Annotated in this window: 48 protein-coding genes and 1 pseudogene (1 of these 49 running past the window's edge); 32 read left to right on the top strand and 17 right to left on the bottom strand. The window is 60.7% G+C overall.

All coding sequences use genetic code 11. The annotated features are described in order from the left end of the window. On the top strand, nt 1-473 hold the 3' portion of the coding sequence (locus DBR44_RS18750) for a LysR family transcriptional regulator (RefSeq protein WP_124645510.1). 433 nt of this gene lie to the left of the window's left edge; the window shows 473 of its 906 coding nt (coding positions 434-906); its start codon lies off the left edge, out of view; its stop codon occupies nt 471-473. Nucleotides 474-508: 35 nt separating this feature from the next. Here the strand turns inward: DBR44_RS18750 and DBR44_RS20140 are convergent, their stop codons facing one another. After that, nucleotides 509-859 (bottom strand): CZB domain-containing protein, encoded by a 351-nt coding sequence (locus DBR44_RS20140; RefSeq protein WP_233578677.1) that lies wholly within the window; start codon nt 857-859, stop codon nt 509-511. 78 nt (nt 860-937) lie between these two features. Continuing rightward, nucleotides 938-1201 (bottom strand): annotated as a pseudogene (locus DBR44_RS20135) (methyl-accepting chemotaxis protein); the annotation flags it as partial. 794 nt (nt 1202-1995) lie between these two features. Here DBR44_RS20135 and tauA point away from each other — a divergent pair. The 4 genes from tauA to tauD are packed head-to-tail and all read left to right on the top strand — an operon-like array spanning nt 1996 to nt 5546. Beyond that, nucleotides 1996-2985 (top strand): taurine ABC transporter substrate-binding protein, encoded by a 990-nt coding sequence (gene tauA, locus DBR44_RS18740; protein WP_124645508.1) that lies wholly within the window; start codon nt 1996-1998, stop codon nt 2983-2985. 3 nt (nt 2986-2988) lie between these two features. Then, the gene (gene tauB / locus DBR44_RS18735) at nt 2989-3780 is read left to right on the top strand and encodes a taurine ABC transporter ATP-binding subunit (RefSeq protein WP_124645507.1); all 792 of its coding nucleotides are present in this window, start codon (nt 2989-2991) and stop codon (nt 3778-3780) included. Further along, a complete protein-coding gene (gene tauC, locus DBR44_RS18730) occupies nt 3777-4655 on the top strand; it encodes a taurine ABC transporter permease TauC (RefSeq protein WP_124645506.1) in 879 nt (292 codons plus the stop codon). The genes tauB and tauC overlap by 4 nt, the downstream gene beginning before the upstream one ends. 57 nt (nt 4656-4712) lie before the next feature. Continuing rightward, nucleotides 4713-5546 (top strand): taurine dioxygenase, encoded by an 834-nt coding sequence (tauD, locus tag DBR44_RS18725; protein WP_199731111.1) that lies wholly within the window; start codon nt 4713-4715, stop codon nt 5544-5546. Between the two features lie 230 nt (nt 5547-5776). Here the strand turns inward: tauD and dbpA are convergent, their stop codons facing one another. Beyond that, nucleotides 5777-7162, bottom strand: coding sequence for an ATP-dependent RNA helicase DbpA (gene dbpA / locus DBR44_RS18720; RefSeq protein ID WP_124645504.1), 1386 nt, complete (start codon nt 7160-7162; stop codon nt 5777-5779). A 208-nt stretch (nt 7163-7370) separates the two neighbouring features. Then, nucleotides 7371-8999 carry a methyl-accepting chemotaxis protein gene (locus DBR44_RS18715; protein ID WP_124645503.1) on the bottom strand — a complete coding sequence of 543 codons (1629 nt, stop codon included), beginning with the start codon at nt 8997-8999 and terminating at the stop codon, nt 7371-7373. 270 nt (nt 9000-9269) lie between these two features. Here DBR44_RS18715 and DBR44_RS18710 point away from each other — a divergent pair, with 270 nt between their 5' ends. From DBR44_RS18710 to DBR44_RS18700, 3 genes are all read left to right on the top strand, one after another. Continuing rightward, nucleotides 9270-10520 (top strand): TIGR03862 family flavoprotein, encoded by a 1251-nt coding sequence (locus tag DBR44_RS18710; RefSeq protein WP_124645502.1) that lies wholly within the window; start codon nt 9270-9272, stop codon nt 10518-10520. Between the two features lie 379 nt (nt 10521-10899). Beyond that, nucleotides 10900-14313, top strand: a complete 3414-nt coding sequence (locus DBR44_RS18705; protein WP_158613670.1) for an ATP-binding protein — start codon at nt 10900-10902, stop codon at nt 14311-14313. 203 nt (nt 14314-14516) lie between these two features. Next, nucleotides 14517-14729 carry a sigma factor-like helix-turn-helix DNA-binding protein gene (locus DBR44_RS18700; RefSeq protein WP_059286182.1) on the top strand — a complete coding sequence of 71 codons (213 nt, stop codon included), beginning with the start codon at nt 14517-14519 and terminating at the stop codon, nt 14727-14729. 49 nt (nt 14730-14778) lie between these two features. Here DBR44_RS18700 and DBR44_RS18695 read toward each other — a convergent pair whose 3' ends face one another. Beyond that, on the bottom strand, nt 14779-15693 hold the full coding sequence (locus DBR44_RS18695; RefSeq protein WP_124645500.1) for a LysR substrate-binding domain-containing protein: 915 nt from the start codon (nt 15691-15693) through the stop codon (nt 14779-14781). A gap of 75 nt (nt 15694-15768) precedes the next feature. Between DBR44_RS18695 and lysA the strand changes: the two genes are divergently transcribed. Then, on the top strand, nt 15769-17154 hold the full coding sequence (gene lysA / locus DBR44_RS18690; RefSeq protein WP_124645499.1) for a diaminopimelate decarboxylase: 1386 nt from the start codon (nt 15769-15771) through the stop codon (nt 17152-17154). Nucleotides 17155-17258: 104 nt separating this feature from the next. Continuing rightward, nucleotides 17259-18044, top strand: coding sequence for an ABC transporter substrate-binding protein (locus tag DBR44_RS18685; RefSeq protein WP_124645498.1), 786 nt, complete (start codon nt 17259-17261; stop codon nt 18042-18044). A gap of 56 nt (nt 18045-18100) precedes the next feature. On the opposite strand, the gene DBR44_RS18680 is transcribed toward DBR44_RS18685, so the two are convergent. Next, nucleotides 18101-18787 carry a hypothetical protein gene (locus DBR44_RS18680; protein ID WP_124645497.1) on the bottom strand — a complete coding sequence of 229 codons (687 nt, stop codon included), beginning with the start codon at nt 18785-18787 and terminating at the stop codon, nt 18101-18103. 155 nt (nt 18788-18942) lie between these two features. Then, nucleotides 18943-19491 (bottom strand): NADPH-dependent FMN reductase, encoded by a 549-nt coding sequence (locus DBR44_RS18675; protein WP_124645496.1) that lies wholly within the window; start codon nt 19489-19491, stop codon nt 18943-18945. A gap of 188 nt (nt 19492-19679) precedes the next feature. Between DBR44_RS18675 and asd the strand changes: the two genes are divergently transcribed. Beyond that, nucleotides 19680-20525, top strand: coding sequence for an archaetidylserine decarboxylase (gene asd, locus DBR44_RS18670; RefSeq protein WP_124645495.1), 846 nt, complete (start codon nt 19680-19682; stop codon nt 20523-20525). 72 nt (nt 20526-20597) lie between these two features. Here the strand turns inward: asd and prpF are convergent, their stop codons facing one another. The 4 genes from prpF to prpB all read right to left on the bottom strand — a co-directional run bounded on the left by prpF (nt 20598) and on the right by prpB (nt 26791). Next, nucleotides 20598-21791: a 2-methylaconitate cis-trans isomerase PrpF gene (prpF, locus tag DBR44_RS18665; protein WP_124645494.1), complete on the bottom strand. Its 1194-nt coding sequence runs from the start codon at nt 21789-21791 to the stop codon at nt 20598-20600. 159 nt (nt 21792-21950) lie between these two features. Then, the gene (gene acnD, locus DBR44_RS18660) at nt 21951-24554 is read right to left on the bottom strand and encodes a Fe/S-dependent 2-methylisocitrate dehydratase AcnD (protein ID WP_124645493.1); all 2604 of its coding nucleotides are present in this window, start codon (nt 24552-24554) and stop codon (nt 21951-21953) included. A gap of 69 nt (nt 24555-24623) precedes the next feature. Continuing rightward, on the bottom strand, nt 24624-25772 hold the full coding sequence (gene prpC / locus DBR44_RS18655; protein ID WP_124645492.1) for a 2-methylcitrate synthase: 1149 nt from the start codon (nt 25770-25772) through the stop codon (nt 24624-24626). 137 nt (nt 25773-25909) lie between these two features. After that, entirely contained in the window at nt 25910-26791 is an 882-nt protein-coding gene (gene prpB / locus DBR44_RS18650; RefSeq protein WP_103525233.1) for a methylisocitrate lyase, read from the bottom strand. A 242-nt stretch (nt 26792-27033) separates the two neighbouring features. Between prpB and rpoE the strand changes: the two genes are divergently transcribed. The 16 genes from rpoE to nagZ all read left to right on the top strand — a co-directional run bounded on the left by rpoE (nt 27034) and on the right by nagZ (nt 39535). Next, nucleotides 27034-27633 (top strand): RNA polymerase sigma factor RpoE, encoded by a 600-nt coding sequence (gene rpoE / locus DBR44_RS18645; RefSeq protein WP_059287003.1) that lies wholly within the window; start codon nt 27034-27036, stop codon nt 27631-27633. Nucleotides 27634-27636: 3 nt separating this feature from the next. Beyond that, nucleotides 27637-28110: a sigma-E factor negative regulatory protein gene (locus tag DBR44_RS18640; protein ID WP_124645491.1), complete on the top strand. Its 474-nt coding sequence runs from the start codon at nt 27637-27639 to the stop codon at nt 28108-28110. Then, entirely contained in the window at nt 28110-29066 is a 957-nt protein-coding gene (locus DBR44_RS18635; RefSeq protein ID WP_124645490.1) for a MucB/RseB C-terminal domain-containing protein, read from the top strand. The genes DBR44_RS18640 and DBR44_RS18635 overlap by 1 nt, the downstream gene beginning before the upstream one ends. Before the next feature lie 96 nt (nt 29067-29162). Beyond that, a complete protein-coding gene (locus DBR44_RS18630; protein ID WP_124645489.1) occupies nt 29163-30578 on the top strand; it encodes a DegQ family serine endoprotease in 1416 nt (471 codons plus the stop codon). Then, the gene (locus DBR44_RS18625) at nt 30575-30814 is read left to right on the top strand and encodes a glutaredoxin family protein (RefSeq protein WP_124645488.1); all 240 of its coding nucleotides are present in this window, start codon (nt 30575-30577) and stop codon (nt 30812-30814) included. Before DBR44_RS18630 ends, DBR44_RS18625 begins: the two co-directional genes overlap by 4 nt. Nucleotides 30815-30879: 65 nt before the next feature. Further along, nucleotides 30880-32673 carry a translation elongation factor 4 gene (gene lepA / locus DBR44_RS18620; protein WP_124645487.1) on the top strand — a complete coding sequence of 598 codons (1794 nt, stop codon included), beginning with the start codon at nt 30880-30882 and terminating at the stop codon, nt 32671-32673. Then, nucleotides 32674-33636 carry a signal peptidase I gene (lepB, locus tag DBR44_RS18615; RefSeq protein WP_199731110.1) on the top strand — a complete coding sequence of 321 codons (963 nt, stop codon included), beginning with the start codon at nt 32674-32676 and terminating at the stop codon, nt 33634-33636. 26 nt (nt 33637-33662) lie between these two features. Continuing rightward, nucleotides 33663-34019 (top strand): DUF4845 domain-containing protein, encoded by a 357-nt coding sequence (locus DBR44_RS18610; RefSeq protein WP_124645486.1) that lies wholly within the window; start codon nt 33663-33665, stop codon nt 34017-34019. A gap of 5 nt (nt 34020-34024) precedes the next feature. Then, nucleotides 34025-34735 (top strand): ribonuclease III, encoded by a 711-nt coding sequence (rnc, locus tag DBR44_RS18605; RefSeq protein WP_124645485.1) that lies wholly within the window; start codon nt 34025-34027, stop codon nt 34733-34735. After that, entirely contained in the window at nt 34732-35622 is an 891-nt protein-coding gene (gene era / locus DBR44_RS18600; protein WP_124645484.1) for a GTPase Era, read from the top strand. Before rnc ends, era begins: the two co-directional genes overlap by 4 nt. After that, a complete protein-coding gene (locus DBR44_RS18595) occupies nt 35622-35957 on the top strand; it encodes an antibiotic biosynthesis monooxygenase (RefSeq protein WP_124645483.1) in 336 nt (111 codons plus the stop codon). The genes era and DBR44_RS18595 overlap by 1 nt, the downstream gene beginning before the upstream one ends. Beyond that, nucleotides 35954-36682: a DNA repair protein RecO gene (gene recO, locus DBR44_RS18590; protein WP_124645482.1), complete on the top strand. Its 729-nt coding sequence runs from the start codon at nt 35954-35956 to the stop codon at nt 36680-36682. The genes DBR44_RS18595 and recO overlap by 4 nt, the downstream gene beginning before the upstream one ends. A 23-nt stretch (nt 36683-36705) precedes the next feature. Next, nucleotides 36706-37434: a pyridoxine 5'-phosphate synthase gene (gene pdxJ / locus DBR44_RS18585; protein ID WP_124645481.1), complete on the top strand. Its 729-nt coding sequence runs from the start codon at nt 36706-36708 to the stop codon at nt 37432-37434. A gap of 5 nt (nt 37435-37439) precedes the next feature. Next, on the top strand, nt 37440-38003 hold the full coding sequence (locus tag DBR44_RS18580) for a metal-dependent hydrolase (protein WP_124645480.1): 564 nt from the start codon (nt 37440-37442) through the stop codon (nt 38001-38003). Further along, on the top strand, nt 38000-38380 hold the full coding sequence (acpS, locus tag DBR44_RS18575; protein WP_124645479.1) for a holo-ACP synthase: 381 nt from the start codon (nt 38000-38002) through the stop codon (nt 38378-38380). Before DBR44_RS18580 ends, acpS begins: the two co-directional genes overlap by 4 nt. Before the next feature lie 72 nt (nt 38381-38452). Further along, entirely contained in the window at nt 38453-39535 is a 1083-nt protein-coding gene (gene nagZ / locus DBR44_RS18570; RefSeq protein ID WP_199731109.1) for a beta-N-acetylhexosaminidase, read from the top strand. 78 nt (nt 39536-39613) lie between these two features. On the opposite strand, the gene DBR44_RS18565 is transcribed toward nagZ, so the two are convergent. The 6 genes from DBR44_RS18565 to DBR44_RS18540 all read right to left on the bottom strand — a co-directional run bounded on the left by DBR44_RS18565 (nt 39614) and on the right by DBR44_RS18540 (nt 51247). Continuing rightward, nucleotides 39614-40771, bottom strand: a complete 1158-nt coding sequence (locus DBR44_RS18565) for an HD-GYP domain-containing protein (RefSeq protein ID WP_158613666.1) — start codon at nt 40769-40771, stop codon at nt 39614-39616. 115 nt (nt 40772-40886) lie between these two features. Beyond that, the gene (locus DBR44_RS18560) at nt 40887-42020 is read right to left on the bottom strand and encodes an HD-GYP domain-containing protein (RefSeq protein ID WP_124645477.1); all 1134 of its coding nucleotides are present in this window, start codon (nt 42018-42020) and stop codon (nt 40887-40889) included. A gap of 85 nt (nt 42021-42105) precedes the next feature. Then, on the bottom strand, nt 42106-46047 hold the full coding sequence (gene hrpA, locus DBR44_RS18555) for an ATP-dependent RNA helicase HrpA (protein ID WP_124645476.1): 3942 nt from the start codon (nt 46045-46047) through the stop codon (nt 42106-42108). Nucleotides 46048-46161: 114 nt separating this feature from the next. Further along, on the bottom strand, nt 46162-47637 hold the full coding sequence (locus DBR44_RS20050; protein WP_124645475.1) for a methyl-accepting chemotaxis protein: 1476 nt from the start codon (nt 47635-47637) through the stop codon (nt 46162-46164). A gap of 308 nt (nt 47638-47945) precedes the next feature. Continuing rightward, complete coding sequence (gene pta / locus DBR44_RS18545; RefSeq protein ID WP_124645474.1) at nt 47946-50027, bottom strand: phosphate acetyltransferase; 2082 nt, start codon at nt 50025-50027, stop codon at nt 47946-47948. A 26-nt stretch (nt 50028-50053) separates the two neighbouring features. Next, nucleotides 50054-51247 (bottom strand): acetate/propionate family kinase, encoded by a 1194-nt coding sequence (locus DBR44_RS18540; RefSeq protein ID WP_124645473.1) that lies wholly within the window; start codon nt 51245-51247, stop codon nt 50054-50056. 689 nt (nt 51248-51936) lie between these two features. On the opposite strand from DBR44_RS18540, the gene DBR44_RS18535 reads away from it, so the two are divergent. The 5 genes from DBR44_RS18535 to DBR44_RS18515 all read left to right on the top strand — a co-directional run bounded on the left by DBR44_RS18535 (nt 51937) and on the right by DBR44_RS18515 (nt 57426). Beyond that, entirely contained in the window at nt 51937-53046 is a 1110-nt protein-coding gene (locus DBR44_RS18535; RefSeq protein WP_124645472.1) for an aromatic ring-hydroxylating dioxygenase subunit alpha, read from the top strand. 67 nt (nt 53047-53113) lie between these two features. Next, the gene (locus tag DBR44_RS18530) at nt 53114-53641 is read left to right on the top strand and encodes a hypothetical protein (RefSeq protein ID WP_124645471.1); all 528 of its coding nucleotides are present in this window, start codon (nt 53114-53116) and stop codon (nt 53639-53641) included. Nucleotides 53642-53680: 39 nt separating this feature from the next. After that, nucleotides 53681-54550: a DMT family transporter gene (locus DBR44_RS18525; RefSeq protein ID WP_233578675.1), complete on the top strand. Its 870-nt coding sequence runs from the start codon at nt 53681-53683 to the stop codon at nt 54548-54550. A gap of 141 nt (nt 54551-54691) precedes the next feature. Further along, nucleotides 54692-55048: an STAS/SEC14 domain-containing protein gene (locus DBR44_RS18520; protein WP_124645470.1), complete on the top strand. Its 357-nt coding sequence runs from the start codon at nt 54692-54694 to the stop codon at nt 55046-55048. Between the two features lie 59 nt (nt 55049-55107). Further along, nucleotides 55108-57426 carry a Tex family protein gene (locus DBR44_RS18515; RefSeq protein ID WP_124645469.1) on the top strand — a complete coding sequence of 773 codons (2319 nt, stop codon included), beginning with the start codon at nt 55108-55110 and terminating at the stop codon, nt 57424-57426. The last annotated feature ends 245 nt before the right edge of the window (nt 57427-57671 follow it).

The raw sequence follows: 57671 nt of genomic DNA, 5'->3' as shown, positions 1-57671 counted from the left end.
CGGGCGACTTGAAAGACTCCAGTCTGGTGGCGCGTCATCTGGCCGACTGGGATAGCGTGCTGTGTGCTGCACCAGCCTATCTGGCCCGCCATGCGCCGATTACCCAGCCGCAGCAGCTGACGGAACACCAATGGGTGATGCTGGATCACGAACGCAGCCAGAGCTGGCTGAGCATGGAAAATGCAGAAGGGGTGGTAGTACGGCCCGAGGTGGGTGTGCGGGTCAGCAGCAATAATATCCTGGCGGCGCGCCAGTTCGTGCTGGCCGGCATGGGCTTGTCTATCCAGCCGGAGCCGGAAATCAGGCAGGAGCTGGCCGATGGCCGCTTGCTACGCATCCTGCCCGAGTGGCGCTTGCCGGCGCTGGGCATTTACGTGGTAACGCCCAGGCGCGATGCGCAGCCAGCCAAGGTGCGCTATGCCATCGACGCACTGCGCCAGCGCATGCAACACCGCCCCGCCGTGGCGGCGTAAGCGGCTTGCGTGACAGCCACGGCTGTTGCGCTGATTTAGATCTTGTTGTTACAAGGCTGCTGTTCCAGCTGGGTCAGCAAATCCATCACCTGATCGGATGCTTCTTCCATGCGTTGCAGTGCCTGTCTGGCCTTGGCGAAATCCTTGGCGTGGAAGGCGTTCAGTGCCTCCTTGCCGGCGTTGTGCACATTGGCATGCGGGGTTTCCAGCTGCATGAACTGGCTGTTGCCCTTGCATTCCTGCGCGCCACGACCTTCGTAATACCACTTGCCCAGACGGCAATGCTGGTGCGAGGACACCTTGTCTGCCGCCAGGTCGTGGTAGCCGATGAAGGCTTTGTAGATGTCCAGCTTGAACACCACATGGTCGAGCTTGACCACCTCCATGAAGCTGGTATTGGTGCCCTGGGCGATGACCCGCGCCATCTGCTCGCTGACATCCACCATGCTGCGGATGGCGGCGGCGGTTTCCAGCCCGGTATTGCGGTAGCCGGCCACTTGCCCGGCCGCTTCGGTGACTTGCAGCTTGGTGCTGAGCGAGGCGCTTTCCACATCGCTGACCAGGGTGGAAATCTCATTGGTGGCATTGGCCGTGCGCTCGGCCAGCTTGCGCACCTCGTCGGCCACCACGGCAAAGCCGCGGCCCTGTTCGCCGGCACGGGCGGCCTCGATGGCCGCATTCAGCGCCAGCAGATTGGTCTGCTCGGCGACATCCTTGATCAACTGCACAAACTGGCGGATCTGGCTGGTCTTGCTATTGAGCGAATCCATGGATTCGGCGGTTTTCTGCTGGGCCTGGGCGATTTCGTCGAAGCTGTGTGCCAGCGTATCCACCGCGCCACGGGTGTGGTGCAGGGTGGTGACCGCATCGGCGGCTGCGCCGAAATTGCTTTCCATCAGTGCCGCCAGTTCGGCAAAGGAACCACGAATGCTGGCCAGGCTGATGCAGAAATCGCCAAAGGGCTCGACATAGCTTTGATTGCGCTGGGTCTGGTTCTGTTGAGTGCTGATCTGCTGTTCGGCCTGCTGGCGTGCCTGTTCGCTGTCCTGTAACTGGCGCTGGCTGTGTTGCAGCGCGTTTTCCAGTTCTGTTACCCGATCCTGCAGTTGCTGTATGCGCTTTTTGTTGCCTGATCCAAACATTCTTTGATATCTCCCGGATGCCCAGCTTGTTTTATTTGAAGACTGATTGATTCATTTTAAACACTCTACCGTGTTTTTTCCGTGTCTGGCAAAGACAAGGCCACTCGCCGCAAGCCGGCGCGGCTAATCGAAACGCAATTTTCTTGTGATTGACCGCTATTTTTTTAAATTCAATGCTTTAAATGATAAAGACGGCAGGCTGAGTGGTCTTTGCGTCATGTCATATGATTTTCATAAACCCGCGGTGGTGTTTTCCCTGGCGCTGGTTGGTCAATTGCTAGTTTTTGATAAGTAATGCGTTTTTTCTTGCTTAGTTTTGCGGGGACGGCTTGCTAGATTGGTGTGCATCAACAAAACCCACACCATTACTGGAATCTGCGATGAACTACGCCAAACTGCCCCGTCTTACCCTGATTGCTGCCTCGCTCACCCTGCTCAGCGGTCTTGCACTGGCTGCCGATGCCGTGACCATTGCCTACCAGACCGGCATTGATCCCACCAAGATCCCGCAGGCCGATGGTGCTTATGAAAAGGCCACCGGCAGCCAGATCAACTGGCGCAAGTTTGAAAGTGGTTCGGAAGTGATTGCCGCCGTGGCTTCCGGCGATGTGGTGATTGGCAATCTGGGTTCCAGCCCGCTGGCCGCAGCGGCCAGTCGCGGTCTGCCGATTGTGACCTTCCTGGTGGCCGACGAAATTGGTGATGCCGAGGCGCTGGTGGTGCGCAATGGCAGCAAGATCAACACGCCGCAAGACCTGATCGGCAAAAAGGTGGCGGTGCCTTATGTGTCCACCACCCATTACAGCCTGCTGGCCTCGCTGAAGCACTGGAAGGTCGATCCGACCAAGGTCAATGTGCTGAACCTGCGCCCCAGTGAAATCACCGCTGCCTGGCAGCGTGGCGACATCGATGCCGCCTATGTGTGGGACCCGGCACTGGGCAAGATCAAGGCTAATGGCAAGGTGCTGACCAGTTCGGCCCAGGTATCGAAGTGGGGTGCGCCCACTTACGATATCTGGATCGTGCGCAAGGACTTTGCCGCGGCCCACCCGGAATTCGTCAACAAGTTTGCCAAGGTATCGCTGGATGCCATCGCCGGCTATGTGGCCAATCCCAAGGCCTTTATCGCGAACAAGGACAATATCGACAAGATCAGCCGCCTGACCGGCGCGGCCCCGGCCGATGTGGTGCTGGGCTTGCAGGGTAACCGCTTCCTCACCCAGAAAGACCAGGTCGCCCTGTTGCAGAAGCCTTTCGTGCAGGCGGTGGCCAATACCGCGGCCTTCCTCAAGTCGCAGGGCAAGGTGGAATCGCTGCAGCCTGATTACAGCCCCTATGTGAGCAACCAGTACGTCAAGGCGGCGAAGTAAACCATGTCCAGCCTGTCTGCCAACAAGGTCACGGTGCGCTATCCCGGCCAGACCCGCCCGGCCCTGGCCGGGGTGTCGCTGGATATCGGCCCGGACGACCTCACCGTCGCGCTGGGTCCGTCCGGCTGCGGCAAGACCACCTTGCTCAACCTGTTCGCCGGTTTTGTTAAGCCCGATAGCGGTACGGTCAGCTTTGCCGGCCAGCCGGTGACGGGGCCGGGGGCCGAGCGGGCGGTGGTGTTTCAGCACGATGCCTTGCTGCCCTGGCTGAACGTGCGTGACAACGTGGCTTTTGGCCTGCGTCTGCAAGGGGTGGCCAAGGCCGAGCGGCTGGCCCGTGCCGACGAAGTGCTGGCACTGGTCGACCTGCCGGAGGCTGGCAGCCGTTACAGCTGGCAGCTGTCCGGCGGGCAACGCCAGCGGGTGGGCATTGCCCGTGCGCTGGCCAGTCATTCGCAAGTGCTGCTGATGGACGAACCGTTTGGCGCGCTGGATGCCTTTACCCGCGAGCAGATGCAGGAGCTGCTGCTGAAAGTGTGGCAGCAGGCGCACCGCCGTATTTTTCTGATTACCCACGATATCGAAGAGGCGCTGTTTCTGGCCACCGAACTGGTACTGATGTCGCCAGGGCCGGGGCGCATCGTCGAGACGCTGCGTCCTGGTTTCAGTCAGCGTTACCGCGCCGGCGAGTCGGCGCGTGCCATCAAGTCGGACCCGGCCTTTATCGCCCTGCGCGAACAGCTGCTGGCCACGCTGTTTGATCACCGGCGCAAGCCGGAGGAGGAGCTTGCATGAATACGCTGGAAACTTCACTGGAACAACGGCTGGTGGCGGTTGCCCCGACGGTGGTGCCGGACGAGATTGCACCAGAGGCCGCAGCGTTAAGTCGTGGGGTATGGACACAATATCGCCGTGGCTGGCTCAGCGGCATCAGCCTGCTGAGCCTGCTGGCGCTGTGGTGGGGGCTGTCGCATAGCGGGCTGGTACCGGCATTGTTTCTGCCCGCGCCGGAGGCGGTGCTGGCCAAACTGGTGACGGTCAGCACGCAGGGTTTCATGGATGCCACGCTGTGGCAGCACCTGGCAGCCAGCCTGCAGCGCATTGTGCTGGCCCTGGTGGCCGCGGTGCTGCTGGGTATCCCGCTGGGGGTGCTGATGGGCGTCAGTCCGGTGGCGCGCGGTCTGCTCGATCCGCTGATCGAAGCCTATCGCCCGGTGCCGCCGCTGGCCTATCTGCCGCTGATCGTGATCTGGTTCGGCATTGGCGAATTGTCCAAGGTGCTGCTGATTTTCCTGGCGGTACTGGCCCCGGTCATCATCGCCACCAGCCATGGGGTGGCGCAGGTCAGCCGCAACCGTTTGCGTGCGGCGCAGACGCTGGGCGCCAGCCGTCGCCAGTTGCTGTGGTTTGTCATCCTGCCGGAAGCGCTGCCGGAAATTCTCACCGGCATCCGCATCGGCCTGGGTACCGGCTGGTCCACCTTGGTGGCCGCTGAGCTGGTAGCCGCCACCCGTGGGCTGGGTTTCATGGTGCAGTCTGCCGCCCAGTTTCTGGTGACCGACGTGGTGATTCTGGGCATCGTGGTGATCGCCGTCATCGCCTTTGCGCTGGAGCTGGGGCTGCGGCTGCTGCAACGCCGTCTGGCTCCCTGGCATGGCCAGCAGGATTAACTTTAGCGCCACTGCCGTGTGGTGGTGGCCACGACTGAATGATGCAAGGAATACATGATGAGTTTGACGCTTACCCGTTTGTCCCCGGCGCTGGGAGCGATTGTCGAGGGCGTGGATCTGGCGCAGCCGCTGACCGACAGCCTGCAGCAGGAATTACGCCAGGCCCTGCTGCAGCATCAGGTGCTGTTCTTCCGTAACCAGGACATCAGCCCGCGCCAGCAGCGCGACTTTGCCGCCCGCTTCGGCGATCTGCACACCCACCCCATCTACCCGCAGCACCCGGATGCGCCGCAGGTGATGATTCTGGATACCGACGCGTTCGACCTGAAAGACAATGCGATCTGGCACACCGATGTCACCTTCATCGAAACCCCGCCGGCCGCCGCCGTATTGGCCGCCCGCCAGTTGCCAGAGTTTGGTGGCGATACGCTGTGGGCCAGCAGCTTTGCTGCCTGGGATGCGCTGTCTGACCGCCTGAAAGTCTTGCTGGAAGGGCTGACCGCCACCCATGACTTTACCAAGACCTTCCCGCTCAAACGCTTTGGCCTGACGCCGGCCGACCGGGAAAAGTGGGAGCAGACCCGGCGTGACAATCCGCCGCTGAGCCACCCGGTGGTGCGTACCCATCCGGAAAGCGGACGCAAGGGTTTGTTCGTCAATGGCGGCTTCACCACCGAAATCAACGAGCTGCCGGAAGAAGAAAGTGCTGCCTTGCTGGCTTTCCTGCTGGCCCATCAGGCGCGGCCGGAATTCACCATCCGCTGGCGCTGGCAGGCCGGCGATGTGGCCTTCTGGGACAATCGCTCCACCAGCCATTACGCGGTGGACGACTATCGTCCGACGCGCCGCATCATGCACCGGGCCACGATTCTGGGTGACAAGCCCTTTTAAGAGCCAGTCCATAGCCTGCTGGATTTAGTCGAAATGGGGTGATACTGCGTTAAAAACGCCTGCGGAATACTCATTTACGCCATGTAAACTCCGCTTCCCCACTTCTTTCCGGTCGTTTTCGCCTTGTCTCACTCTCGCTCGCGAGACTCTGAACAGGCTCTAGTGTTCTCGGTCGGAAAATAAAAAAGCCACCCTGCGGGGTGGCTTGTGCATGGCTGGCAGCTGGGCGCTTATTCGACAAAGCGCATCTTGAACAGACGGCCCTTGATCTTGCTCACCGCCAGCTGCTCGAAAGCCTGCTGGGCAATATCGCGTTGCAGGGCAACAAAGCTGGCACCCTCCAGCACATTGATCTTGCCGACATGGCTGCCGGCAATGCCGCCTTCGCCGGTCAGTGCGCCCAGAATGTCGCCGGGGCGCAGCTTGTCACGTTTGCCACCGGCAATTTCCAGCGTCACCATGGCCGGAATCAGCTGGCCGCCCGGAGCCGGGGTCAGTTCGGTGACTTCAGCCCAGGTGAGCGGGGCTTTCTGATAGTCCTCGATCTGCACCAGACGGCGCGCATCGTTTTCGCAGGTCAGGGTCATGGCCAGGCCGTGCAGCTCGCCGCGACCGGTACGGCCGATACGGTGGATGTGGATTTCCGGGTCGTGGCTCACGTCCACATTGATCACCAGATCCAGCTCCTTGATATCCAGACCACGGGCGGCCACGTCGGTAGCCACCAGCACGGTGGTGCTCTTGTTGGCAAAGCGCAGCAGGATCTGGTCGCGGTCGCGCTGTTCCAGATCGCCATACAGTGCCAGTGCCGAGAAGCCGCGGTTTTGCAGGTCTTTCACCAGCTCCTTGCAGCGTTCCTTGGTGTTGCAGAAGGCCAGCGCCGAAGCCGGGCGCACATGCTGCAGGATGCGGGTGACGGTTTCCAGGCGGGTTTCCGGCTTGACCTTGTAAAACCATTGCTCGATATGGTCGCCGCTGTGCAGGGCCTGTACCTTCACTTCCACCGGCTGGCGCAGGAACTGCGCGCTGGCCTTGCGGATGGTGTCCGGGTAGGTGGCGGAGAACAGCAGGGTCTGGCGGGTACGCGGGCAGGCGCGCACGATGCCGACGATTTCTTCGATGAAGCCCATGTCAATCATGCGGTCGGCCTCGTCCAGCACCAGCATTTTCACATTGGACAGGTCCAGCGACTGGCGGAACAGGTGGTCCTGCAACCGGCCGGGGGTGCCCACCACGATGTGCGCGCCGTGTTCCAGCGAGCCGCGCTGCGGACCCATCGGTGAGCCGCCAGTGAGGGTGACTACCTTGATATTGTCGATGCTGCGCGCCAGACGGCGGATTTCCTGTGCCACCTGGTCGGCCAGTTCGCGGGTGGGACAGAGCACCAGCCCCTGCACGGCGAACCAGCGCGGATTGATGCCGGCCAGCATGCCAAGGCCGAAGGCCGCTGTTTTGCCGCTGCCGGTCTTGGCCTGGGCGATCAAATCGCGGCCTTCCAGAATCACCGGCAGGCTTTCGGCCTGGATGGGGGTCATGCTGTGATAACCCAGGCTGTCCAGATTGGAAAGCAGGGCGGCAGGCAGCGCGGTGAGGCTGGAAAAGGCGATTTTTTTCACGGACTTGGCGATGTAACGACAGAAAGGGTGGGCAGTGTAACAGTTGCGGCGGCATTGTCCAAACAAGCCTTGATGCCGGTGGGGTAAAGCGACCGGCTTGTGGCATTTTTTACTGTGTGGTGAATGACTTGGCGCTGGCGGCGGTTGGCCGGCACAAGAAAAAACGCCAGTGAGGGGCTCACTGGCGTTGTCGATGGTGCTGTCTGGCTTATACCTTGAAGCGGGCTACTGAATCGTTCAGACCTGCGGCCAGGCTTTCCAGCTCTTCTGCCGAGCGCACGGTGTGCTGGATGGCGCTGTCGTTGGTGCTGGCCAGTTCGGCGATGCTGTCGATATTGCGGGTGACGCGCTGGCTGGTTTCGCGCTGCTGCTCGGTTACCTGCACGATCTGGCGCAGGCCATTGCGTACGGCGGTGGCCGAGTCGCTGGCCGATTCCAGCACGCTGGCCACTTGCCCTGCCGACTGGTGGCTGGCTTCCAGCGAGGACAGGCTGGCGGCCACGGCCTGGCGTACCGCTTCGGTCTTGTGGTTGAGTGCGCCAGTCACGGTGTCGATTTCGCGGGCGGACAGAGCGGATTTTTCCGCCAGCTTGCGTACCTCATCGGCCACCACGGCAAAGCCGCGTCCGGCTTCACCGGCACGGGCGGCTTCAATGGCGGCATTCAGCGCCAGCAGATTGGTCTGTTCGGCGATGTCGCGTACCTGTTGCGTCATGCTGGTGATGGAGCTGGTGGACTTCACCAGTTCGGTTTCGGCCTCGGCCATCATTTCCACCGCCTGCTGCACCTGATTGACTTCCTGTTGCAGCTGGGTGAGGTCGCGGCGGCCCTGTTGCGAGCGCTGCAGGCTTTCGTCCGACTGTTCCAGCACCTGTTCGGCATGGCGGGCGATTTCGCCGATATGTTGCGCCAGTTGCTCTACCGCTTGCGCCGCATCCTGCGACTGGGCGTTCTGCGTGCGCGAGCTGTCCGCCAGCTTTTCTGCACCACCGCTGAGCTGGCCGGCAGAGGAGGCTACCGTGCGGGCGGCGCCGCCAACCTGTCTGACCAGGTCGGCAATCGAGCCCAGCATCTGGTTGAACAGGCCAGCGGTCTGGCCGATTTCGTCCTGGTGGCGCACTTCCAGCCGGCGGGTAAGATCGCCTTCGCCCTTGGCCAGTTCGGACAGGCCACCCGCCATGGCTTGCAGCGGGTGGGTGACGAAACTGCGGATGAAGAAGAAGACCACGGCCATCAGCGGCAGCGAGGCGACGATGGCAAACAGAATGCTCTGATTACGGAACTGGGTGACCGAGGCATAGGGTTTTTCCAGCGAAATGCGCATGCTGACGGCACCCAGCGGTGTGCCGGCACTGACCTGATGGCAGCCCATGCAGTTCTTGCCCAGATAGTTGCTGGCGGCGCGCGCCGGATACACCACATGCAGGTGTTCGCCCAGCTGCGGGGTAGATTCGATGGCGATATAAGGCTGGCCGCTGGCCAGTGCACCTTTTTCTGCCTCATCGGCGGCGTGGGCCTTGTCACCGGCATTGCCAGGGCCAAACTGCTTGCTGACTGCTTCGCCACGGATGACCCGCAGTTCGCGCACCGCAGACAGTTCCTTGATCTGATCCAGAAACACATCGCGCTGGCCTACCGTGCCGGTCATCATCATGCCGGTGAGGCCGGCCAGCGTCATTTCATTCATGCTGCTGGCCAGGTCCTTGGCCTGGGATACCGCGATGTCGCGGCTGACGGTGGTTTCCCAGGCAATCAGCCCGCTCCATGCCAGCACCAGGCAGCACCAGATGGCGCTGGTCAGTCTCAGCCAGATTGGCCATTCGGAAAATTTTTTCATTGCAAACGGGAGCCCCGCCTCCTTTTGTTGTTGCTTATGCTTTTATTGAGCCGTCATGCATGGCCTGTAACAGCGGCCAGCGTACCGTACGTCATATTAACTGTGCTTGGTTTAAATCAAATTTTTTCCCTCGATGGTGTCATGGGCACGATGTGGCTTGGGGGAACGCGTGATTTCTGCAACAATCCCGCCTCAATCAACAGGCAGAGCACTGAACTTGGCACTTTCGCGGTGCGGTCAGCGGCTGTCGGCCACCAGTCAGGAGTCCTCATGCAACAGCCCACGTCCTCATCCAGTGTCGCCATCATTGGCGGAGGTCCGTCCGGCCTGATGGCAGCCGAGGTGCTGGCGGCCGCCGGGGTGGCGGTCACGGTGTATGACGCCATGCCGTCAGTTGGGCGCAAGTTCCTGCTGGCCGGTGTGGGCGGCATGAATATTACCCACGCGGAAGCCAAGGCCGACTTCCTCACCCGCTATCGTGAGCGCGAGGCCGAACTGAGCGTATTGCTGCAGGATTTTGACGCCGACCGGCTGCGCGAGTGGGTGCATGGACTGGGGGTGGAAACCTTCGTCGGCAGTTCTGGCAAGGTGTTCCCGCGCGAAATGAAGGCGGCGCCCTTGCTGCGTGCCTGGCTGTCGCGTCTGCGTGAAGGCAGGGTGCAGTTCCGGGTGCGCCACCGCTGGCAGGGCTGGGATGCACAGGGCGCGCTGCGTTTCACTACGCCGGCTGGCGACTTGCTGGTGCAACACGATGCCGTGTTGCTGGCACTGGGTGGGGGTAGCTGGAAAAAGCTGGGTTCGGATGGCAGCTGGTTGCCGCTGCTTGGCGAGCAGGGCGTGGCCGTGCGGCCCTTGTTGCCGGCCAATTGCGGCTTTGACTGCAACTGGAGCGCGCACTTTGCCGACAAGTTTGCCGGCCAGCCGCTCAAGTCAGTCACGCTGGAGTTTACCGATCTGGCAGGCAATACCGTGCGCAAGACCGGCGAGTGTGTGGTGACCCGCTACGGCGTGGAAGGCAATCTGATCTATGCGTTTTCCGCCGCGCTGCGTGATACGCTGCTGGCGCAGGGTTCGGCCACCTGCTATCTGGATTTGTTGTCACAAAAAAGCGCCGAACAGGTGCTGGGCGAAGTCGCCCATCCGCGTGGTTCGCGCTCTCTGTCCAGCCATCTGCAAAGCCGGCTCAATCTCAAGGGCGTACGGACTGGGCTGCTGCGCGAGTGCCTGAGCAAGGAAGCCTTTACCGATATGACTGCGCTGGCCGCCGGCATCAAGCGCCTGCCGCTGACAGTCTATGCCACGCGGCCCATTGACGAAGCCATCAGCACCGCCGGTGGTGTGTGTTTCGAGGCCATGGATGAGCGGCTGATGCTCAAGGCCCGCCCCGGTGTGTTCTGCGCCGGGGAAATGCTGGACTGGGAAGCGCCAACCGGCGGCTATCTGCTGACCGCCTGCCTGGCCAGCGGCCGGGCTGCCGGTCTGGGCATGCTGGACTGGCTGCGTGGCACCAAGGCGGTTTGATTTTCTGTTGCGGCGATCCCGTGCTCACCATAGTTAAAAGTCGCGGCAGGCCTGGCCTGCCGCGCACTTCTCGCCACTTGGCGTAAGCCTGCCTTTCCCTCTCTCGCACAGTGCAGCCGCCATGTCCGTACTGCCTGCCCAATCCATATCCATTCCCGCCGGTGAGCCCCGCCGCAGCCTGTCACCCGCCGACGGTGATGACTGACAGGCGTAGTGAGCTGAATTTTTGATGTCAATGTCCTTGCCGGACGGCTATACCATAGCAATAGCCCGGTACGCCGGCAGCAAGGCTAGATGGCCTTGGCACAATTCAGGGTGGGATATGCGCCAAAAAATAAGCAGCAAGGTCCTGCAGACCTTGTCTATAAGCAGGGCGGTGTTGTTGATTGTCATTTTGTTGGGCGGAATTCAGCTGGCCTGGATTGCCGAACTGCTGCTTGCGTCCTGGGCCAATTATCAACAGGCCGAGCAGGTGATGCAGCTGAACAATATCAGCAGGCAGTTGTTCATGGCGGCTGACCTGTTGCGGCGCGAATCCATTCAGGCGCGCATTGTGCTGAACCGCAGCACCGCACCGGATGAGGCAGAGCGCGCCACCCTGTTGCGCTTGCAGCAAGGGGCTGATTTTCAGGCCGGGCAAATTTTGCAGTCATTCCGCCAGCTGCCGGACGACCGTCACTATGGCGAGCAGTTTGCCGGGCAATTGCAAAACTTCAAACGCTTGCGCAGTGAAGTGAACACCCGGCTGAACCAGTCATTCGCCCGCGACGAAACGCTCAGCTACGGGCTGGAGCTGGCCATGCGCAATCTCCAGAGCACACTGAGCGCCATGATGGTGGAAGCCGGCAACCGCATCGACCTCAGCGGTAGCGCCGACATCAATCTGCTGGATACGATCAAGCAGGATGGCTGGCTGGTGGCGCACAGCCTGCGGGCCGCTGCCATGGGGCTGGTGTTGCGCGCTGAACTCAATTCCATGCTGAGTGAAACCGAGGAGGATGATCTGCGCGCCCGGCTGGATTTGGCCGGCGTATTGCTGGAAAAATTGCGCGCCGATGCCCGCTATGCCAATGACCCGCGCCTGACGCAGCGCATGCGGCAATTTTCCGAGCTGGCGCTGCAACTGAACATCCAGACCAAGCAGCAAACCCAGCTACTGCGCGAACATGGCAACAACCCCCTGGCGATAGCCCAGCTGCAAAAGCAGCTGACGCAAACCCAGGATGCGGCGCGCGCTACCTTCATGGTCTTGTCCGACATGACCGGGGAGCTGATTCAGCAGAATCATCAACACTATCGCCGCCTGCTGCTGCGCGACAGCCTGTTGGGTCTCTTCTTGCTGGTGCTGGGCGTGGCCTTGCTGTATTTCATGGTGCGCAAGGTGCTGCAGCCGCTGAATCATCAGCAGCGCATGCTGGATGCCGCAGGCGATGCCATCATGACCATCAGCGACCAGGGCATTATCCAGAGCGCCGCCGCCGGTGCCGAGCGCATGTTTGCCTACCCGGAGGGAGGCTTGCTCGGCTTGCCCATCGACCAGTTGCTGCGCATGGGCGATGACCTTGACAAGGCCATGCTGCTTGCCGGTGATGAGGTGGGCATCAATTTGCAGGGCCTGGGCATGGAGTGCAGTGGTCGCTGTTTTTTTGCCGGCCTGACCCTGACGCGCTTTCAGGACCGCACAGCCCATACCGTTTATCTCCTGATCGTGCGCAACGAGCAGGAACGCCGGCTGGCCGAGCATTCGCTGGAACGCAATCTGGACATGCTGTCGGCCATCTCCCATGTGGAAAACCTGATGTTGTGTCGCTGGCCGCGGGAGCAGGTGCTGAACCGGCTGCTGGATGAGTTCAAACGCTTTGCCGCAGCGGCGGATGGTTTCCTGCTGGAGCTGTTCAATGTCAGCGATGGATCGCTGAATATCAATTTGCAGGCCGGGCAATGGCCAGCGCATTTCCCGGCCCTGATCAGCATCGGGCAGGAGCTGGACCCGGTCAGCTATCTGATGGCGGCCCTGGCCAACGAGCCGGCATGGGTCAGTTTGCCCGTGATACAGGACGAGCAGATTCACGCCATCATCTGCTTGCGCGGCGCAGACCCCTTGCTGGTGGAAAAGGATATCCGGCCACTGGTCAGCTCCTGCGCCAGCATTCTGGGCTTCTATGACGAGGAAGACCGTCGCCTGCATTCGGAAGCGCAGCTGCGGGCGGTATTGCAGGAAGAAGAGGCGATCTATTCCGCCTCGCCGGTCGGCTTGTTGCGGCTGAATGCCAATATGCAGATTGTCCGTGCCAACCGCATGGCCGAGGCGATGTTCCTCAGCGGCCGGGAGCAATTGCCGGGCCGGCATCTGATGGAACTGGTGCTGTCCGACGAGGGCTGGTTTGAGCTGACCAGCCAGCTGCAGGACATGGTGCAGAAGCAGACCAAGGTAGGCTGCGAGATCGAATGCAAGACCGGGCAGGGTAAGCCGATATGGGTTTTGTTCGAGGGTATGAATCTGTTTGCCGCGCAGCCGGAGCAGGGGTCGATTCTGGCGTGCATCGATATTTCCGAACGCAAGCAGGCCGAGCGCGAGTTGCTGGAAGCGCGCGATCAGGCCAACTCGGCCAACAAGGCCAAGAGCGCCTTTCTGGCCACCATGAGCCATGAAATCCGCACCCCCATGAACGGCGTGCTGGGCATGCTGGAACTGCTGGCCATGACCGCACTGGACGCGGAGCAGAAAGACTCGGTGGACACCATACAGGAGTCCGCCCGCACCTTGCTGCGGCTGATCGATGACATCCTGGATTTTTCCAAGATCGAGGCCGACAAGCTCGAGGTGGTGATGACGCCCACCGTACTGCGTCCCCTGCTGGAACAGGTGCATACCCTGTATTCGCAGGCCGTCGCGCGCAAAGGGCTGGAGTTTGTGCTGGAGATCGATCCGCGCGTGGCCGCCGCCGTGCTGGTCGACCCCTTGCGGGTACGGCAGATCCTGCAAAACTTTGTCAGCAATGCGGTGAAATTCACCGCGCATGGCCGGATTGTCTTGCGGGTGCTGTTGCTGGAAGAAGAGGGCCGCTCGCAGACCTTGCGGTTCGAAGTGCAAGACAGCGGGATCGGTATCAATGCCGAAGGGCTGGCCAAGCTGTTCCAGCCCTTTACCCAGGCCGAATCCGATACCTCACGCCGTTTTGGCGGCACCGGGCTGGGGCTGACCATCTGTCGCCGGCTGGCCAAGCTGATGGGTGGCGAGGTGAGTCTGGAGAGCGAGGTCGGGCAGGGCAGCTGCGCCTCGCTATTGCTGGTGGTGAGCGTGGCCGACGCGCACGCTCTGGAGGAGTCGCTGCAACAGCTGCCGGGCGGCCCCGCCGCATTTGTCAGCAATCAGGATCAGACCATTCTGCCCATTTTGTTTGCCGAGGATAATCCCACCAACCGCAAGCTGGCGACCAGGCAGCTGGAAAAACTGGGCTATCGGGTGGAGCTGGCCGAAGATGGCGCCGAGGCCTATGCCAAGTGGCAAGACGGCCATTTCAGCCTGCTTCTGACCGACTGCCAGATGCCGAATACCGATGGCTACCAGCTGGCGCGGCTGATCCGCAATTACGAGGCAGAACATCCGGCCAGGCCTGCCACCATCATCATCGCTTGCACCGCCAATGCCGGGGTGGAGGAGCAGGAAAAAACCAGCGCAGCCGGCATGGACGATTTCCTCACCAAGCCGCTGTCCATCGTGGCCTTGTCGGCCATGCTGGACAAGTATCTGGGGCCATCGCGCCAGGCGACTGAGCACCGCACGCCCTAGCGGCAGCACCGTGCAAAATCGCAATCGCTGACCGGCTGGCAGCACTACAGCAGCATTTGATGCAAATCAGACCATGCATTTTTTATGCAAGCATCTATGCTGAAAAAACAAGCCGCTGCGGTTTGCTGTCTTGCCGGTGTTACCCGCCCGGTTTCACACTGGCAGCGCCAAGTCCCCTCAGTTTGATGTCGGAGATCAGAGCCATGAAACTTGACGATTTCAACCAGGTTGCCGACCTGATCGGCCTGAAAAAACGCTCGCGCGAAGCCGTATGGCTGATGGAAGTGGAGGGCATGACCGGCTATTTTGCCGCGCAGCAAATGGATATCAGTGAATCCACCGTTTCCCGTGCGCATACCCGTTTTCGCCTCGCGCTGCGCAAGCTCAATGCCTTGTCCGGGCATCTGCCTTTGTAATTTCTCCTGTGTTGTTGACTTGCAGCCCGGCCGCAACGCCGGGCTTTTTCTATGTGGCCGCGTCGCCGGTGGCCTGTTGGCGCAGCCAGGTCAATAGCGCCTGCAGGCCGGGATGATCGGCATAGCTGTCGGGATAGGCCAGATAATAGCCGCAGCCGGTTTCCAGTACGGTATCGAAGGGGCGCACCAGCCGGCCCTGTTGCAGTTCGTCCTTCAGCAGTTCCATATCGCCGATGGCCACGCCCAGCCCGCTGGCCGCCGCCGTCCAGGCCAGGTGGTGCAGGTCCACCACCTGATGTTTGTATTGCGCCAGCGAGCTGATCTGCTGGGTGGCCAGCCAGGCCATCCACTCCTCGTAATCACGAGTGGTATGAAACAGCGTCTGCCCAGCCAGATCCTCCAGGCAGGACAGTTGCGCCAGCATGCCGGGCGCGCACACCGGGCTCAGCCTTTCCGCCAGCAGCAGCTCGGCCTGCATATTGGGCCAGTGGCCGCGACCGAACAGGATGTAGGCCTGGTCGATGCTTGGGTCCAGCTCCGATGGCTCGTACACCATGCTGTCCATGCGCAGCTGGGTCAGCGGATATTGCTGGTAGAAGCTGCCCAGCCGTGGCATCAGCCAGCGCACGGCAAAGGTGACATAGACCTGTAGCGACAGGATGTCGGTCTGGGTTTTCAGCCGTCTTTCCACTTCTTTCAGCCTTTCCACCACGTCCTGTGCAACCGGCAGCAGGGTGCGGCCCGAGGGTGTGGGCTGCACCTGCCGGCTGTGGCGCTGCAGCAAGGGTGTGCCGTAATGCTCCTCCAGCAGGCGGATCTGCTTGCTGATGGCCCCCTGGGTCAGGAATAGCCGGCGTGCCGCTTCGGTAAAGCTGCCGGTCTGCACCACGGCCACAAAGGCGCGCAGGGCAGAGAGCGAGGGAAGGTGGTGTGTATCGTTCATGACAAGATGGAATAGTTTCATGCCAATAATTCGTTCGTGCAAATTAGGTGATTTCCGTATGTTTGGCAACAAACAGCACCATCAAACGGAGACGCCATGCACCACGATTATGATTCCCAACGGCAATACACCCTGCAGCATGACCGCCGCCTGAGCGCCAGTCACGGCCATTTGCAATTCGAAGGGGTGGATTTGCCGGCGCTGGCCGCACAATTTGGCTCGCCCTTGTTTGTTTATTCCGCGCCGGAAATCCGCCGCAATATCGCGGAAATTCAGCAGGCCTTTGCCGGCCATGCCGCCACCCGCATCTGCTACGCCTCCAAAGCCTGCTCGCTGCTGGCCGTGTTGCAAGTGGTGCGCGAGGCAGGCATCAGCATTGAAGCCAATTCCGCTAACGAGATCCGCCGCTGTCTGGCGGCTGGCTTTGCTGGCTGCGAGATCGTCTACAACGGTGTGGTCAAGCGCGATGAAGAGCTGGAATTCGCCATCAGCCAGCAATTGCACGCCATCAATGTCGATAGCGAGCAGGAGCTGCTGGCCATCGACCGCATCAGCCGCCGCCTGCAGCAGCCGGTGCGCATCTGCCTGCGGGTGGAGCCGAATGTCAAAGCCGCCACGCACGAGGGGCTGATGACGGCTTTCCGTGCCAAGTCGGGTGTCGATCTGGCCGATGCCGAGCGTATCTGCCGCCAGGTCGCTGCCATGCCCTATGTCCGGCTGTGCGGCCTGCACATGCATGTGGGTGACCAGGTGCCGGATGCCGAACCGTTTGGCGCGGCGACCCGCGTGCTGGTGGAGACGGCGCGCCAACTGGAAGACACGCTGAATATCCGCTTTGACATGATCAATGTCGGTGGCGGCATCCCCACGCCCTACCGCTATGCCAGCGACCGTGGCCTGGGTGGCCCGGATAATATGCAGCCGGCCATCGGGGCGGATGAATTCGCTGCGGCAGTGATCCGCGAAGTGCATGCCTGGCGGCAGGACATCGAGATTTGCATCGAGCCGGGGCGCAAGGTGGTGGGCAGCGCGGCGGTATTGCTGACCAGCCTGGTCAGCGGCAAACGCAAGACCCTGCTCAATGAAGATGGCAGCGTGGAAGGCCAGGTGGACTGGCGCATGCTGGATGCCGGCTTCAACGCCATTCCGGATTACAAGGACTGGTATTTCTATGTCTACAACGCCAGCCGTATTGCTGACAGCCACAACCAGCCGGTCAAGCTGGGTGGGCCGCTGTGCGATGGTGGCGACTATTTCCGCCACGGCCCGCTGGGTGAGCAGTTCCTGTTGCCCGAAGCCAGTGCCGTGGGCGATGTGGTGGCCTTCCTGGATGTCGGTGCCTATCAGCTGGAAAACCAGACGGTGTACAACGCCCAGCCGCGTTCGGCAGCGGTGCTGATCGAAGACGCCGGCCATTACCGCCTGATCCGCCGTCAGGAGACCTTCAGTGACATGTTGTTGCTGGAAAGCGGTCTGGATTAATCCAGCAGGGTCACGGCCCTTGCCGGCCGTGACGCGATAACAGCAAGCAGTGCGTAGTCCCTTGCAAGAGCGTATGTCCACTTACGTCGTTTGGAGGAATAAAGATGAAGCTGAAACCCTGGTGTGCCGTGCTGTTGTCCGCTGTCGCCCTGCAGGCTGGCGCGACGGATTTGAATAATCTGCGTATCGGCATGGATGCTACTTATCCGCCGTTCGAATCGCTTAATCCGGCCGGGCAGATTGTCGGCTTCGAAGCCGATCTGGCGGTGGCGCTGTGCAAGGAAATGAAGGCGCGCTGCACGCTGATCAATCAGGATTGGGATGGCATCATCCCCGGTCTGATCGCCAAGAAGTACGATGTGATCATGTCGTCGATGACCATTACCGCTGACCGGGCCAAGGCCGTTACCTTCAGTGAACGTTATTTCCGCACGCCGCAACGCCTGATCGCCACCAAGGGCAGTACGCTCAAGTTCACGGCAGAGGGCATGAAGGGCAAGCGGGTAGGGGTGCAGCGCGGTACCACGGCGGACATGTATCTGAGCAAGTTCTGGGGGCCGCGTGGCATGGATGTGGTGCGCTACGAGGATCAGGACAAGGCCTATGCCGACCTGGTGAATGGCCGGCTGGATGCCAGCTTCCAGGATGAGCTGCAGGTGGAGGCCGGCTTCCTCAAGAGCGAGCCGGGCAAGGCGTTTGCCTTTGTCGGCCCGTCCATCAATGGCGACAACGCCGCCGAACGTGAGGTGTTGGGTTCCGGTGCCGGCATGGCAGTGCGCAAGGAAGACAAGGAGCTGGTGGCACGTTTGAACAAGGCGATTGCTGCCGTGCGTGCCAATGGCACCTTCAAGAAGCTCAGCACGCAGTATTTCGGCCGCGATATTTACTGAGCCACACCGGCCCTCATCCGTCTTGCCGTAATGGCTTGCCGGGTGAGGGCAGTTGTTCAGCCTGCGCTGCTACTGTTCTGACTGTTGTCCTGCTTGCTGTTGTGACCCTGGCTGCTGTCCGGCCTGATCAATGTGTAGTCGTTATTGCTGGGCAGGCCATTCTTTTGCCAGTCGTCCAGCGTGGCCATGATGGCGTCACGGGTCTGGTAGCTGATGTCGGGCAGGCTGCCGCCAAAAGCCTGTTTGGCCTGATCAAAGCCCTGCTGCACCGCATCGCGGATGCTGGCGATCTTGCTGGGATCGTTGCCTATGCCGAGCCGGGCGAAATCCAGAATGCGTCGTGCAGTGTTCTTGACGCCCAGTTCGCCATCTTCCGACACGGCCTGAGTGGCTTCTGCCTTGGTTTTCGGGTCTACCGTCAATTGCTGTTCGCCGCTGACTACCTTATTCCACTGCAGCCCCTGTTGCTGAACCAGATTGCCCAGCAGTTTGAGGAAGTCGGCCACTTGCTGGTTGGACTTGGCCAGCAGCGCAGGGACATCCACGTTTTGCGTCGCCGTGTTGCCGGGCTTGCCATAGGTTAGGGGCTGGCTGCTGCTGTCGTTCTGGCCCAGGCTGACCACTTCGTCCACCGTCAGCGTGCTGCTGCTGATGCTGTCACCGGTTTTGCTGTCGGTCAGGGTGGTGCTGCTGAGGCTGGCGTACAGCGACTGGCTGTTGCCCGGAATGCTGCTGATGGTCATGAGCGACTCCTGCAGAGAGGAAGATAAGGCTTGCCGGCAAAGCGACAAGCTGATGTCTCATTATCGGTCGCGGACGGGAAAATTTTAGTAAAAATCAATGCAATAAGGCCGGAGCGCCCCGTGGCGGCCCCGGCCTGGTGAGGCGAGTCGATGAATCAGGCCGACAGTTTGCCGGCCCAGGCTTGCAGCGCCTGCAGCTGTTGTACTACCAGCGCTTGCAGACGTTCGTCGGTCAGATTGCCTTCGGCATCAAAACCGCCGGCGAAGGCGTTGGCGAATACTTCCGGCTTGTTCAGCGGGTGCAGGTCGAGGTACACGCAGGTCTGGCGCAGATGGTATTGCGCCCGCGAAGTCCCCATGCCGCCGCCAGCGCCAACAATGGCCACCGGCTTGCCGGCCAGCAGTGCGTTGTCCGGCTCGCGCGAAGCCCAGTCCAGTACGTTTTTCAGCGCCGGAGCCATGGAATAGTTGTATTCCGGGCAGCCCAGCAGCAGGGCGTCTGCCGTTGCCAGTTGCGCCAGCAGCTGTTGAACCGCTGCGGGTTTTTCGCTGATGTCGCTATTGAAGAAGGGCAACTGGCCGATGTCGGCGATCTCGATGCTCACGCCAGCCGGGGCATGCGCTTGTGCATAGCGCAGCAGGCCCATATTGGTGGATGCGCGACGCAGGCTGCCGCAAATGGCCAGAACTTTCAGTGTGCTCATTAGTGATTCCTCGCTTGGGTTGTTCGTACCAGTACTGATGGTGCTTTATTCTAGTCAGGGCCTGTATTAATCGCCAGGGATAAAGGTAAACGGTACAGCCCCAGCGCCCAGGGCTGGAGCAAGCTTTTAGCATTCGTGGGCAGGAGCGCTTATAATGTGCGGCTGTCCGCATTCAGAGTATTGAAACAGTGTCCGAACGATTCGCCGTATGGCTGCAATACCTCCTGCCCAAGCAGGCTTTGACCATTCTGGCCGGCAAGCTGGCCAGCGCCGAAGCCGGTGGATTGACCACGGCGGTGATCCGCTGGTTTGTCGGTCGTTACCAAGTCAACATGGCCGAGGCGGCCAATTCCGATATCGCCAGCTATGCCAGCTTCAATCAATTTTTTACCCGTCCCTTGCGTGCCGGTGCGCGCCCGCTGGCGGCCAGCGCACTGATCTGCCCGGTGGATGGGGCGGTCAGTCAGTTCGGCCCCATCCGGCAGGATCAGATTTTCCAGGCCAAGGGGCATGACTATTCCACTACGGCGCTGGTGGGTGGCGATGCCGCCATGGCGGCGCATTATCAGGATGGCTTCTTTGCCACCATCTACCTGAGTCCGCGTGACTACCACCGCATTCACATGCCTTGTGATGGCCGCCTGTTGAGCATGACTTATGTGCCGGGAGCGCTGTTTTCGGTGAATCCGGCCACGGCGCGCGGCGTGCCGGGCCTGTTCGCTCGCAATGAGCGTGTGGTGTGCGAGTTCGAAGGCCCGCATGGCCGCTTTGTGCTGACGCTGGTGGGGGCCACCATTGTCGGCAGCATGGCGACGACCTGGCATGGCGTGGTGAATCCGCCGCGCCCCGGCCGCGTTCAGCGCTGGGATTATCAGGATCAGCAGATCGTCATTGGCAAGGGCGAGGAAATGGGCCGCTTCCAGCTGGGCTCCACTGTGGTGCTGTTGTTCCCGCAGAGCACGGGCTTGCAGTTCAATCAGCACTGGCAGCCTGCCAGCCCGGTGCGGCTGGGCGAGGTGATGGCCGATATCTGAGTCGGTGTCCTGTTGCTGTCAAAGAAAAACCGCCTGGTCAGGCGGTTTTTTCATGGCGCTAGTTGCCTTGTGTTACAGCACATCGCCGGGAATACGCACCCAGCCTTCCATCAAGACGCGGGCGCTGCGGCTCATGATGGCCTTACTGACCTGCCACTGGCCATCCACCAGCTTGGCTTCTGCACCCACGCGCAGGGTGCCGGAGGGGTGGCCAAAGCGCACGGCCTGGCGTTCGCCACCGCCGGCGGCCAGATTGACCAGCGTGCCGGGAATGGCGGCAGCGGTGCCGATGGCCACCGCGGCGGTGCCCATCATGGCATGGTGCAGCTTGCCCATGGACATGGCGCGTACGCACAGGTCGATGTCACCGGCCTGGATGGCCTTGCCACTGGAGGCGGTGTAATCAGTGGGGGGCGCAACAAAAGCCACTTTGGGCGTGTGCTGACGGGTGGCCGCTTCGGCAATGTCCTTGATCAGGCCCATGCGTACGGCACCGTGGGCGCGGATGGTTTCAAAGCGTGCCAGCGTGGCAGCATCGCCGTTGATGGCGTCCTGCAGTTCGCTGCCGCTGTAACCCAGCTCTGCGGCATTGAGGAAGATGGTGGGAATGCCGGCATTGATCAGTGTGACCTGGAAGCTGCCCACGCCCGGGACTTCCAGCGTGTCCACCACATTGCCGGTGGGGAACATGGCGCCGCCGCCCTCGCCATCGCCTTCGTCGGCCGGGTCGAGAAACTCCAGTTGTACTTCGGCTGCCGGGAAGGTGACGCCGTCCAGCTCGAAATCGCCGGTCTCTTGTACTTCACCGTTGGTGATGGGCACATGGGCGATGATGGTCTTGCCGATATTGGCCTGCCAGATGCGTACCGTGGCCATGCCATTGGCCGGGACGCGGCTGGCGTCTACCAGTCCGCTCATGATGGCAAACGAGCCAACGGCTGCGGACAGGTTGCCGCAGTTGCCGCTCCAGTCGACAAAGGCCTTGTCGATGGCCACCTGGCCGAACAGATAATCCACGTCATGTTCCGGCCGGCTGCTCTTGGCCAGGATCACCGTCTTGCTGGTGCTGGACGTTGCACCGCCCATGCCGTCGATCTGCTTGCCGTAGGGATCGGGGCTGCCGATGACGCGCATCAGGATGGCATCGCGTACTGCTCCGGGCTGCTGCGCGGCGGGCGGCAGGTCTTGCAGGCGGAAAAACACCCCCTTGCTGGTGCCGCCACGGATGTAAGTGGCAGGTATGCGGATTTGCGGAGCGTGGGCCATGCAAAGTCTCCTTGCCGGCGTGCCGGGGCTCAGGGCCGCGCCGGGTGATGAAAATTAAGCCAGCGGCCCGCCTTGCCGGCGGACCGCTGCGCGGATGGATGGGGTCACCCTGATCCGGCCCGACAGCGGGGACACACCGCCGGGCCGGGGGGTGAAAACTCAAACAGTCTGGGTAGACTCGATAAAGTCCTGGGCAAAGCGCTGCAGCACGCCGCCAGCCTGATAGACACGCACTTCGGCGGCGGTATCCAGGCGGCAGATCATCGGCACGCGCACGGTTTCGCCATTGCGACGATGAATCAGCAGGGTCAGCGTGCAGCGCGGCGAGATTTCGCCCTCTACGTCGTAGCTTTCCGTGCCATCAATGCCCAGTGTCTTGCGGGTGGTGCCGGGCTGGAATTCCAGCGGCAGCACGCCCATGCCCACCAGATTGGTACGGTGAATGCGCTCGAAGCCTTCGGCGGCAATGGCTTCCACCCCGGCCAGCCGCACGCCCTTGGCTGCCCAGTCACGCGAACTGCCCTGGCCGTAGTCGGCCCCGGCCACGATGATCAGCGGCTGCTTGCGTGCCATATAGGTTTCGATGGCTTCCCACATGCGGGTGACCTTGCCTTCCGGTTCGATACGCGCCAGCGAGCCCTTTTTCACCACGCCGTCCACTACCGCCATTTCGTTTACCAGTTGCGGGTTGGCAAAGGTGGCGCGCTGGGCGGTGAGGTGGTCGCCACGGTGGGTGGCGTAGGAGTTGAAGTCTTCTTCCGGCAGGCCCATCTTGGCCAGATATTCACCCGCTGCCGAGTTGAGCAGAATGGCATTGGACGGCGACAGGTGGTCGGTGGTGATGTTGTCCGGCAATACCGCCAGCGGCAGCATGCCCTTGAGCGTGCGTGTACCGGCCAGTGCGCCTTCCCAATAGGGCGGGCGACGGATATAGGTGGACATCGGACGCCAGTCGTACAGCGGGCTCTTGGCGGCCTCGAAGCTACCCAGATCGAACATCGGAATGTAGATCTGCTTGAACTGTTCCGGCTTCACGCAACGCTCGACGATTTCATCAATCTCGGCATCGGATGGCCATAGGTCTTGCAGGCGGATTTCCTTGCCGTCCACCACGCCCAGCACGTCTTTTTCGATATCAAAACGCACGGTGCCGGCGATGGCGTAGGCCACCACCAGCGGCGGCGAGGCCAGGAAGGCCTGCTTGGCATAGGGGTGGATGCGGCCATCGAAGTTGCGGTTGCCGGACAGTACGGCGGCGGTGTACAGGTCGCGGTCAATGATTTCCTGCTGGATGGCCGGGTCCAGCGCACCGGACATGCCGTTACAGGTGGTGCAGGCATAGGCCACGATGCCGAAGCCCAGCTTTTCCAGTTCCGTGAGCAGGCCGGCTTCTTCCAGATACAGCTTGGCTACTTTGGAACCGGGCGCAAACGACGACTTCACCCACGGCTTGCGCACCAGGCCCAGCTCATTGGCGCGCTTGGCCAGCAGGGCGGCCGCTACCACATTGCGCGGGTTGCTGGTGTTGGTGCAGCTGGTGATGGCGGCAATGATTACCGCGCCATCCGGCAGCAGGCCTTCGGCTTCTTCGGCGCGCGCCTTGTCCAGATCCACGGCAATGCCGCGTTCGGCCAGCGCCGAGGTGGGCAGGCGCTTGTGCGGATTGGACGGGCCGGCCATATTGCGCACCACGCTGGACAGGTCAAACTCCAGCACGCGTTCGTATTGCGCCGTGGCCAGGCTGTCGGCCCACAGGCCGCTGACCTTGGCGTAGTTTTCCACCAGTGCCACCTGCTCGGCTTCGCGGCCGGTCAGCTTCAGGTAATGAATGGTTTGCTGGTCGATGTAGAACATGGCGGCGGTAGCGCCGTATTCCGGGCACATATTGGAAATGGTGGCACGGTCGCCGATGGACAGGCTGGCGGCGCCATCACCAAAGAACTCTACATAAGCGCCGACCACGCGCTCCTTGCGCAGGAACTCGGTCAGGGCCAGTACGATGTCGGTGGCGGTGATGCCAGGCTGGCGCTGGCCGGTGAGCTTGACGCCAACAATGTCCGGCAGCCGCATCATGGACGGATGGCCCAACATCACGGTTTCCGCTTCCAGGCCACCCACGCCGATGGCGATCACGCCCAGCGCATCCACGTGCGGGGTGTGGCTGTCGGTGCCGACACAGGTGTCGGGGAAGGCCACGCCATCGCGCACCTGAATCACCGGCGACATTTTTTCCAGGTTGATCTGGTGCATGATGCCGTTGCCAGCCGGAATCACATCCACATTCTTGAAGGCGGTCTTGGTCCACTCGATGAAGTGGAAGCGGTCTTCATTGCGGCGGTCTTCGATGGCACGGTTTTTTTCGAAGGCATGCGGGTCAAAACCACCGCACTCCACCGCCAGCGAGTGGTCGACGATCAATTGCGTCGGCACCACCGGGTTCACCAGCGACGGGTCGCCACCCTTGTCGGCGATGGCATCGCGCAGGCCGGCCAGGTCGACCAGGGCGGTCTGGCCCAGGATGTCATGGCACACCACGCGCGCCGGATACCAGGGAAAGTCCAGATCACGCTTGCGTTCGATCAGCTGCTTGAGCGCGTCGGTCAGCAAGTCCGGGTCGCAGCGGCGTACCAGTTGCTCGGCCAGCACGCGCGAGGTATAGGGCAGGGTGGCATAGGCACCGGGTGCAATGGCATCAACGGCGGCTTGGGTGTCGTAGTAGTCCAGCTGGCTGCCGGGCAGATTGGTGCGGTAGTTTTTGTTCATGGCGTCGCTAAAACTCTGAAGGGTGGAAGCAAAGCGGGGAGCAAACCTTGCGGCTTGCTCCCCTGACCATCAGCGCTGTGCCAGTGGCACGAAGGCCTGATCGTCCGGGCCGGTGTAATTGGCCGACGGGCGGATGATCTTGCCGTCAATGCGTTGTTCGATCACATGCGCACTCCAGCCGCTGGTACGGGCAATCACGAACAGCGGGGTGAACATGGCAGTGGGCACGCCCATCATGTGGTAGGACACGGCGGAGAACCAGTCCAGATTGGGGAACATCTTCTTGATGTCCCACATCACGCTTTCCAGGCGGTCGGCAATGTCGAACATCTTGCTGTCGCCAGCAGCGGCGGACAGGTTGCGCGCCACTTCCTTGATCACCTTATTGCGCGGATCGGAGATGGTGTAAACCGGGTGGCCAAAGCCGATCACCACTTCCTTGCGCTCCACGCGGGCCTTGATGTCGGCTTCGGCCTCGTCCGGATTGTCGTAGCGCTTCTGGATTTCAAACGCCACTTCGTTGGCACCGCCGTGCTTGGGGCCGCGCAGTGCGCCGATGGCACCGGTAATGCTGGAGTACATGTCCGAACCGGTACCGGCAATCACGCGGCTGGTAAAGGTGGAGGCGTTGAATTCGTGCTCGGCATAGAGGATCAGCGAGGTGTGCATCGCCTTCACCCACAGTTCGGACGGCTTTTCGCCGTGCAGCAGGTGCAGGAAATGGCCACCGATGGAGTCGTCGTCGGTTTCCACATCGATACGTTTGCCGTTGTGGCTGAAGTGGTACCAGTACAGCAGCATCGAGCCGAAAGAGGCCATCAGGCGGTCGGCGATATCGCGTGCGCCGGCGATATTGTGGTCATCCTTTTCCGGCAGGGTGCAGCCCAGGGCGGACACGCCGCTGCGCATCACATCCATCGGGTGGGCAGAGGCGGGCAGGGCTTCCAGCACGCTCTTCACCACTTGCGGCAGGCCGCGCAGGGCTTTCAGCTTTTGCTTGTAGCCGGCCAGTTCGGCCTTGTTCGGCAGCTTGCCGTGTACCAGCAGAAAGGCAACTTCTTCGAATTCGCACTGGTCGGCAATATCCAGAATGTCGTAGCCGCGATAGCTCAGGTCGTTGCCGGTACGGCCAACCGTGCACAGGGCGGTATTGCCGGCGGCAACGCCGGACAGAGCGACCGATTTCTTCGGCTTGCCAGTCAGAACCACTTCAGTCATGCCATTTCTCCTAGGATGAAGTTTCTCGTCTTGCTGTTGTTATTGCGGCCGGTGCGGCCCGGTTTGCGCGGGCGGTGCACTGGCTTGCTGTTTACCTGCTGGTCAGCGGTTTGTCTGCGCTTGCCTGTGGCAGACAATTATTTGTTTTTGCCTTCGGCAAAGAGCCCATCCAGCTTTTGTTCGTAGCTGTGGTAGCCCAGATGCTCGTACAGGTCCATGCGGGTCTGCATGGTGTCCAGCACGTTTTTCTGCGTGCCATCGCGACGCAGTGCGCCGTATACATTCAGGGCGGCCTGGCTCATGGCGCGGAAGGCTGACAGCGGATAGAGCACCAGCGACACGCCGTTTTCACCCAGCTCCTGGGTGGTGAACAGCGGGGTGGAACCGAATTCGGTGATGTTGGCCAGTACCGGCACGCCGACGGCTTCGGCGAATTGCTTGTACATGGCCAGATCGGTCATGGCTTCCGGGAAGATCATGTCGGCACCGGCTTCCACGCAGGCCACGGCGCGGGCTATGGCCGAATCCAGGCCCTCCACCGCCAGTGCATCGGTACGTGCCATGATGACGAAGCTGTCATCCTTGCGCGCATCGGTGGCCGCCTTGACGCGGTCGACCATTTCTTCCTGGCTGACAATGGCTTTGTTGGGGCGATGGCCGCAGCGCTTTTGCTGCACTTGGTCTTCAATATGCACGGCGGCGGCACCGGCTTTTTCCAGACTCTTGATGGCGCGGGCGATATTGAAAGCACCGCCCCAGCCGGTATCGATATCCACCAGCAGCGGCAGTTCGGTTACGTCGGTAATGCGACGCACATCAATCAATACGTCTTCCAGTGTGGTGATGCCCAGGTCCGGAATGCCGCAGGAGCAGGCAGCCACGCCGCCGCCGGACAGGTACAGGGACTTGAAACCGGAGTGTTCGGCCAGACGTGCTGCATAGGCGTTGACGGCGCCCACGACTTGCAGCGGTTTTTCCTGTTCTACAGCGAGGCGAAAGCGTTGACCGGGTGTGCTCATGGCTGGGTCCTTAGTGGGATGCAGGTGACATTGCAGAGCATTCTAGCAAGTGCTTGGTTGGAGTGCAAATGCTCTATCAGCAGCGTCGCCGGTGAAGATGGTTCATGTTTTACCCAAGCTCTGGTATGTTTCGCAGCAGCAAGCTCGGGGGAACTCATTGCACGAGCCACGGTCTAGTGTTGTGTCCACACAGACGCACATACAATTAAACCAGTGGACAATTCAGGGAGCATTACAACGACATGAGTGATCGTGATATCGATCAACAGTTGGTGGAGCGTGCCCAGCGAGGTGAAAAAAGAGCTTTCGACCTGCTTGTTGCAAAATATCAGCGTCGTCTGGCTAGACTTTTGTCACGCTTCATTCGCGACGGCTCGGACATCGAAGATGTGACGCAAGAGGCATTTATCAAAGCGTATCGCGCTTTGCCGTCATTTCGCGGCGAGAGTGCGTTTTACACATGGCTGTACCGAATCGGCATCAATACTGCCAAAAATTTCCTCAGTTCAGCCGGACGTCGTCCGGTAGTGAACAGCGAGTTTGAAGACGAAGATGGCGAAAGCTTCGACCTGGCGTCGCAAGTGCCCGACATGAATACGCCTGAAACCGAGCTGATGAACAAGGAAATCGTGACGACAGTCAATGCTGCCGTGCAAGCCTTGCCGGAGGAACTCAGAACGGCCATTTCGCTGCGTGAAATGGACGGGCTATCCTACGAAGAGATTGCACAGGTAATGAACTGTCCGATCGGCACCGTGCGTTCGCGGATTTTCCGTGCACGCGAGGCGATTGCTGCCGAATTGCGGCCACTGCTGGATACGGCCAAAAACAGAAGGTGGTAGCTTATGAAAGAAAAATTATCCGCGCTGATGGACGGCGAGCTGGACGGGCAACACGCGCAGAGGGCCATCAATGCCATCGCTGATGAAGAGGAACTGAAGCAGGTCTGGGACGCTTATCATCTGATCGGTGATGCCATGCGTGCCAACAGCCATGTGGCGGTGAATGTCCGCCAGCGCGTGGCCGAACGCCTGGCAAGCGAACCGACCGTACTGGCGCCGCGGCGCTGGTTTGCCCCGGTGCGTACGCGTCGGGCCGGTGCGGTGGCGCTGGCCGCCAGTGTCAGCTTTGCCGCGGTGGTGGGTTGGCAGCAGCTGTCGCATGGCAATGCCGCGTCCGCCATGGCTGATCGTGGCGTGCCGGTTGCTGCCTTGCAGCCGGCGCAGCAGCATGACGACCTTTATCTGGCGGCGCATCAGGAGATGACGGCAGATCAGAGCGTATACAAGGTTTCCTATGGAAATGGAGTTCGCCACTGATGCGTCTGACACAGCTGTCCGGGGTCTGCCTGATAGGCGTGGCGGTGCTGGCCCATGCGGATGATGACTGGCTGGTGGTAAAGAAAGTGGCTGCCGCCGCCAGGCAGCAGCCACTGAATGGTACCTACCTGCATCAGATGAACAGCTCGCTGGAAACCTTCCGCATCGTGCGTAGTGGTTCCGGCGACAACATCCAGGAAAAACGCACCTCACTGGATGGTCCATCGCGCGAAATCATTCGCAAGGGGCTTGAGCTTACCTGTTATGCGCCGGATGCCAAGTCGCTGTCTGCTGCCAAAGTCAGTGCCATGCGGCTGTTTCCGGCCTTGCTGCCTGATGATATCGGCAATATCGCCCAGTCGTATTCGGTGAAGCGCTCCGGCAAGGATCGCGTGGCACAGCGTGATTGCAACTGGCTGGAGCTGAAGCCGAAAGACAGCAAGCGCTACATGCTGCGCATGTGTGTGGAGCCGACCAGCTTCCTCCCCCTGAAGGTGATTACCCAGAATGCCGCCGGTGAAGCGGTGGAGCAGTTCACCTTTACCGAAATCGAATTGCAGGGGCCAAAGGACAAGAGCGCTTTCCGGCCGCAATACAAGCAAAACTATGTATTGCGCAGCGCCAGCGCACCAGCCATGACGCTTGATGCCGACGCTCCGTCCGAAGTGAGCGGCATGCCCAGCGGCTTCAAGCTGTTGCGGGCAGTGCAGCGCACGCTGCCGGGTCAGGCTGAGCGTACTGTGCGGCATATGGTATTCAGCGACGGGCTGGTCATGCTGTCGCTGTTTATCGAGCCGCAGGCTGATGGCCGTCCGGAGCGTGCTGTCAATCTGCACGGTGCCGTCAATATGGCGACTGCCGAGCAGGGTGATTATCTGGTCACGCTGGTGGGTGACCTGCCCGAACCCACCATGATGGCAATGATCAGAAACCTCAAGATCGTACTCAAGCCATGATGGTGCATGGCCTGCCTTTCCGCCTGGTGGCGAAGGCAGGCCATTTTGATTTCCTTTCCTGTTGTTCTGTGCAAACCACATCAAGATGGAGCGACCATGTCGATCAAAAAGCTGATCGTTGCTGCCATGCTGGCGGCATCTGCCTTCACTATTGAACCTGCTGTTGTACTTGCTGCCGATTTGCCCGATTTTGCCCGCATTGTCGAAAGCGAGGGCAAGGCGGTGGTCAATGTCAGTACCACATCGACCATCAAGCAGAATGTCAGCAGCCTGCCGGAAGGCATGGAAGGTGATCCCTTCTTCGAATTTTTCCGCCGCTTTGCTCCGCAGCAGCAACAGGAGCGCCAGGAGCGCTCGCTGGGTTCCGGTTTCATCATTTCCGCTGACGGCTACCTGCTGACCAATGCCCATGTGGTGGCGCGTGCGGATGAAATTACCGTCACCCTGACTGACAAGCGCGAATTCAAGGCTAACGTGATTGGCTCGGATGCCCGTACCGATGTGGCTCTGCTCAAGATCGAGGCCAAAGACCTGCCGGTGGCGCGACTGGGCAATATGGCCGATGTGCGTGTGGGCGAGTGGGTGTTGGCCATTGGCTCGCCCTTCGGTTTTGAGAATACCGTGACCTCCGGCATCGTATCGGCCAAGAATCGCCTGTTGCCGGATGAGAATTTTGTCCCCTTCCTGCAAACCGATGCTGCGGTCAATCCCGGTAACTCGGGCGGGCCGCTGTTCAACATGAAGGGTGAAGTGATCGGCATCAACTCGCAGATCTACAGTCGTTCTGGCGGTTTTATGGGCATTTCCTTCTCGATTCCCATTGATGTGGCGATGAATGTGGCCGATCAGCTCAAGGCCACTGGCAAGGTGAGTCGTGGTCGCATTGGCGTGGCCATTCAGGAGCTGAACAAGGATCTGGCTGCCTCTTTCGGTTTGAGCAAGCCGGCCGGTGCGCTGGTGAATGAGGTGGAGAAAAAGAGCCCGGCAGACAAGGCTGGCTTGCGTGCCGGTGATATCATCCTGTCGGTGGCGGGGCAGGCCGTGGCCTCGTCTTCTGATCTGCCGCGACTGATCGGTGCCATCCGCCCGGGGAAACCGGTAGCGCTGGAAGTGTGGCGCAATCGTGCAATCCTCAAGTTGAGCGTGGTGCCGGAAGAACTGAAGAATGAGGATGCCCGCACGGCTCAGCGCGAGTACCGTGCACCGCAAGCCACGCCGGATGCGCAAAACATGAAGCAGCTGGGGCTGGCGCTGGCCGAGTTGACGCCACCGCAGTTGGCCAAGGCCGGCATCAAGTATGGCCTGCAAGTTCGGCGTGCCAGCGGGCTGGCTGCCCGTGCCGGTGTGCAGCCTGGGGACGTGATCGTGGGTCTGGGGGGCGAGGCCATCAGCAGCTTCGGCCAGTTCAAGGCTGCGGTTACCGCTGCGCCCAAGGGCAGTACACTGGCCTTGCAAGTGCTGCGCCAGGGCATGACCCTGTTTATTCCATTGACCATTGGTGGGGAAGAATGAAGCTGACCTTGTATTTCCGTGAGTACTGCAGCCTGTGCCACCAGATGCTGGCAGAACTCAAGCCATGGCAGGCCAGGCATGGTTTTGAGCTGGATGTGGTGGATGTGGATGCAGACCCGATTCTTGAGGCCAGATTCAATGAACTGGTGCCGGTATTGATGGACGGTGAACACCAGATTTGTCACTGGCATCTGGATATTCCTGCTTTGGCTGCACATTTGGGCGAAATCGGCTAAAATCCGCGCCAGTGTGAGTTGTTCGAGGGCACGCCAGCGTGCCCTTATCTTTTTGCTGGATACCGATGAAACATATCAGAAATTTCTCGATCATTGCCCATATCGACCATGGCAAATCGACCCTGGCCGACCGCTTCATCCAGTTTTGCGGTGGCCTCGAACTGCGCGAAATGAGTGCCCAGGTGCTCGACTCGATGGATATCGAGAAAGAGCGCGGCATTACCATCAAGGCGCAAACGGCCGCCCTGCAATACAAGGCAGTTGATGGCCAGGTGTACAACCTGAACCTGATCGACACCCCAGGACACGTGGACTTCTCTTACGAGGTTTCCCGCTCGCTGTCCGCCTGCGAAGGCGCATTGCTGGTGGTGGATGCCTCGCAGGGTGTGGAAGCGCAAACCGTGGCCAACTGCTACACCGCCATCGACCTGGGGGTGGAAGTCGTACCTGTGCTGAACAAGATCGACCTGCCGGCGGCAGAGCCCGAACGTGTCAGCCAGGAAATCGAAGACATCATCGGCATTGAGGCCATTGATGCAGTGCGTGCCTCGGCCAAGTCCGGCATCGGCATTCAGGACATCCTCGAAGTGGTGGTCAGCAAGATTCCGCCGCCGGAAGGCAATCCGGATGGTCCGCTCAAAGCCCTGATCATCGACTCCTGGTTCGACAACTACGTCGGCGTGGTGATGCTGGTGCGGGTCAAGGATGGCCAGGTTCGTCCCAAGGACAAGATCAAGTTCATGGCTACCGGTGCCGAGCATCTGGTGGAGCAGGTTGGCGTGTTCTCGCCCAAGTCGGTACCGCGCGATGTGCTGAACGCAGGCGAGGTGGGCTTCATCATTGCCGGTATCAAGGAGCTGAAATCGGCCAAGGTGGGCGATACCATCACCCTGATGAAAACGCCGGCCACCGAAGCCCTGCCGGGCTTCAAGGAAGTGCAGTCGCAGGTATTTGCCGGCCTGTATCCGGTGGAAAGCCACGATTACGAAGCCCTGCGCGATGCGCTGGAAAAGCTGCAACTGAACGATGCTTCGCTCAAGTATGAACCCGAGGTGTCGCAGGCACTGGGCTTTGGCTTCCGTTGCGGCTTCCTGGGTCTGTTGCATCTGGAAATCGTGCAGGAACGGCTGGAGCGCGAATTCGACATGGACCTGATCACCACGGCACCAACCGTGGTGTATGAGCTGGTGTTGAAAGACGGCAGCGTGATTCATGTCGACAACCCGTCGCGTCTGCCGGACCCGGGCAAGGTGGAAGAGATCCGCGAACCCATCATCACCGCTCATATCCTGGTGCCGCAAGACTATGTCGGCGCGGTCATTACCCTGTGTACCCTGAAGCGCGGTGTGCAGCGCAATATGCAGTATCTGGGCCGTCAGGTGATGCTCACTTACGATATGCCGATGAATGAAGTGGTGATGGACTTCTTTGACCGCCTCAAGTCCACCAGCCGCGGCTATGCCTCCCTTGACTACGAGTTCAAGGAATTCCAGTGCGCCGATCTGGTGAAGCTGGATGTACTGGTCAACAGCGAAAAAGTGGATGCGCTGAGCCTGATCGTGCACCGTGCGTCCAGCGTCTACCGTGGCCGTGAACTGGTATCCAAGATGCGCGAGCTGATTCCGCGCCAGATGTTTGATATCGCTGTGCAGGCTGCCATCGGCGGACATATCATTGCCCGTGAAACAGTGAAGGCACTGCGCAAGAACGTACTGGCCAAGTGCTACGGCGGCGACATCACCCGTAAGAAAAAGCTGCTGGAAAAGCAAAAGGCCGGCAAGAAGCGCATGAAGCAGGTGGGTAACGTGGAAATCCCGCAAGAGGCTTTCCTGGCCATTCTTCAAGTAGGGGACAAATAAGTGGGCGAAAACCTGTTCTGGGTGTTTACCGTGGCCGTCATTGTTGGCGGCATGCTGGTGGGTTTTGGCGGTCAGCGTGAAGCCGGTGCCAAGGATTGGCCGGTTTCGGTGCAGTGGGGCTATCTGGCCCTGGTCATCGGTGGTTTCGGCCTGCTGTCCAATTACATGAGCTTCACTGCGGTGATGCTGGTGTTTGTGCTGATTACCGGCGTGGTATGGGGCCTGGACAAATGGTTGCTGGCCAAGAAGCGTGCCGGTGAGCCCGGCCACTTTGTTGAATACTCGCGTGGTTTCTTCCCGGTGATCCTGGTGGTTTTCCTGCTGCGCTCCTTCCTGGTAGAGCCTTTCCAGATTCCCAGCAGCTCGATGCGCCCCGGTCTGGTGGTGGGTGACTTCATCCTGGTCAACAAGTTTGCCTATGGCATCCGCGTGCCGGTGTTGAACAATGTGCTGGTGCCGGTGGGCAAGGTGAGCCGTGGTGATGTGGTGGTATTCAACTACCCGCCCAATCCCAAGGTGAATTACATCAAGCGGGTCATCGGCGTGGCTGGCGATGTGGTGGAATACCGCAACAAGCGCCTGAGCATCAACGGCAAGGCAGTGCCGGATGAAAAAGACGGCACTTACGAGTATCTTGAGCAGGGCATGGCCATGATTCACAATGACCAGTTCAAGGAAGTGATGGATGGCAAGGCCTACCAGGTGCTGAATATTCCGGAAGCGCCGGTCGTGGCGCTGGGGCAGGTGGCTGATTTCCCGTCGCGTGACCAGTGCCAGTATGATGACAACGGCTTTGTGTGCAAGGTGCCGGCCGGCCATTACTTCATGCTGGGCGATAATCGCGACAACAGCCTGGATGGTCGTTACTGGGGCTTTGTGGAAGATCGTCTGATGGTCGGCAAAGCCTTCCTGATCTGGATGAACTTCAGCTCGCTGTCCCGTATCGGCAAGGCCATTCATTGACACCGTTTTCCGGCAGGGGGAGTTCCATGCAGCGTCAGCGAGGTTTGTCCGTCATTTCGGTGTTGTTCATCATGCTCATTCTGGGTGCCGGCTTCTTGTTGGCCGGCAAGGTGCTGCCGGTGTACAACGAGTATGCCGAAGTACGCAAGGCCGTCACCGCCATGGCCGCAGAAACCGGCAAGAGTGATACCGAACTGCGCCGGGAATTCATGAATCACGCCATGGTCGGGGGTATTTCGTCGATCAAGCCGGAAAACCTCACCATCATCACCACCGCCAACAACGTGTTCGTGCGTGCAGCCTATCGCCGCGAAGTTCCGCTGTTTGCCAATGTCAGCCTGGCTTTCGATTTCGATACCCAGGCCGGACAGACACCCCAGTAACTACAGTGAACCAAGTTGAAACCCGATTCCGGCGCCTGTCACAGGCGCTGGATTATGCATTCCAGAAGCCCGATCTGCTGCGCCAGGCGCTGACACATCGCAGCTTTGCTGCCTCCAATAACGAGCGTTTCGAATTTATTGGCGACAGCATTCTCAATTACACCGTGGCGCGCATGCTGTTCGATCAGTTTCCGCGCCTGAGTGAAGGCGAGCTGTCACGCTTGCGTGCCAATCTGGTCAACCAGAACACGCTGGCCGAGATCGCCCACGAGCTCAAGCTGGGTGAATACCTGTATCTGGGTGAGGGCGAGCTGAAAAGTGGTGGCTTCAATCGGCCGTCAATTCTGGCCGATGCGCTGGAGGCTACCTTTGCCGCAGTCAGTTTCGATGCGGATTTCCAGCGTGCCGAGCAGGTGGTGCGCCGCCTGTACGCAGGCCGCGTGGCGGCCATCGATCCCACCAAGCATGCCAAGGATGCCAAGACCCGTTTGCAGGAAGCACTGCAGGCGCGCAAATGGCCTCTGCCCAAATACCGCATCCAGACCCAGACCGGCGAAGCCCACGAACAATGGTTCAAGGTGGTGTGCGATCTGGGCGAACTGATGATCGAATCCAGCGGTGAGGGCGGCAGTCGCCGCGCCGCCGAACAGCAGGCCGCCGAAGCCGCACTGCTGCTTCTTGAACAAAAACTGGCCACAGGCAAGAAACACCCATGACCGAACACGCATATCATTGTGGCTTTGTCGCCATCGTTGGCCGCCCCAATGTGGGCAAATCGACGCTGATGAACCATCTCATCGGCCAGAAAGTCAGCATTACCTCGAAAAAGGCGCAAACCACGCGCCATCGTGTCAACGGCATTCATACCGAAGACAACGCCCAGTTCATTTTTGTCGATACCCCGGGCTTCCAGACCTTCCACAAGGGCGCGCTCAACGAGACGCTGAACAAGAGCGTGAAAGACTCGCTGGGCAGCGTCGACTGTGTGCTGTTCATCCTGGAAGCCATGCGCTGCAGCGCGGCCGACCGTGAAGTGATGGCGCTCTTGCCCAAGCACACGCCGGTCATCCTGGTGATCAACAAGCTGGACAAGGTCAAGGACAAGTTCCTGCTGCAGGAATTCATCGATGGCGTGCGCACCGAATTCCAGTTTGCCGACTGCGAAGTGGTCAGTGCCAAGCACGGCCAGCGCCTGTCCGAGCTGCTGGACAAGGTGCGGCCGCATCTGCCGGAATCCATGCCGCTGTATCCGGACGACATGGTGACCGACAAGAGCGAGCGCTTCCTGTCCGCCGAAATCGTGCGCGAAAAGCTGTTCCGCTACCTGGGCGAAGAGCTGCCGTATGAAATGAATGTGGAAGTGGAAATGTTCGAAATGGATGGTGCGCTGCGCCGCATCCACATCGCCATTCTGGTGGACAAGGACAACCAGAAGCCCATCGTCATCGGCAAGGGCGGCGAAAAGCTGAAGAAAATTTCGACCGAAGCGCGGCTGGACATGGAAAAGCTGTTCGACGGCAAAGTCTTCCTGCAAGTCTGGGTCAAGGTCAAATCCGGCTGGGCTGACGACGTGCGCTTCCTGCGGGAATTCGGCCTGAACTGATGCCGCTCAAGCTGCCTTCTCCGCCTTACTGGGCGGTGATTTTTTCCTCGCAACGCAGCGCTGCCGACCAGGGCTACGCCGACATGGCCGAACGCATGTTGCGCCTGGCCGAGGTCCAGCCCGGTTATCTGGGCGCGGAAAGTGCCCGTGACAGTGCCGGCTTTGGCATTACCGTTTCCTACTGGGACAGCGTGGAGGCCATTGCCGCCTGGCGGCAGCATGCCGAGCATCTGGTCGCGCAAAAGCTGGGGCGCGAGGTGTGGTATCGCGACTTCTCGCTCAAGGTGGCGCGGGTAGAGCGTGCGCATGCCAGCGGACAGGACCGGGACGCATGAGCCAACAGGGCAGGGTAGACCGCCAGCCCGGCTACCTGCTGCACACCCAGCCCTATCGTGAAACCAGCCTGCTGGTGGAGGTGTTCACGCCACAGCATGGCCGTTTTACTCTGGTGGCCCGCGGTGCACGCCGGCCACGGGCGGATGTGCGCGGCGTACTGCTGCCATTTCAGCCGCTTACCCTGTCCTGGTTTGGCAAGGGGGAAGTGCGCACCCTGCATACGGCAGAATGGAATGGTGGTGTGCCACAGTTGTCCGGCATCCGGCTGGTCTGCGGCTTCTATCTGAATGAACTGATGCTGAAGCTGACGGCCCGTGACGATGCCGAACCGCGTGCCTTTACCATTTATGATCAGGCGGTGCGTGCGCTGGCACAGACGCATTCCCTGTCCAGCGTGCTGCGCCGCTACGAATTGCGGCTGCTGCAGGCACTGGGCTATGCCGGCAGTTTCGCCTGTGACCTGCACGGCGAACTGATCGACCCCGCTGCCGACTACCTGTGCCGGGGCGGTGCCCTGCCCGAACGGGCCAGCGGCGAGGCGGCCGGGCAGTCGGTCTGCTTGCCCGGTGCCGAATTGCTGGCCATCGAGGCCGATGACTACGCCGCCGCCAGCACCCGTCGTGCTGCCCGCAGCCTGCTGCGCTTGCTGCTTACCGATTTGCTGGGCGCGGAGCCACTGGCCTCGCGTGAACTCTTGCAGGCCATCAACGCCATTGCCGACTGAGGCCTGCGCAACAGGAGCTGAAGATGATTTTGCTTGGTGTGAATATCGATCATGTCGCCACGCTGCGCCAGGCGCGCGGTACCCGCTACCCCAGCCCGATCGAGGCTGCATTGGTCGCGGAAACCGCCGGTGCCGACCTGATTACCCTGCATCTGCGTGAAGACCGTCGCCACATTCAGGATGCCGACGTGGTAGCCATGCGTCAGGTCATCAAGACCCGCATGAACCTGGAAATGGCCATGACGCCGGAAATGCTGGCCAATGCGCTGGCGGTGGCACCGGAAGACGTGTGCCTGGTGCCGGAAAAACGCGAAGAAGTCACCACCGAAGGCGGGCTCGATGTGCTGGGCCACTATGCCGATGTGTGCCATTACACCGAAACCCTGCAGCAGGCCGGCATCCGCGTATCCATTTTCATCGACCCGGACCGCGCCCAGATCAGCAAGGCTTATGAAGCCGGTGCCCGCGTGATCGAGCTACACACCGGTGCGTATGCCGATGCGGTACATGCTGCCGAACGTGAGGCCGAACTGGCGCGCATTCGCGGTGCAGCAGCCTTTGCCAGCGAACTGGGCATGGTGGTGAATGCCGGGCACGGGCTGAACTATCACAACGTCAAGCCGATTGCCGCCATCCCGCAGATCAGCGAGCTGAATATCGGCCATGCCCTTATCGGCCAGGCCGTGTTTGTTGGCCTTGATCGCGCCGTACGCGACATGAAAGCCTTGATGCAGGAAGCCCGTCAGGGCTGAGCCGCATGCCCACCATCATCAGCCACGCGGTGGCCGGGGCCACGCTATCCCGTCTGGCGGGGGCCGGCTCGGCCGCAGCCTCGCGCGCCGATGGTCTGAAGGTCTTGCTGCTGTGCGCTGCCGCGGCCATGCTGCCCGACCTGGACGTGGTCACCTTCAAGCTTGGCATTCCTTATGCCAGCCCCTGGGGGCATCGCGGTGTGTCGCATTCCTTGCTGCTGGCCCTGCTGGCAGCATTGTTGCTGACTGCTTGCAGCCGTGGTTTGTGGCAGCGGCTGGGCTGGTCCTTGCGCTCGGCCTGCTTGCTGCTGTTTGCCGTCATCGCCAGTCATGCCGGACTGGATATGCTGACCGATGCCACGCATGGCCCGGCTTTGTTCATGCCGTTCGACATGCAGCGCTATCTGCTGCCGTGGCGGCCGATTGAAGGTGCGCCCATCTCACCGCGACTATGGCTGACGGCCAAAGGCGGCCGCGTGGTTTATACCGAGTTGCTGTATGTCTGGCTGCCTTGTCTGATGCTGTGGCTGCTGCGTGTCAGCGTTGAACGGCGCAAGGAGCAGGCATGATCTACGGTATTGGCACCGATATGGTGGAAATCGCCCGCATGCAGGGCCTGTTGCAACGCTGGGGCGACAAGGCCGGCCGGCGCATTCTGGCCGAGGCGGAAATGCCTGACTTTCTGGCGGCGGCCGATCAGGCGCGCTTCCTGGCCAAGCGCTTTGCGGTGAAGGAAGCACTGTCCAAGGCGGTGGGTACCGGGGTGGTGCAGCCGGTATTGCTCACCGCCATTGCTGTCAGCCACGATGCACAGGGCAAACCCATGCTGGTATTCGGCCCGGACTTGCAGGACTTCCTGCTGCAGCGCGGCGTGGTGCGCAGCCATGTCTCCATCACGGACGAGCGCGAACACGCCCTGGCCTTTGTGGTATTGGAGCAGGATTAGCCCCCGGCCTATCCTTGCCAAAGAATCAATCCTGAGGGCCGCCCGGCCCTCACACTGTTTGGAGTATCAGCCATGCAAGCCTTGTCGCTGCAACGTGGTCCGGTCATGGTGGATGTGGCCGGCTTCAGTCTGACCGATGCAGAGCGCACGCGTCTGTCCCATCCGCTGGTCGGTGGGGTCATCCTGTTTCGCCGCAATTTCCAGAATATCGAACAGCTCAAGGCACTGACTGCCGAAATCCGCCGCCTGCGCAGCCCCGCACTATTGATCGCCGTCGATCACGAAGGGGGCCGTGTACAGCGCTTTCTGGAAGGTTTTACCCGTTTGCCGCCGATGAGTGTGCTGGGTGAGCTGTGGCAGAAGGATGAAGCCGCCGCGTGTGCCGCTGCCGAGGACGTGGGGGTGGTGCTGGCTGTCGAGTTGCGTGCCTGTGGTATCGACCTGTCCTTCACCCCGGTGCTGGATCTGGACTGGGGGCGCTGCGCGGTCATCGGCAATCGTGCCTTCCATCGCGAGCCGGAAGTGGTGGCCGAGCTGGCCCTGGCCTTGCAGCGCGGGCTGCGGCAAGGTGGCATGGCCACCTGCGGCAAGCACTTCCCTGGTCACGGTTTCGTGGCGGGCGACAGCCATTTCCTCATGCCGCAAGACGACCGCACACTGAGCGAGCTGGAAGCCGACGACCTGATCCCCTTTGCCCGCATGGCGGCAGCTGGCATGGGCTCGGTGATGCCGGCCCATGTGGTGTATCCGGCGGTAGATGATCGTCCGGCCGGTTTTTCCCCGGTATGGCTGCAGGACATTTTGCGTGGCCAGCTGGGCTTTGACGGCGTCATCTTCTCTGATGACCTGGGTATGGAAGGTGCTGCCGGAGCTGGCAGCTTTGTCGAGCGGGCAGCGGCGGCACTGGCAGCAGGCTGCGATATGGTGCTGGTTTGCAATCAGCCCACACGTGCTGACGAGGTGCTGGCCGGCTTGCAAGTGCCGCCGCAGCCCAAGCTGGCGGAACGTCTGCAAGGCATGGCCGGTGCTGGTGAAGTCGCTAGCTGGCAGCAGGAAATCGGCACGGCCGGCTTTGCCGAGCGCCAGCGCCGCGTACTGGCTCTGGGTATGCCGCAGAACGTATTGCAGGGCCCGGCCGTGGGTGAAGCCAGCTAGGCCGCTATACCCGCCCGCTTCGGGGCAAGCAAAAAGCCGGCATCGCGCCGGCTTTTTTTGTGCCTGGTGGCCGTGGTTTCAGTTGAGCTGGGTGCGCCACAGTCGTGCCAGATGCGAGGCCCGTACGCCGGCCATGGCAGCGGTGCAAGGGGAGACTACCTTGTGTGCCGGCAGGCTGGTATCGCGAATCAGGGCGTCGATATAAGCCGGACCATCGCCACGCCGAATGGCAGCAACTTGCGGTTCGCTGGCTTTTTCGCGGCGGGCCAGTACCACGCCGATTTCATCATTGGCCAGGCGCACGAAGCTGCCGGGCGGGTAGATGCCCAGCTCCTTGATCAGCAAGGTGGTGTAGGCCGGGTCGAACTCGGTGTCCTTGCGCTGGAACAAATGCCCCAGCGCGGCGGCCGGTACCATGCCGGCGCGGTAGCTGCGCGGGGTCAGCTTGGCGCAGGTGATGTCGGCCATGTGCAGGATGTGCGCCAGCGATTCGATTTCCCCGCGCGCCAGGCCGTAGGGGTAGCCATTGCCCAGCCAGGATTCATGGTGGGTTTGTACCAGCCAGTGCCACAGTTCATTGCTCACGCCGGCTTCGCGCAGAATGGCCGAGCTCATCAGCGGGTGGCCGGCGATTTCTTCTTCCTGCTGGGGTGTCAGGGCTTCCTGCTGGTGATAGAGCGTGTTCTGCAGCTGGCAGATCGACATATTCATGGTGAGCGCTGCGGCCAGCACGGTATGGCGTTGTTCGCTGCTCAGCTGGGGGATGCGCCGGCTGAGCAGGGCCAGCAGGGCGGTGGTGTGCAGGGCATGGGCCGGGCCGTATTCGTTGAATGGCACCAGCAGCAGGCTGGCAATGACCCCATCGGGATGCTGTTCGCTCAGGCGGACGATGTCGCGCACCAGCAGGCTGACCTTGCGCGGGAAGTCTTCCAGTTGCAGGGCGTAGTTGAGCAGAGTGCGGGTGCGTTGCTGCAGGAAGGCCATCTCGTGCAGCACGCTCTCGCGCACCATCATCGGGTCGGCTTCGGGCAGGCTGACGGCGTCCAGCTTGTTGCCATCCACCGCATAGCCCATTTCCAGGAGCTTTTCACGCTGGCGATCGCTCAGCACGAAATGCCCCTTGCTCAGCAGCAACAGGCCGTTCTTGGCATAAACATCCAGTGGTAGTTCCTTGCCCATGAGAATCTGTTCGGGCACTACCTTGTCATGCAGTTGCTTCTTGTTGCGGGAGTTCATGCGGCGATGCTGTCGGCGTGGGTTACGGGCGCTGCGCCAACAAGCTGGCGGAGCAGCCGCAATTATAAGCTGACGGCCTGTGCGGTGCTTGGCTTTTGCAAGCAGACCCGATGGCTCAGATTTTCCACAGGCTGGCCAGGAAGGAGATGCGCACCCCCGCCATGCTGAACGAGCAGGGGCCGGCGATCTTGTACTGCGAGTGGCTGGTTTCGCGCAGCAATACTTCGGCATAGGCCGGGCCGTCGGCCTTGCGTAGTGCGGCTACCTGCGGCTCGCTTGGCTTGTCGCGGCGTGCCAGCACCACGGCGATTTCGTTATTGACCAGTTTGACAAAGCTGCCGGGCGGGTAAATGCCCAGCTCCCTGATCAGCATGGTGGTAAAGGCGCTGTCGAAATCGACATCCTTGCGCTGGAACAGATTGCCCAGTGCCGTGGCCGGTAGCTGCGCGCTGCGATAGCGCCGCGGTGCCAGTTTGGCGCAGGCGATGTCGGCCAGATGCAGCAGATGTGCCGGCGGCAGGATCTGCTTGCGTTCCAGGCCAAAGGGGTAGCCGCTGCCCTGCCAGTTTTCATGGTGGGTCTGTACCAGGGCGTGCCACAGCTCGTTTTCGATGCCGGCTTCGCGCAGGATGGCCGAGCTGAGCAAAGGATGTTCCTTGATGGCACTGCGCTGCTGCGGCGTCAGCTGCCCCTCGTGACTGAACAGTTCATTTTGCAGCTCGATCTGCGCGATATTCATGGTGAGCGCGGCGCACAGCAGGATTTCGCGGTGACCGGCCGGCAGCTTCATCTGGCGGGTAATCAGTGTCAGCAGAGCGGTGGTGTGCAAGGAGTGCGCCACACCGTATTCCTGAAAGGGCAGCAGCAGCATGGAGGCCATCAGGCCATCCGGATGGCGCTCGCTCAGGCTGATGATGGTCTGGGCGATGGCGCGCACGCGCTGCTCCAGATCCGGCTGGGTCAGCGCGTGCTGCAACATATTGCGCACCCTTTGCTGCAGGAAGACGATTTCCTCGAACAGCGACTGGCCTTTGCGGTAGTTGTCGGCCGTTTTTTCGGCCGGCTTCACCTCGGCTGGCTGTTCGGCAAAGCCCAGCTTGATCAGGCGATGCTTCATGTCCGGCGATAGCACATAGTGACCACGCTTGAGCAGCAAGATGCCGTTTTTGGCGTAGACATCCATCGGCAGTTCTTTGCCGATGGAAATGGCGCTCGATTTGAGCTTGTCGGAAAGATTATTGTCAGACATGGTGCACGGTTTCGAATGGACGCAACATTCTATGTTTTTGTCATTGCTATCGCCAGATTTATTCGGCAGGAATGATTGATAATTGTCATTGTTTAGGCAGGTCCTGCCAGGCTTTTTGTAAGCGTTTCACTGAAACCGGATAGGGCGTTTTCAATTCCTGAGCAAACAGGCTGACGCGCAGCTCTTCCAGCTGCCAGCGAAAATCCTGCAGCGCCGGTGATGGCTCGCCAGCTTCGCGCTCGCTGGCCATGCGTGCTTCCCACTTGTTCCACAGTTCGCGTATCTCGGCTGCGCGCTGGCCATCCCGTTGCGGATTGGCCGGCTGCTTGTCCATGCGCAAGCCCATGGCGCGCATATAGCGGGTGATATGCGGCAGCTGTGACCAGGGCGTGTCATACAGGAAGCCCGGGTAGACCAGCTTGCCCAGCTGCTGTTGCAGCTCCTGGCCTAGCCGGTGCTTTTGCAGCTTGTTGTAGAGCGGCATGTATTCGCTGCCGATCTGGCTCAGATACTGGGTAACCGCCTGAATCACCGCCGGCAGACGGGTGCGGGCGCGGGTCTTTTGATCGTTGAATGCTTTCTCGTTGCGCGGCAGGGCATCTTCGCCGATAAAGGCACGGTCGCAGATGCAGGCAATGGCATCGGCCAACAATTGTTCGACATTCGCCACATTGCGCAGATTGAGGCCAATCTGGGTCATGCCGGACAGGCCCTTGCCCAGCTGTTTCATCTGCTCCTTCAACTGCAGTTGCAGCAGGCGGATCACCCCGGCGCGGTGATGGCGTTCGGCCTCCGGCTGGGTGTCGAACAGGCGGATGGCCACCTTGTCCTGTTCCAGTGTCAGCGCCGGGAAACCGGTGAGCTGCTGGCGGCCACGGGCAAACTGTATGCTTTCCGGCAGTTCGCCAAAGTCCCAGCTGCTGACCTCGTCGCGCTCGAAGTCGGCGCTGCTGTCGCGGAAGGTGAGCTGGGCGGCCTGGCCAAACTGCTTTTGCAGGGCGAGCAGATCGCGGCCCAGGCCGATTTCCTGTTTGCCATCATCGATGATGCGGAAGTTGAACAGCAGATGTTCTGGCAGCTCTTGCTGCTTGAAGGCATCGTGGTCGACTTTCACACCGCCGGTTTCGCGCAGAATGAAATGGGCCAGCTGGCCGGCAATCGGCTGCTGCTGGTCAGGATTGCTGCTGAGGAAGCGGGTGACGAAGTCCGGCACCGGCACACAGCAGCGTCTCACCTGCTTGGGCAGGCCCTTGATCAGCTGCTGCAGCTTTTCGCGCACCATGCCGGGCACCAGCCACTCGAACGGTGCCGGCTGCAGGCGGTTGAGGATGGCCAGTGGCACATCCATGGTGACGCCGTCCAGCGGGTGTCTGGGTTCGAAGCGGTATTTCAGCCGCAGCTTGCCGTCTTCCAGTTCCAGCCATTCCGGAAACTGGTTTTCGGTCACATGCTGGGCGGCATGGCGCATCAGCTCGTCGCGGGTCAGGTGCAAGCGTTTGGGTTCGGTTTTTTCCGCTTCCTTGCGCCAGGCTTCAAAGCTGGCCGCATCGACCACTTCGCTGCCGATGCGCTCGTGGTAGAAGGCGTACAGGGCTTCTTCGTCCACCAGCACATCCTGCCGGCGCGCCTTGTGTTCCAGTTGCTCCACTTCGCGGATCAGCTGCTGGTTGCGCTGGAAGAAGGGTGCATTGCTGACGTAATCCATGTTCACCAGTGCGCCACGGATAAACAGCTCGCGTGCCTCAAGCGGGGCAATGCGGCCATAGCTGACGGCACGACGCGGAATCAGCGTCAGGCCGTACAGGGTGACCCGTTCGCTGGCAACGACTTCGCCCCGGCTCTTTTCCCAGTGCGGTTCGAAATAGTGGTACTTCACCAGATGGGCGGCCAGTTTTTCCACCCATTCCGGCTCGATTTTGGCCACGCAGCGGGCGTAGAGGCGGGTGGTTTCCACCAGTTCGGCTGCTACCAGCCACTTGGGCTTGCTCTTTTTCAGGCCGGAACCGGGGAAAACATGGAAGCTGACACCGCGTGCGCCCATGTAGTCGTCGCCTTCCAGATTCTTCATGCCGATATTGCCGACCAGGCCGGTGAGCAGGGCCTTGTGCAGGTTCTCGTAGACCACGGCGTCCAGTTGCTGGCGCTTCTTCTGCGACATCTGGGCGTCGATCTGCTCGGCGTCGGCATGGGCTTCTTCACGTTTGATCAGGCCCAGTTCGCTGGCAATTTCGGCCAGCTGGCCATGCAGTTCGCGCCATTCGCGCAGGCGCAGATAGGACAGGAAGTGCTCGTGGCAGGTATTCACCAGCAGGCGGTTGGACTTCTTGTGCTTGAGTGCGTCGCTGAAGAAATCCCACAGATGCAGATAGGACAGGAAGTCGGATTTTTCGTCGTTAAAGCGGGCCTGGGCGCGCTCGGCTGCTTCGCGGGCATCGAAGGGGCGCTCGCGCGGGTCTTGCACCGACAGCGCCGAAGCGATGATCAGCACCTCGCGCATGCAGCCGAAATCACGCCCGGCCAGCAGCAGGCGGCCCACTTTCGGGTCCACCGGAATGCGTGCCAGCTCCTTGCCCACCGGGGTCAGCTCATTATTGTCGGTCACCGCACCCAGCTCGGTCAGCACCTGGTAGCCATCGGCAATCAGGCGGCTGCTGGGGGCTTCCAGAAAGGGGAAGGCATCCACCTGGCCCAGCCGCAGCGCGGCCATGCGCAAGATTACCGCCGCCAGATTGGAACGGATGATTTCCGGGTCGGTAAAGGCCGGACGGGCGTTGAAGTCTTCTTCGGCATACAGACGCACGCAAATGCCGGCCTCGACCCGGCCGCAGCGACCGGCGCGCTGGCGGGCAGCGGCCTGGGAAATCTTTTCCACCTGCAGCAGTTCTACCTTGGCGCGCGGGCTGTAGCGGTTGAGTCGGGCCAGGCCGGTGTCGATCACATACTTGATGCCCGGCACGGTCAGCGAGGTTTCCGCCACATTGGTGGCCAGCACGATGCGCCGGCCGCCGGAGGGTTTGAAGATTTTCTGCTGATCCTCATTGGACAGGCGGGCAAACAGCGGCAGGATTTCATAGCCGCGAATACCGGACTTGCGCAGTTTTTCTGCCGTTTCGCGGATATCGCGCTCGCCGGGCAGGAAAACCAGCATGTCGCCCGCGCCCTGGCGTGACAGCTCGTCGGCGGCATCGACGATGGCGTCTTCCATTTCCATTTCACGTTCGTCTTCGTCGCGCTGCTTGAGCGGGCGGTAGCGGACTTCCACCGGGAAGGTGCGGCCGGACACTTCAATCACCGGCGCGCCATCGAAATGGCGGGCAAAGCGGTCGGCATCGATGGTGGCCGAGGTGATGATGATTTTCAGGTCGGGACGGCGCGGCAGCAGCTGCTTGAGGTAGCCCAGCAGGAAGTCGATGTTGAGGCTGCGCTCGTGCGCCTCGTCGATGATGATGGTGTCGTAGCTTTCCAGATAGCGGTCGGTCTGGGTTTCCGCCAGCATGATGCCGTCGGTCATCAGCTTGATCACGGATTTTTCCGACAGCTTGTCGGTAAAGCGCACCTTGAAACCGACATGCTCACCCAGTTGTGAACCCAGCTCCTGCGCAATGCGCGTGGCCACCGAGCGTGCCGCCAGCCGGCGTGGCTGGGTATGGCCGATCAGTCCGTACACGCCACGCCCCAGCTCCAGGCAGATCTTGGGAATCTGCGTGGTTTTGCCGGAGCCGGTTTCACCGCAGATGATCACTACCTGATGGCCGGCAATGGCTGCCTTGATATCGTCCAGCTTCTGGTTGACCGGCAGCGCCTTGTCGAACTGCGGGCGCGGCAGATGGGCGCGGCGGGCCTCGGCGCGGGCGGCCGAGCGTTCCAGTTGCTGGCTGATGTCGGCCAGTTGCTTGTCGGCCGGCTGCCCTTTTTTCAGGCGCTCGCCGGCATCGTTCAGCTTGCGGCGCAAGACATGGCGATCACGGATCAGGCAATGGGCAAGGCGGGTTTTGAGTTGGGACAGCTGCTGGACTGGGGTGGTCATCGGGCAAAGAGCACTGGTTTACAGAAGGTCGCCAGTATAACAGAGGCCGGGCAGGCGACTGAAAGCAAAAGACCGCCTGCTGGCGGTCTGCGCGATGGTGTGCGCTGCTGGCGCCTAGCTGGCGTGCTGGGCGCGCGAGGAGCGGCCCAGCTCGTCCAGCAGCTGGTCCAGCCGCTTGATGGCGTCGGCGATGGAGCGGGTTTCGGTGGAGAGCGAGCGGGTGGATTCGCCCACGGCGGTAATGTCGCCGGCAAACTGGGCAAAGCCGTGATTCTGGCTGTTTTCTGCCTGTGCCACCTGTTCGAGCAAGCCGGCCAGCTGGCGGGTTTCATGAATGATGCCCTGCAGGTTCTGCTGGGCTTCCCGGGCATTGTTGCGGCCGGCCTGCATCTGGTCGTTGCCGTCGCGCATGGCGACGATGGCCTGATTGGTGCCGTCCACGATCAGCGAGATCTTGTTGCCGATATCCAGCGTGGCATTCTGGGTGCGTTCGGCCAGCTTGCGTACTTCGTCGGCCACCACGGCAAAGCCACGGCCCATTTCTCCGGCTCGGGCGGCTTCGATGGCGGCATTCAGCGCCAGCAGATTGGTCTGGTCGGCAATGTCACGGATCAGTTGCACGATGCCGTTGACCTCGGCGCTGCGCTGGCCCAGGTCTTCCAGCTTGCTGGCAGCGTGCGAGATGACTTCACCGGCGCGGCCCAGCTGCAGCACGGCCTGATCCATCACCTGACCACCGCTGCTGGCCGCATTGCCCGCCGTCTGCGCCAGCCGGGTGGCGCTGTCGGACTGGGCGGCGTTCTGGCCGGTGACCACCGCCATCTGCTGTGCCACCACCATCATGTCTTCGGCGCGGCTGCGCTGTTCGGCCATGGTTTGCGCCATCAGCCCGGTGCTGTCGGCAATGTCGCGGCTGGCGCTGGAGGCGGCCTGGATCGAACGCGCCACCTGTTCCATCATCTCGCGCATGGCACGGCTGGCGTGTTCGGATTCGGCCCTGGCTCCTTCCAGCCGCTCCAGGCTTTTCACCTTGGCCTTGTCAAACGCCATGGCCAGCGTCAGCACCACAATGCTCAGGCCGATCAATGACTTGGCTTGCAGCTTGGGAATCTCCTCGCGCGCGATGGGGACGGCGGGCAGGGCACCCGGATCGGCAGATAGCAGGTAGAACACCGCAATGGCCATGATGGTGAGTACCATCCATGTCCAGCCCGAGCGACGGGTGGAGACAAAGATGGCGGTAAACGGGATGGAAGCAAACCACACCACGCTGGTGGACATGATGCCGCCGTTGACATACACCATCCAGCACACCATGACGAACATGCAGCTGGTGATGAATTCGGCGCAGAAGCGCACGGCTCCCGTCAGTCTGAGCAGCAGGGTGCCCAGCAGCAGGCCCAGTCCGCCCAAGGCAATGCCTATGCCCATGGCGCTGTGTCCCAGCATGAAATACTCGATGGAAAACAGCGGAGCGATACAGCCGGCCAGCAGGCCGACGCCTACGGTGGTGCGGGCCGGGATGGCCAGTTCGGGTGACTGGCGGATGTCTTCTGGAATAAACCAGTCGGTAATGGTGGTGGCAGCCATGCGGTGAGTTCTCCCTCGTAGCACTCTATTTGTAAGTTTTGTTTTGTTTTATATGCCCGGCTTTAAAAACAAGGCGAGTGATAATGTAAAACATCCGTTTGAATGCAGCAATGTCCAGCCTGGAATGCCGGCTGATTGCTGCCTTATTGCATGGGATGTACATCACGGCCTTGCCTGGTGTTTGTGGAAAAGTCTTTTTTAAACAATGCGCTGGAGTGGAATGCGGCTGTTGCGCCAATGGCGCAGTACGTAAAAAAGCCCGCCGGTGAGGGCGGGCTGTTGCGGCGGCTGGTGCTGCCGGAGTGGTCTTAGCGCTTGTCCGCCTGAATGGCGGTCAGCGCAATGGTGTAGACAATGTCATCCACCAGCGCACCACGCGACAGGTCATTTACCGGCTTGCGCAGGCCTTGCAGCATGGGGCCAACGCTGACCACGCCGGCCGAGCGCTGTACCGCCTTGTAGGTGGTGTTGCCGGTATTGAGGTCCGGGAACACAAACACGGTGGCCCGGCCGGCCACGGTGCTGTCCGGGGCTTTCTGGCGGCCTACCGATTCCACACTGGCGGCGTCGTACTGCATCGGGCCGTCGATTTCCAGGCCAGGACGCTTTTCGCGGGCGATGCGGGTGGCTTCGCGCACTTTTTCCACGTCCGAACCGCTGCCGGAGCTACCGGTGGAGTAGGAAATCATCGCCACTCGCGGCGGAATGCCAAAGGCGGCGGCGGAGTCGGCGGACTGGATGGCGATGTCGGCCAGGTCTTCTGCTGTCGGGTCCGGGTTGACGGCGCAGTCGCCGTAGACCAGTACCTGTTCCGGCATCAGCATGAAGAACACGCTGGAAACCAGCTTGGCTTCCGGTGCGGTCTTGATCAACTGCAGTGCCGGGCGAATGGTGTTGGCGGTGGTATGCACGGCACCGGATACCAGGCCGTCCACTTCGCCCAGCGCCAGCATCATGGTGCCCAGCACCACATTGTCTTCCAGTTGCTGCTCGGCCATCGGCGCGTTCAGGCCCTTGCCCTTGCGCAGTTCCACCATGGGCTGGATGTAGTTGCCGCGCACTTCGTTGGGATCGAGAATTTCAATCGAAGCCGGCAGGGTCACGCCCTGGGCTTCGGCGATCTGTTCGATCTCGATGCGGTTGCCGATCAGCACGCAATGGGCGATGCCCTTTTCCTGGCAGATGGCGGCTGCCTTGACGGTGCGCGGCTCATTGCCTTCCGGCAGCACAATGCGCTTGCCGGCACGGCGGGCCTTTTCCATCAACTGATAACGGAAGGCCGGCGGCGGCATGCGGTGTTCGCGCGGCGCGCCAACATTGCGCTTGAGCTTGTCGGCGTCCAGGTGTTCGGCCACGAAGTCGATGACCCGCTCCATCCGTTCCAGATCGTCCGCCGGTACCTGACGGCTCATATTGCTGAGGAAGCTGGCGGTTTCAAAGGTGTTGTGGGTGGTGGTCATCACCGGCAGGCCGCTGGTAAAGGCCTGATGGCACAGTTGCTGGATGCGCGGGTCGGGCAGCGAGTCGCAGGTCAGCAGCAGGCCGGCCAGCGGTACGCCATTCATGGCGGCCATCGAGGTGCCCAGTACGATGTCTTCACGATCACCGGCAGTGACAATGAGGGCACCGGGCTTGAGCAGATGAACCACATTGGGCACGGTGCGGGCGGTCACTGCCATGCTGCGCACGCGACGGCGGCTGATCTGGCCGGCGTGCAGTACCCGTGCCTGCAGATAGTGAGCCACGTCCAGCGTGCGCGGGGCCAGCAGCTCCGGTTCGCTGGGAATGGCGCCAATCATGGTCAGGCGGTTTTTCTGCAGCAGGTTGCCGGCTTCCAGGATTTCCATCGCCAGTTGCTGGGCATTCTGTTCCTTGGGCAGACGGTTCAGGATGTAGCCGGCGACATGGCCGGGCTGGGCACCGAAAGCCTGCAGGCTCAGTTCCAGCTGCTCGGCGATCTCGTGGCTGGCCAGCTTGTCGGCGGCGGTCACCAGGATGGTTTGCGCTTGCAGGTTGCGGGCGATCTTGGTGTTGAGGAAGGTGGAGAACACCTGCTTCTGATCAGGGACCAGACCTTCCACAATCATCAGGTCGACGTTGTGCGAGGCTTGCTGATACAGCGACACCACTTCTTCCATCAACTGGTCGATTTCACCCTGCGCCAGCAGGTGCTCCACCCGCTCCATCGGCAAGGGTTCCGGCGGATTCAGGTGGCAGATGGCGCGGGCAAAGTGGGTGGAGCGTTCCGGCGAGCTGCTGTCGGCACCCTGGGCAATGGGTTTGACAAACCCCACGCGCAAGCCGGATTGCTCCAGTGCGCGAATCATGCCCAGTGCCACCGAAGTCAAGCCGGCATCAAAGCCGGTCGGGGCCAGAAAAAAAGTATGCATGCTTGGACTCTTTCCTTAGCGCTGCCTCAGACCGACAGGCCGGCCAGCAGGGCGGTGTCGAGGGCAATCATCAGTTCTTCGTCGGTATTGATCACCAGTGCCGGCACGGAGTCGGCAGTGGTGATGCGGCCAGCCTTGCCGCGGATGCATTGTTCGTTGGCGGCTTCGTCCAGCTTGAGGCCCAGAAAGCCCAGTTGCTTGATCACCCGTGCGCGCAGGTAGGACGAATTTTCGCCGATGCCGCCGGTGAACAGCACACCATCCAGCCGGCCCAGTGCCACGGTCAGGGCGGCAATATGCTTGGCCAGGCGGTAGCTGAAAATGTCCAGTGCCAGAATCGCTTCCGGCTGGCCGGCCATGGCGGCGTCTTCCAGTTCGCGGCAGTCGCTGGACTGCTCGGACAGGCCCAGCAGGCCGGATTTCTTGTTCAGCAGATCGGTCACGCCGTTGACATCCAGGCCCAGCTCGGAAGCCAGGTAGCCGAAAATGCCCGGGTCGATATCGCCGGAGCGCGTGCCCATGACCAGGCCTTCCAGCGGGGTCAGGCCCATGGTGGTGTCCACGCTGTGGCCGCCCTTGATGGCGGCGGCAGACGCGCCATTGCCCAGGTGGGCGCAGACAAAGGCGGTTTCTTCCAGTGGCTTGTCCAGCAAGCGCGCGGCTTCGCCAGTAACAAAGCGGTAGCTGGTGCCGTGGAAGCCATAGCGGCGCACGCCGTGCTCGCGGTACAGCTGCATCGGCACGGCATACAGATAGGCCTGCTGCGGCATGCTCTGATGGAAGGCGGTATCAAATACGGCCACCTGCGGCAGTCCGGGGAATTGCTGCATGCTGGTATGAATGCCCAGCAGGTGTGCCGGATTGTGCAGCGGGGCCAGTTTGGCGCATTTCTCGATTTCGGCAATGACGGTGCCATCAATGACTGCGGAGGCTTTGAAGTGTTCGCCGCCATGGACCACGCGATGGCCTACGGCCTTGACGCTGTCCAGCAAGTCCAGCTCGCGCAGACGGCCGATGATGGCGTGCATGGCGGCGGAGTGATTGGCTTCTGCCAGCGGCAGGCTGTCTTTCTGGCCTGCATGCTTGAAGCTGATCTGGCCTTGCTCCAGGCCCAGTTTTTCAGCCAGACCAGTCAGGATGACCTGCTTGCTGGCGGTATCGATCAGAGCGAATTTCAGCGAGGAGCTGCCGCAGTTAATAACGAGAATGCTTGATTTCATAGGCGCTGGAAGTAGTAAATGGCTAAAAAGGGGTCCGTTGGGAAAATAACTGTCGCCAGCCGGCATGTCGGCCATATTAGGATTATGACTGTGGCAGCAAGATGACGGTGCGGAGCAGTTGACGGGCTCCTCTTCTCTTTCCTTTGGTCGGTGTTAACCGGGCGGCGATTATCCAGTGCGGCCGCGCATGCTGCAATGCGGGATTTACCTCGCTTGCGCAGCGCTGCGATTGCCTGCATTGCCGCAGGGACAAGCCTTGGCGGTGTGTCAGGCAGTGCTGGCGGCGGCGGTGATGCGAGTGCATGCACGGTGACTGCCAGCTTCGCCCCTTGTACTGACTTGGGGGCCAGCCGCAAGGGCAGCGGATATGCCCGGGCAGTATAACATATGGATCATCAGCTGCTAATGTTGCTGCGCACAATTTGAGCTAACACAATGATTCCTATGAAGGTGCGGGATGAAAATGTCCTGAATTTTGCAAAACCCCATTTTGTAGTGGCAATGTTTCAGTCTGCCCCCGCTTTGTTGTGCTAAAAATTGCTTGCCCCCCCTTGCGGGGCCGGGCATAATCCCGCCCTCGCAAAGCACAGGCTTGGCCTTTGTTTTAATTCATTGTTTTGATGGTTCCGTAAACTCGTTTAGCGAGATTCGGCTGGTCTTATATCTTCTACCACGGAGGTGTGGGAATAATGTCTGATCTGGCTTCTTCGCAGATGCTACAGGCGTCTGCTGCTCAGCTGCCTATCTATACTTATTTTGATCCCGCTCACTACGAGCTGGAGCAAAAACAACTGTTTGCCAATGCTCCGCTGTATTACGGCCACGAGCTGATGGTGCCCAATGACGGGGACTACCATACGCTTGACTGGCTGGGCCATGGCAAGATGCTCAAGAATGTGGGCGGTGAAATCAAGCTGATTTCCAACGTCTGCCGGCACCGTCAGGCCCTGATCTATCAGGGGCGCGGCAATGGCAACCACATGGTGTGCAATCTGCATGGCTGGACTTACGACGCCGAAGGCAAGCTGCTGGGCGCGCCGCATTTCCCGCAAACACCCTGTCTCAATCTGAATCAGACGCAGCTGACGCGCTGGAACGGCCTGCTGTTTGATGCCGGCCGCGACATTGCTGCCGATCTGGCACAGCTGGGTGTGGCGAAGCATCTGGATTTTTCCGAGTTCGCTTTCCATTCGACGCAAACCACCGAATACGACTTCAACTGGAAAACCTTTATTGAAGTCTATTCCGAGGATTACCACGTCGATCCCTTCCATCCGGGGCTGGGCAATTTTGTTGATTGCGCCGAACTGAAATGGGAGTGGGGCGCGCAATACCATGTGCAGACGGTTGGCGTGAAAAACCAGCTGGCCCGTTCTGGTTCGCGCGTCTACGGCAAGTGGCACGAAGAAGTGCGTCGCCGCTTTGCCGACCAGCAACCGGAGTTCGGTGCCATCTGGCTGACCTACTACCCCAACATCATGGTGGAGTGGTACCCGCATGTGCTGGTGGTGAGCGTGGTCATTCCGCGCGGCCCGGAACAGTGCACCGTCATCACCGAGTTCTACTACCCGGAAGACGTGGTGTATTTCGAGCCGGAATTCGTCGAGGCCGAGCAGGCCGCTTACTTCGAAACCGCCAAGGAAGACGACGAAATCTGCTACCGCATGCACCTGGGGCGTCGTGCCTTGTGGTTGCGTGGCGAGAGCGAGGTGGGGCCGTATCAATACCCCACCGAAGAAGGCATGCAGCACTTCCACGAGTTCTATCGCCGCATGATGGGCGATGCCATGGCTGGCTAAGCCTGGCATTTCAGTGCAGAATGGCAAAGGCGCGGGTTTCCGCGCCTTTTTCTTTGTCTTGATGACAATGTACTGGCAAAAAAACATTCTCCTATTAGGGCTGTGCCTGCTGGCAAGCCCGCTGCTGGCAGCCGGTTTTGTCGACCCGGCCAGCAAGATCAGTTTCACCCTGCCTGCCGGCTGGAAAGTGCGCAGCGTGGTGCAGGAGGGCGTGCGTGTGATCAAGGTGGTGCCACCCAAGGCGGATCAACGTGAGCGCGCGGCCATCGAAGTCACCCTGCAAGAGCGCAAGGCCGCCAAGGCGGATGCACCTGAGCGGTTGCAGCGCCGCTTCCGCCAGGCCGAGGGCGACCGCGAAGCGGCGGTCTATACCCGCTTGAATCCGCATAATGGCCGGCTGGTCACCGAATATCGCGAAGGCCGCTTCGTCTCTGGCCGTTTATGGATCGTGCGGCACAATCTGCAGGTCTTCCTGCCAACGCCGGGCAAGCGGCTGCTGGTGGCGCGTTGTGCCGCCAATGCTTCTGAATTCAAAACCTATCGCCGGCAGCTGGAAACCATCTGTCTGTCGGCCACTTCCTTGCACAAGCCATGATGTTCTGCTGCCCTGTTTGCCTTGCTGCCGGAGCGCCTGATGCCGACTGATCTGCTGTCGCGGCTGCGGCGCGGCCAGCTGGGTGCTGGCTGGATGGTGATTGCCGCCGCCTTTTTTGCCTTGATGGGGGTGTTCGTCAAGGCCGGTGCGCAGCACTTCAATTCCATCGAGCTGCTGTTCTGGCGCACCTTGATCGGCACGCTCATTCTGGGCCTGGGCATTCGCCTGCGCGGGTTGTCCTTGTCCACCCCGCATTGGCTGGGGCATATCAAGCGCAGCTTTGTCGGTTATCTGTCGATGTCGGCACTGTTTTATGCACTGACGCATCTGCCGCTGTCCACGGCGGTTACGCTCAACTACACCTCCTCGCTGTTTTTCTCGCTGATTTGCGTGGTCAAGCTCAAGGACAAGCTGTCGCGCCCCGCCGCACTGGCGCTGGGGCTGGGCTTTCTCGGCATTGTGCTGTTGCTGCGGCCCACTTTCAGTTCCGAGCAGTGGCTGGCTGGCGTAATCGGCTTGCTGTCGGGTGTCAGTGCCGGTTTTGCCGTGTTTCAGGTGCGCGAGCTGGGGCAGATGGGCGAGCCATCCTGGCGGGTGGTGTTCTGGTTCTTTGCCATTGCCAGCCTGTTTGGTGCGGTCTGGCTGGGCTTGGGGCCGGGTTTTTCGCCGATTCGTCCGGATAATGTCGGTGCGCTACTGGGGGTGGGGGTGTGCGGCATGCTGGGGCAACTGGCCATGACGCTGGCGTACAAGGTTGGGCGCAAATATCTGGTGGCCAGTTTTGCCTATCTCACCGTGGTGTTTTCCGCATTGCTGGGCGTGCTGTTGTGGGGCGATGCACTAGGTGCCGATGCCCTGCTGGGGATGGGGCTGATTGTTGTCGCCGGTTTGCTGGCCGCCTTGCGCTGAATTGCAGAAAATATGCCGCCGGCCTTGATGGTTGTCAGCAGAATGTGATCTGACAGGCGCTAGAATACAGACATGGGCTTGATGCGTAGGCATCATGGCCTCAACAATAACAGGCAGGACTCACACTTTAGGAGATGCAGCATGATTTCTATCCGCGAACAGGATTATGGTCTGGATGTGGCGCTGTTCAATGAATTCTCGCTGGCGGATTTCAAGCTGTTCGAGGATGCCTTGGTCAAGCGCGTGGCCGAGCAGGGCAAGCCGGATGTCTTGCTGGATTTGTCCGAATTGGTGGACTTCACTCTGGACATGGCGATGGAAGAGGTGAAGTTTGTCCGTGCCCACGAGCAGGACTTCGGCCGCATCGCACTGGTGGTGAGTGATGTGTGGATCAAGCTGGCGGCGCATATTGCCGGCCTGCTGTCACACAATCATCTGGAGTATTTTGACACGGTGGAAGAGGCGCAGGCCTGGCTGGCGCGACCGGTTGCCGCTTGATTTTGGAGCGAATGGCGGTAGAGTAGCGGTTTTTGTTCAACACGAAAGAATAAAAACCGATGTTGAAGAGCATTGCCAGCCGTCTGGCGACTGAACTCGCCGTACGTGAAAACCAGGTGGCCGCCACGATCGAACTCATCGATGGTGGTGCCACCGTCCCCTTTATTGCCCGTTACCGCAAGGAAGTCACTGGCGGCCTGGATGATACCCAGCTGCGCACGCTAGCTGAGCGTCTGGTCTATCTGCGTGAACTGGACGAGCGGCGCAATACCATTCTTGCCAGCATTCGCGAGCAAGAAAAACTGACGCCGGAATTGACGGCCGCGCTGTATGCCGCCGATAACAAGACCGCGCTGGAAGACCTTTACCTTCCCTATAAGCCCAAGCGCCGTACCAAGGCACAAATCGCCCGCGAGGCCGGCTTGCAGCCATTGGCCGACAGTCTGCTGGCGGATCCCGCGCAGTCGCCGGAAGCGCTGGCGCTCACCTATCTCAATGTCGAGGCCGGCATCGGCGATGCTAAGGCTGCGCTGGATGGTGCCCGCGCCATCCTGATCGAGCAGTTTGCCGAAGACGGCGAGCTGCTGGGTCGTCTGCGCGAAAAGCTGTGGAGCGAGGCCGAGCTGGTTGCCCGCGTGGTGGCAGGCAAGGAGCAGGAGGGCGCCAAGTTCTCCGATTATTTCGATCATCGGGAAGCGCTGCGTGCTACGCCCTCGCATCGTGCACTGGCGCTGCTGCGTGGCCGCAACGAAGGCGTGCTTAGTGTGGCACTCAAATATCAGCCCGACGAAACCCCAATTACCGAGCGCTCCAGCTACGAATTGCTGATTGGCCAGCGCTTTGGTGTGCAGGACAAGGGCCGTGCGGCCGACAAGTGGCTGCTGGATGGAGTGCGGCTGTGCTGGCGCGCCAAGATTTTCCTGTCCTTGGAGCTGGAGCTGATGGGCCGGCTGAAAGACGCCGCTGATGGCGAGGCCATCAAGGTATTCGCCGACAATCTGCACGATCTGCTGCTGGCTGCGCCGGCGGGTCAGCGTGCCACGCTGGGGCTGGATCCTGGTCTGCGTACTGGGGTGAAGGTGGCGGTAGTGGACGGTACCGGCAAAGTGCTGGATACCACCGCCATCTACCCGCACGAACCGCGTCGTGAATGGGATAAATCCATCGCCATTCTGGGCGCGCTGTGCACGCGCCATCACGTCGACCTGATTTCTATTGGCAATGGCACGGCCAGCCGCGAAACCGACAAGCTGGCACAAGACCTGATCAAGGCCTATCCGCAGCTGGGCATGACCAAGATCGTGGTGTCCGAGGCTGGCGCTTCGGTGTATTCCGCCTCCGAACTGGCGGCCAAGGAATTTCCCGACATGGATGTCAGCCTGCGTGGCGCGGTATCCATTGCCCGCCGCCTGCAAGACCCGCTGGCCGAACTGGTGAAGATCGACCCCAAATCCATCGGCGTCGGTCAGTATCAGCATGACGTCAATCAAAGCCAGTTGGCACGCGCGTTGGACGCCGTGGTGGAAGACTGTGTGAATGCCGTTGGTGTCGATGTCAATACGGCCTCGGTGCCGCTGCTGACCCGTATTTCCGGTCTCAACAGCACGCTAGCCAACAATATCGTAGCTTACCGCGACCAGAATGGTGCATTCAAAAATCGCAAACAGTTGTTGAAAGTACCACGGCTGGGTGACAAGACCTTCGAGCAAGCTGCTGGTTTCCTGCGTATACAAGGCGGTGACAATCCGCTGGATGGCTCCTCGGTTCATCCGGAGGCCTACCCGGTGGTAGAGAAGATTGTTGCCAGGCTGGGGCGCGAGGTCAAAACGCTGCTGGGCGATTCCGTCACGCTGAAGGCGGTCAAGGCTACCGACTACACCGACGAGCGTTTTGGCCTGCCGACGGTAATGGACATCTTGAAGGAACTGGACAAGCCGGGTCGTGACCCGCGTCCGGAATTCAAGACCGCAACCTTCCAGGATGGCATCGAAGACATCAAGCACCTGCAGCCGGGTATGGTGTTGGAAGGTGTCGTCACCAATGTCGCCAATTTTGGTGCCTTTGTTGATATCGGTGTGCATCAGGATGGCCTGGTACATATTTCTGCCCTGTCGAGCAAATTCATCGACGACCCGCGCAAGGTGGTCAAGGCCGGTGATGTGGTCAAGGTCAAGGTGCTGGAAGTGGATGTGGCACGCAAGCGCATTGCCCTCACCATGCGACTGAACGACGAGATTGGTACAAGCAGTCGCAGTACGCGGCCGGAAGGTGGGCGTGGTTTCGCAGATCAGCGCAAGCCGCAATCATCCGCTCGCGGGGCGCCGCCGGCTGGTGAATCAGCAATGGCTGCTGCGTTTGCCAAGCTCAAGCAGCGCTGAAACATATATATAGCTAGTTGAGCAAGCAAAGCCCGGCATCAGCCGGGCTTTTTGCTGCCGGTGTCGGTGTGGCGACCCCCTTTTTACGCCAGCCAGCCCCACCCATCACGGCAAGTGCGAACGGGGATGTGCTTATTTTTGTGCGTACGCAGCAAGGCTGTAATAAAACCCCCATTGCATAAGCCTTTTTCCCTCAGTCACTTAGCCCGATGAGAGTCGATGTTTGGCCAGAATCTGCACTTTTC

The organism is Aquitalea sp. FJL05 (genome assembly GCF_003852595.1).
Lineage (GTDB): Bacteria > Pseudomonadota > Gammaproteobacteria > Burkholderiales > Chromobacteriaceae > Aquitalea > Aquitalea aquatilis.
Note: the sequence above shows the minus strand (reverse complement) of the source record. Positions and strands in the feature narration are given on the sequence as shown.

Bases quoted from the DNA above. Each gene is read 5' to 3' on its own strand.
- DBR44_RS20140 (WP_233578677.1), bottom strand. From the start codon at position 859: ATGGAGGTGGTCAAGCTCGACCATGTGGTGTTCAAGCTGGACATCTAC.
- tauA (WP_124645508.1), top strand. From the start codon at position 1,996: ATGAACTACGCCAAACTGCCCCGTCTTACCCTGATTGCTGCCTCGCTC.
- tauB (WP_124645507.1), top strand. From the start codon at position 2,989: ATGTCCAGCCTGTCTGCCAACAAGGTCACGGTGCGCTATCCCGGCCAG.
- tauC (WP_124645506.1), top strand. From the start codon at position 3,777: ATGAATACGCTGGAAACTTCACTGGAACAACGGCTGGTGGCGGTTGCC.
- tauD (WP_199731111.1), top strand. From the start codon at position 4,713: ATGAGTTTGACGCTTACCCGTTTGTCCCCGGCGCTGGGAGCGATTGTC.
- DBR44_RS18715 (WP_124645503.1), bottom strand. From the start codon at position 8,999: ATGAAAAAATTTTCCGAATGGCCAATCTGGCTGAGACTGACCAGCGCC.
- DBR44_RS18710 (WP_124645502.1), top strand. From the start codon at position 9,270: ATGCAACAGCCCACGTCCTCATCCAGTGTCGCCATCATTGGCGGAGGT.
- DBR44_RS18700 (WP_059286182.1), top strand. From the start codon at position 14,517: ATGAAACTTGACGATTTCAACCAGGTTGCCGACCTGATCGGCCTGAAA.
- DBR44_RS18695 (WP_124645500.1), bottom strand. From the start codon at position 15,693: ATGAAACTATTCCATCTTGTCATGAACGATACACACCACCTTCCCTCG.
- lysA (WP_124645499.1), top strand. From the start codon at position 15,769: ATGCACCACGATTATGATTCCCAACGGCAATACACCCTGCAGCATGAC.
- DBR44_RS18685 (WP_124645498.1), top strand. From the start codon at position 17,259: ATGAAGCTGAAACCCTGGTGTGCCGTGCTGTTGTCCGCTGTCGCCCTG.
- DBR44_RS18680 (WP_124645497.1), bottom strand. From the start codon at position 18,787: ATGACCATCAGCAGCATTCCGGGCAACAGCCAGTCGCTGTACGCCAGC.
- DBR44_RS18675 (WP_124645496.1), bottom strand. From the start codon at position 19,491: ATGAGCACACTGAAAGTTCTGGCCATTTGCGGCAGCCTGCGTCGCGCA.
- prpF (WP_124645494.1), bottom strand. From the start codon at position 21,791: ATGGCCCACGCTCCGCAAATCCGCATACCTGCCACTTACATCCGTGGC.
- acnD (WP_124645493.1), bottom strand. From the start codon at position 24,554: ATGAACAAAAACTACCGCACCAATCTGCCCGGCAGCCAGCTGGACTAC.
- prpC (WP_124645492.1), bottom strand. From the start codon at position 25,772: ATGACTGAAGTGGTTCTGACTGGCAAGCCGAAGAAATCGGTCGCTCTG.
- prpB (WP_103525233.1), bottom strand. From the start codon at position 26,791: ATGAGCACACCCGGTCAACGCTTTCGCCTCGCTGTAGAACAGGAAAAA.
- rpoE (WP_059287003.1), top strand. From the start codon at position 27,034: ATGAGTGATCGTGATATCGATCAACAGTTGGTGGAGCGTGCCCAGCGA.
- DBR44_RS18640 (WP_124645491.1), top strand. From the start codon at position 27,637: ATGAAAGAAAAATTATCCGCGCTGATGGACGGCGAGCTGGACGGGCAA.
- DBR44_RS18635 (WP_124645490.1), top strand. From the start codon at position 28,110: ATGCGTCTGACACAGCTGTCCGGGGTCTGCCTGATAGGCGTGGCGGTG.
- DBR44_RS18630 (WP_124645489.1), top strand. From the start codon at position 29,163: ATGTCGATCAAAAAGCTGATCGTTGCTGCCATGCTGGCGGCATCTGCC.
- DBR44_RS18625 (WP_124645488.1), top strand. From the start codon at position 30,575: ATGAAGCTGACCTTGTATTTCCGTGAGTACTGCAGCCTGTGCCACCAG.
- lepA (WP_124645487.1), top strand. From the start codon at position 30,880: ATGAAACATATCAGAAATTTCTCGATCATTGCCCATATCGACCATGGC.
- DBR44_RS18610 (WP_124645486.1), top strand. From the start codon at position 33,663: ATGCAGCGTCAGCGAGGTTTGTCCGTCATTTCGGTGTTGTTCATCATG.
- era (WP_124645484.1), top strand. From the start codon at position 34,732: ATGACCGAACACGCATATCATTGTGGCTTTGTCGCCATCGTTGGCCGC.
- DBR44_RS18595 (WP_124645483.1), top strand. From the start codon at position 35,622: ATGCCGCTCAAGCTGCCTTCTCCGCCTTACTGGGCGGTGATTTTTTCC.
- recO (WP_124645482.1), top strand. From the start codon at position 35,954: ATGAGCCAACAGGGCAGGGTAGACCGCCAGCCCGGCTACCTGCTGCAC.
- pdxJ (WP_124645481.1), top strand. From the start codon at position 36,706: ATGATTTTGCTTGGTGTGAATATCGATCATGTCGCCACGCTGCGCCAG.
- DBR44_RS18580 (WP_124645480.1), top strand. From the start codon at position 37,440: ATGCCCACCATCATCAGCCACGCGGTGGCCGGGGCCACGCTATCCCGT.
- acpS (WP_124645479.1), top strand. From the start codon at position 38,000: ATGATCTACGGTATTGGCACCGATATGGTGGAAATCGCCCGCATGCAG.
- nagZ (WP_199731109.1), top strand. From the start codon at position 38,453: ATGCAAGCCTTGTCGCTGCAACGTGGTCCGGTCATGGTGGATGTGGCC.
- DBR44_RS18565 (WP_158613666.1), bottom strand. From the start codon at position 40,771: ATGAACTCCCGCAACAAGAAGCAACTGCATGACAAGGTAGTGCCCGAA.
- DBR44_RS18560 (WP_124645477.1), bottom strand. From the start codon at position 42,020: ATGTCTGACAATAATCTTTCCGACAAGCTCAAATCGAGCGCCATTTCC.
- hrpA (WP_124645476.1), bottom strand. From the start codon at position 46,047: ATGACCACCCCAGTCCAGCAGCTGTCCCAACTCAAAACCCGCCTTGCC.
- DBR44_RS20050 (WP_124645475.1), bottom strand. From the start codon at position 47,637: ATGGCTGCCACCACCATTACCGACTGGTTTATTCCAGAAGACATCCGC.
- pta (WP_124645474.1), bottom strand. From the start codon at position 50,027: ATGCATACTTTTTTTCTGGCCCCGACCGGCTTTGATGCCGGCTTGACT.
- DBR44_RS18540 (WP_124645473.1), bottom strand. From the start codon at position 51,247: ATGAAATCAAGCATTCTCGTTATTAACTGCGGCAGCTCCTCGCTGAAA.
- DBR44_RS18535 (WP_124645472.1), top strand. From the start codon at position 51,937: ATGTCTGATCTGGCTTCTTCGCAGATGCTACAGGCGTCTGCTGCTCAG.
- DBR44_RS18530 (WP_124645471.1), top strand. From the start codon at position 53,114: ATGTACTGGCAAAAAAACATTCTCCTATTAGGGCTGTGCCTGCTGGCA.
- DBR44_RS18525 (WP_233578675.1), top strand. From the start codon at position 53,681: ATGCCGACTGATCTGCTGTCGCGGCTGCGGCGCGGCCAGCTGGGTGCT.
- DBR44_RS18520 (WP_124645470.1), top strand. From the start codon at position 54,692: ATGATTTCTATCCGCGAACAGGATTATGGTCTGGATGTGGCGCTGTTC.
- DBR44_RS18515 (WP_124645469.1), top strand. From the start codon at position 55,108: ATGTTGAAGAGCATTGCCAGCCGTCTGGCGACTGAACTCGCCGTACGT.